53 protein-coding genes and 1 tRNA gene (1 of these 54 running past the window's edge) are annotated in these 56,189 nt (G+C 66.5%); 29 read left to right on the forward strand and 25 right to left on the reverse strand.

The features are described from left to right. Nucleotides 1-95: 95 nt before the first annotated feature. Nucleotides 96-1,115, reverse strand: a complete 1,020-nt coding sequence (gene hrcA / locus IV113_RS04290; protein WP_291081205.1) for a heat-inducible transcriptional repressor HrcA — start codon at nt 1,113-1,115, stop codon at nt 96-98. A 94-nt stretch (nt 1,116-1,209) separates the two neighbouring features. Between hrcA and IV113_RS04295 the strand changes: the two genes are divergently transcribed. From IV113_RS04295 to rapZ, 3 genes are read left to right on the forward strand one after another with little or no spacing between them, the layout of a single operon-like run. Continuing rightward, a complete protein-coding gene (locus IV113_RS04295) occupies nt 1,210-2,127 on the forward strand; it encodes an NAD kinase (RefSeq protein ID WP_291081207.1) in 918 nt (305 codons plus the stop codon). A 44-nt stretch (nt 2,128-2,171) separates the two neighbouring features. After that, nucleotides 2,172-3,815, forward strand: coding sequence for a DNA repair protein RecN (gene recN, locus IV113_RS04300; RefSeq protein WP_291081209.1), 1,644 nt, complete (start codon nt 2,172-2,174; stop codon nt 3,813-3,815). Between the two features lie 14 nt (nt 3,816-3,829). Next, a complete protein-coding gene (rapZ, locus tag IV113_RS04305) occupies nt 3,830-4,753 on the forward strand; it encodes an RNase adapter RapZ (protein WP_291081211.1) in 924 nt (307 codons plus the stop codon). 7 nt (nt 4,754-4,760) lie between these two features. Here rapZ and mutY read toward each other — a convergent pair whose 3' ends face one another. The 3 genes from mutY to mutM form a co-directional block, all read right to left on the reverse strand. Then, nucleotides 4,761-5,873 carry an A/G-specific adenine glycosylase gene (mutY, locus tag IV113_RS04310; RefSeq protein WP_291081213.1) on the reverse strand — a complete coding sequence of 371 codons (1,113 nt, stop codon included), beginning with the start codon at nt 5,871-5,873 and terminating at the stop codon, nt 4,761-4,763. After that, entirely contained in the window at nt 5,870-7,813 is a 1,944-nt protein-coding gene (locus IV113_RS04315; RefSeq protein ID WP_291081215.1) for a dynamin family protein, read from the reverse strand. The genes mutY and IV113_RS04315 overlap by 4 nt, the downstream gene beginning before the upstream one ends. 93 nt (nt 7,814-7,906) lie before the next feature. After that, nucleotides 7,907-8,722 (reverse strand): bifunctional DNA-formamidopyrimidine glycosylase/DNA-(apurinic or apyrimidinic site) lyase, encoded by an 816-nt coding sequence (gene mutM / locus IV113_RS04320; protein ID WP_291081217.1) that lies wholly within the window; start codon nt 8,720-8,722, stop codon nt 7,907-7,909. Nucleotides 8,723-8,813: 91 nt separating this feature from the next. Between mutM and IV113_RS04325 the strand changes: the two genes are divergently transcribed. From IV113_RS04325 to pth, 7 genes are all read left to right on the forward strand, one after another. Beyond that, on the forward strand, nt 8,814-10,628 hold the full coding sequence (locus tag IV113_RS04325) for a tetratricopeptide repeat protein (protein WP_291081219.1): 1,815 nt from the start codon (nt 8,814-8,816) through the stop codon (nt 10,626-10,628). Beyond that, a complete protein-coding gene (locus IV113_RS04330) occupies nt 10,625-11,098 on the forward strand; it encodes a lipoprotein insertase outer membrane protein LolB (protein ID WP_291081221.1) in 474 nt (157 codons plus the stop codon). Before IV113_RS04325 ends, IV113_RS04330 begins: the two co-directional genes overlap by 4 nt. A gap of 14 nt (nt 11,099-11,112) precedes the next feature. Further along, entirely contained in the window at nt 11,113-12,003 is an 891-nt protein-coding gene (gene ispE, locus IV113_RS04335; protein ID WP_291081524.1) for a 4-(cytidine 5'-diphospho)-2-C-methyl-D-erythritol kinase, read from the forward strand. A 94-nt stretch (nt 12,004-12,097) separates the two neighbouring features. Next, nucleotides 12,098-12,174 (forward strand) — tRNA-Gln (locus tag IV113_RS04340). Nucleotides 12,175-12,274: 100 nt separating this feature from the next. Then, a complete protein-coding gene (locus tag IV113_RS04345; RefSeq protein ID WP_069047428.1) occupies nt 12,275-13,249 on the forward strand; it encodes a ribose-phosphate pyrophosphokinase in 975 nt (324 codons plus the stop codon). Nucleotides 13,250-13,349: 100 nt separating this feature from the next. Further along, the gene (locus tag IV113_RS04350; protein WP_291081224.1) at nt 13,350-13,982 is read left to right on the forward strand and encodes a 50S ribosomal protein L25/general stress protein Ctc; all 633 of its coding nucleotides are present in this window, start codon (nt 13,350-13,352) and stop codon (nt 13,980-13,982) included. Between the two features lie 90 nt (nt 13,983-14,072). Further along, on the forward strand, nt 14,073-14,741 hold the full coding sequence (gene pth, locus IV113_RS04355; RefSeq protein WP_291081226.1) for an aminoacyl-tRNA hydrolase: 669 nt from the start codon (nt 14,073-14,075) through the stop codon (nt 14,739-14,741). Here pth and IV113_RS04360 read toward each other — a convergent pair. The 5 genes from IV113_RS04360 to IV113_RS04380 form a co-directional block, all read right to left on the reverse strand. Further along, entirely contained in the window at nt 14,681-14,989 is a 309-nt protein-coding gene (locus tag IV113_RS04360; RefSeq protein WP_291081228.1) for a YfhL family 4Fe-4S dicluster ferredoxin, read from the reverse strand. The two genes, pth and IV113_RS04360, sit on opposite strands and share 61 nt — an antisense overlap. 16 nt (nt 14,990-15,005) lie before the next feature. Then, entirely contained in the window at nt 15,006-15,524 is a 519-nt protein-coding gene (gene coaD, locus IV113_RS04365; protein WP_291081230.1) for a pantetheine-phosphate adenylyltransferase, read from the reverse strand. A gap of 36 nt (nt 15,525-15,560) precedes the next feature. Further along, nucleotides 15,561-16,175 carry a 16S rRNA (guanine(966)-N(2))-methyltransferase RsmD gene (gene rsmD, locus IV113_RS04370; protein WP_291081232.1) on the reverse strand — a complete coding sequence of 205 codons (615 nt, stop codon included), beginning with the start codon at nt 16,173-16,175 and terminating at the stop codon, nt 15,561-15,563. A gap of 118 nt (nt 16,176-16,293) precedes the next feature. Beyond that, nucleotides 16,294-17,643 carry a pitrilysin family protein gene (locus IV113_RS04375; RefSeq protein ID WP_291081234.1) on the reverse strand — a complete coding sequence of 450 codons (1,350 nt, stop codon included), beginning with the start codon at nt 17,641-17,643 and terminating at the stop codon, nt 16,294-16,296. A 20-nt stretch (nt 17,644-17,663) separates the two neighbouring features. Then, a complete protein-coding gene (locus tag IV113_RS04380) occupies nt 17,664-19,118 on the reverse strand; it encodes a pitrilysin family protein (protein ID WP_291081235.1) in 1,455 nt (484 codons plus the stop codon). Between the two features lie 29 nt (nt 19,119-19,147). On the opposite strand from IV113_RS04380, the gene ftsY reads away from it, so the two are divergent. Next, on the forward strand, nt 19,148-20,173 hold the full coding sequence (gene ftsY, locus IV113_RS04385; RefSeq protein ID WP_291081237.1) for a signal recognition particle-docking protein FtsY: 1,026 nt from the start codon (nt 19,148-19,150) through the stop codon (nt 20,171-20,173). Nucleotides 20,174-20,177: 4 nt separating this feature from the next. On the opposite strand, the gene IV113_RS04390 is transcribed toward ftsY, so the two are convergent. Together IV113_RS04390 and IV113_RS04395 are read right to left on the reverse strand one after the other, a co-directional pair. Further along, nucleotides 20,178-20,387 carry a zf-HC2 domain-containing protein gene (locus IV113_RS04390; protein ID WP_291081240.1) on the reverse strand — a complete coding sequence of 70 codons (210 nt, stop codon included), beginning with the start codon at nt 20,385-20,387 and terminating at the stop codon, nt 20,178-20,180. Further along, nucleotides 20,384-20,965, reverse strand: coding sequence for a sigma-70 family RNA polymerase sigma factor (locus tag IV113_RS04395; protein WP_291081242.1), 582 nt, complete (start codon nt 20,963-20,965; stop codon nt 20,384-20,386). Before IV113_RS04395 ends, IV113_RS04390 begins: the two co-directional genes overlap by 4 nt. A gap of 128 nt (nt 20,966-21,093) precedes the next feature. Between IV113_RS04395 and IV113_RS04400 the strand changes: the two genes are divergently transcribed. The 5 genes from IV113_RS04400 to IV113_RS04420 are packed head-to-tail and all read left to right on the forward strand — an operon-like array spanning nt 21,094 to nt 26,462. Next, nucleotides 21,094-22,308 carry an ABC transporter substrate-binding protein gene (locus IV113_RS04400; protein ID WP_291081244.1) on the forward strand — a complete coding sequence of 405 codons (1,215 nt, stop codon included), beginning with the start codon at nt 21,094-21,096 and terminating at the stop codon, nt 22,306-22,308. After that, nucleotides 22,284-23,957, forward strand: coding sequence for an ABC transporter permease (locus IV113_RS04405; RefSeq protein ID WP_291081246.1), 1,674 nt, complete (start codon nt 22,284-22,286; stop codon nt 23,955-23,957). The genes IV113_RS04400 and IV113_RS04405 overlap by 25 nt, the downstream gene beginning before the upstream one ends. Continuing rightward, complete coding sequence (locus IV113_RS04410; RefSeq protein ID WP_291081248.1) at nt 23,954-24,604, forward strand: ATP-binding cassette domain-containing protein; 651 nt, start codon at nt 23,954-23,956, stop codon at nt 24,602-24,604. The genes IV113_RS04405 and IV113_RS04410 overlap by 4 nt, the downstream gene beginning before the upstream one ends. Next, the gene (locus tag IV113_RS04415; protein WP_291081250.1) at nt 24,594-25,199 is read left to right on the forward strand and encodes a CDP-alcohol phosphatidyltransferase family protein; all 606 of its coding nucleotides are present in this window, start codon (nt 24,594-24,596) and stop codon (nt 25,197-25,199) included. Before IV113_RS04410 ends, IV113_RS04415 begins: the two co-directional genes overlap by 11 nt. Nucleotides 25,200-25,247: 48 nt before the next feature. Then, a complete protein-coding gene (locus IV113_RS04420; protein WP_291081252.1) occupies nt 25,248-26,462 on the forward strand; it encodes an AAA family ATPase in 1,215 nt (404 codons plus the stop codon). Between the two features lie 69 nt (nt 26,463-26,531). On the opposite strand, the gene IV113_RS04425 is transcribed toward IV113_RS04420, so the two are convergent. Continuing rightward, a complete protein-coding gene (locus IV113_RS04425) occupies nt 26,532-29,246 on the reverse strand; it encodes an HAD-IC family P-type ATPase (protein WP_291081254.1) in 2,715 nt (904 codons plus the stop codon). Nucleotides 29,247-29,397: 151 nt separating this feature from the next. On the opposite strand from IV113_RS04425, the gene IV113_RS04430 reads away from it, so the two are divergent. The 3 genes from IV113_RS04430 to IV113_RS04440 all read left to right on the forward strand — a co-directional run bounded on the left by IV113_RS04430 (nt 29,398) and on the right by IV113_RS04440 (nt 33,484). Next, on the forward strand, nt 29,398-31,560 hold the full coding sequence (locus IV113_RS04430; protein ID WP_291081256.1) for a bifunctional TVP38/TMEM64 family protein/FAD-dependent oxidoreductase: 2,163 nt from the start codon (nt 29,398-29,400) through the stop codon (nt 31,558-31,560). Between the two features lie 97 nt (nt 31,561-31,657). After that, nucleotides 31,658-32,188, forward strand: coding sequence for a DUF2231 domain-containing protein (locus tag IV113_RS04435; RefSeq protein WP_291081258.1), 531 nt, complete (start codon nt 31,658-31,660; stop codon nt 32,186-32,188). A 111-nt stretch (nt 32,189-32,299) separates the two neighbouring features. Continuing rightward, a complete protein-coding gene (locus IV113_RS04440; RefSeq protein WP_291081260.1) occupies nt 32,300-33,484 on the forward strand; it encodes an FAD-dependent oxidoreductase in 1,185 nt (394 codons plus the stop codon). Here the strand turns inward: IV113_RS04440 and IV113_RS04445 are convergent. Further along, a complete protein-coding gene (locus IV113_RS04445; RefSeq protein WP_291081262.1) occupies nt 33,457-33,867 on the reverse strand; it encodes a low affinity iron permease family protein in 411 nt (136 codons plus the stop codon). The genes IV113_RS04440 and IV113_RS04445 overlap by 28 nt on opposite strands. Nucleotides 33,868-33,951: 84 nt before the next feature. Between IV113_RS04445 and IV113_RS04450 the strand changes: the two genes are divergently transcribed. Continuing rightward, nucleotides 33,952-34,785, forward strand: a complete 834-nt coding sequence (locus IV113_RS04450; protein ID WP_291081263.1) for a DUF4399 domain-containing protein — start codon at nt 33,952-33,954, stop codon at nt 34,783-34,785. A 21-nt stretch (nt 34,786-34,806) separates the two neighbouring features. Here IV113_RS04450 and IV113_RS04455 read toward each other — a convergent pair whose 3' ends face one another. Genes IV113_RS04455 through senB form a run of 4 tightly spaced genes read right to left on the reverse strand, consistent with a single transcriptional unit; the run spans nt 34,807 to nt 37,976 of the window. Beyond that, nucleotides 34,807-35,502, reverse strand: a complete 696-nt coding sequence (locus IV113_RS04455) for a haloacid dehalogenase type II (protein WP_291081265.1) — start codon at nt 35,500-35,502, stop codon at nt 34,807-34,809. Continuing rightward, complete coding sequence (locus IV113_RS04460; protein ID WP_291081268.1) at nt 35,499-35,882, reverse strand: RidA family protein; 384 nt, start codon at nt 35,880-35,882, stop codon at nt 35,499-35,501. The genes IV113_RS04455 and IV113_RS04460 overlap by 4 nt, the downstream gene beginning before the upstream one ends. Nucleotides 35,883-35,885: 3 nt before the next feature. Continuing rightward, entirely contained in the window at nt 35,886-36,959 is a 1,074-nt protein-coding gene (gene selD, locus IV113_RS04465) for a selenide, water dikinase SelD (protein ID WP_291081270.1), read from the reverse strand. Between the two features lie 48 nt (nt 36,960-37,007). After that, on the reverse strand, nt 37,008-37,976 hold the full coding sequence (senB, locus tag IV113_RS04470) for a selenoneine biosynthesis selenosugar synthase SenB (protein ID WP_291081272.1): 969 nt from the start codon (nt 37,974-37,976) through the stop codon (nt 37,008-37,010). Here senB and senA point away from each other — a divergent pair. After that, nucleotides 37,975-39,168 carry a selenoneine synthase SenA gene (gene senA, locus IV113_RS04475; protein ID WP_291081274.1) on the forward strand — a complete coding sequence of 398 codons (1,194 nt, stop codon included), beginning with the start codon at nt 37,975-37,977 and terminating at the stop codon, nt 39,166-39,168. The genes senB and senA overlap by 2 nt on opposite strands. Nucleotides 39,169-39,171: 3 nt before the next feature. Here the strand turns inward: senA and IV113_RS04480 are convergent, their stop codons facing one another. Beyond that, nucleotides 39,172-39,966 carry a helix-turn-helix transcriptional regulator gene (locus IV113_RS04480; protein ID WP_291081276.1) on the reverse strand — a complete coding sequence of 265 codons (795 nt, stop codon included), beginning with the start codon at nt 39,964-39,966 and terminating at the stop codon, nt 39,172-39,174. A gap of 96 nt (nt 39,967-40,062) precedes the next feature. Between IV113_RS04480 and IV113_RS04485 the strand changes: the two genes are divergently transcribed. Then, the gene (locus tag IV113_RS04485; protein ID WP_291081278.1) at nt 40,063-41,010 is read left to right on the forward strand and encodes a DMT family transporter; all 948 of its coding nucleotides are present in this window, start codon (nt 40,063-40,065) and stop codon (nt 41,008-41,010) included. A gap of 130 nt (nt 41,011-41,140) precedes the next feature. Then, nucleotides 41,141-44,170 carry a PAS domain S-box protein gene (locus IV113_RS04490; RefSeq protein ID WP_291081280.1) on the forward strand — a complete coding sequence of 1,010 codons (3,030 nt, stop codon included), beginning with the start codon at nt 41,141-41,143 and terminating at the stop codon, nt 44,168-44,170. A gap of 7 nt (nt 44,171-44,177) precedes the next feature. Here the strand turns inward: IV113_RS04490 and egtD are convergent, their stop codons facing one another. Then, nucleotides 44,178-45,179, reverse strand: a complete 1,002-nt coding sequence (gene egtD / locus IV113_RS04495; protein WP_291081282.1) for an L-histidine N(alpha)-methyltransferase — start codon at nt 45,177-45,179, stop codon at nt 44,178-44,180. A gap of 157 nt (nt 45,180-45,336) precedes the next feature. Between egtD and IV113_RS04500 the strand changes: the two genes are divergently transcribed. Genes IV113_RS04500 through phnE form a run of 4 tightly spaced genes read left to right on the forward strand, consistent with a single transcriptional unit; the run spans nt 45,337 to nt 48,715 of the window. Then, on the forward strand, nt 45,337-46,200 hold the full coding sequence (locus tag IV113_RS04500; RefSeq protein WP_291081284.1) for a putative selenate ABC transporter substrate-binding protein: 864 nt from the start codon (nt 45,337-45,339) through the stop codon (nt 46,198-46,200). 16 nt (nt 46,201-46,216) lie between these two features. Continuing rightward, nucleotides 46,217-47,050: an ATP-binding cassette domain-containing protein gene (locus IV113_RS04505; protein ID WP_291081286.1), complete on the forward strand. Its 834-nt coding sequence runs from the start codon at nt 46,217-46,219 to the stop codon at nt 47,048-47,050. 1 nt (nt 47,051) lies between these two features. After that, on the forward strand, nt 47,052-47,894 hold the full coding sequence (locus IV113_RS04510; protein WP_291081288.1) for an ABC transporter permease: 843 nt from the start codon (nt 47,052-47,054) through the stop codon (nt 47,892-47,894). Beyond that, a complete protein-coding gene (phnE, locus tag IV113_RS04515) occupies nt 47,891-48,715 on the forward strand; it encodes a phosphonate ABC transporter, permease protein PhnE (RefSeq protein ID WP_291081290.1) in 825 nt (274 codons plus the stop codon). Before IV113_RS04510 ends, phnE begins: the two co-directional genes overlap by 4 nt. Nucleotides 48,716-48,746: 31 nt before the next feature. On the opposite strand, the gene egtB is transcribed toward phnE, so the two are convergent. The 6 genes from egtB to IV113_RS04545 all read right to left on the reverse strand — a co-directional run bounded on the left by egtB (nt 48,747) and on the right by IV113_RS04545 (nt 55,201). Continuing rightward, entirely contained in the window at nt 48,747-50,117 is a 1,371-nt protein-coding gene (gene egtB / locus IV113_RS04520; RefSeq protein ID WP_291081292.1) for an ergothioneine biosynthesis protein EgtB, read from the reverse strand. 9 nt (nt 50,118-50,126) lie between these two features. Then, nucleotides 50,127-51,245 (reverse strand): PQQ-dependent sugar dehydrogenase, encoded by a 1,119-nt coding sequence (locus IV113_RS04525; protein WP_291081294.1) that lies wholly within the window; start codon nt 51,243-51,245, stop codon nt 50,127-50,129. Nucleotides 51,246-51,332: 87 nt separating this feature from the next. Then, nucleotides 51,333-51,917 carry an NnrU family protein gene (locus IV113_RS04530; protein WP_291081297.1) on the reverse strand — a complete coding sequence of 195 codons (585 nt, stop codon included), beginning with the start codon at nt 51,915-51,917 and terminating at the stop codon, nt 51,333-51,335. A 97-nt stretch (nt 51,918-52,014) separates the two neighbouring features. Then, on the reverse strand, nt 52,015-52,968 hold the full coding sequence (locus tag IV113_RS04535; protein ID WP_291081299.1) for a DMT family transporter: 954 nt from the start codon (nt 52,966-52,968) through the stop codon (nt 52,015-52,017). Continuing rightward, nucleotides 52,962-54,434, reverse strand: a complete 1,473-nt coding sequence (locus IV113_RS04540) for an aldehyde dehydrogenase (NADP(+)) (protein ID WP_291081301.1) — start codon at nt 54,432-54,434, stop codon at nt 52,962-52,964. The genes IV113_RS04535 and IV113_RS04540 overlap by 7 nt, the downstream gene beginning before the upstream one ends. Then, entirely contained in the window at nt 54,431-55,201 is a 771-nt protein-coding gene (locus IV113_RS04545; RefSeq protein WP_291081303.1) for a FadR/GntR family transcriptional regulator, read from the reverse strand. Before IV113_RS04545 ends, IV113_RS04540 begins: the two co-directional genes overlap by 4 nt. A gap of 166 nt (nt 55,202-55,367) precedes the next feature. Between IV113_RS04545 and IV113_RS04550 the strand changes: the two genes are divergently transcribed. Together IV113_RS04550 and IV113_RS04555 are read left to right on the forward strand one after the other, a co-directional pair. After that, entirely contained in the window at nt 55,368-56,177 is an 810-nt protein-coding gene (locus tag IV113_RS04550) for an NAD(P)-dependent oxidoreductase (RefSeq protein ID WP_291081305.1), read from the forward strand. A 5-nt stretch (nt 56,178-56,182) separates the two neighbouring features. Next, a protein-coding gene (locus IV113_RS04555) for an SMP-30/gluconolactonase/LRE family protein (protein ID WP_291081307.1) crosses the window boundary here: on the forward strand, nt 56,183-56,189 show its 5' end (the start). It continues 896 nt past the right edge of the window; 7 of the gene's 903 nt are visible here — the first part of the coding sequence; its start codon is at nt 56,183-56,185; the stop codon falls past the right edge of the window.

Below are 56,189 nucleotides of genomic sequence, written 5' to 3' on the forward strand. Positions count from 1 at the left end.
CCAACGACCAAAGGATTATGAGTCCTCTGCTCTAACCAACTGAGCTAACGGCCCGACAACAGCCGGGATTGTAGGGGCCGGACTCCGGCGAACCTCTACTTGTTGTGGCTCAGCGCGTTGCCCACCAGCTTGGCGGTCACATCAACGATCTGGATCATGCGTTCGTAAGGCATGCGCTGGGGGCCGATCACGCCCAGCGTGCCGACGATCTGGCCGTCGACCTCGTAGGGGGCTGTGACCACCGACAGATCTTCGTACGGCACGACCTGGCTTTCACCACCGATGTAGATGCGCACGCCATCGGCCTGGGCCGACACATCGAGCAGACGAATCAGCTGGGTCTTTTGCTCGAACAGATCGAACATGCGGCGCAGGTTGCCCATGTCACTGGAAAACTCACTCACCGAGAGCAGGTTGCGCTCGCCCGACACCACCACCTCGTCTTGCGCCGAGTCACCCTCGGCACCGATGTCCACCGCCGCCTTCATGAGATCGGCAATCTCACCGCGCAAAGCGTCGACCTCATTCTTCAACCGTTCGCGCACGGCCTCCATGGTCAGGCCGGAATAGTGGCTGTTGAGAAAATTGGCGGCTTCAAGCAACTGCGACTGGGTGAACGTGGCCTGGGTGTGGATGATGCGGTTCTGTACCTCGCCCTCGGGCGAGACGATGATCACCAGCACCCGGCGGTCCGACAGACTCAGGAATTCAATGTGGCGAAACACCGAGGCGCGGCGCGGGGCTGTGATGACGCCCACGAACTGCGACAGGCTGGACAGCATGTTGGCCGCGTGGCTGATGACACGGTGCGGCTGGCCGGCCTCGATGCCTGGCGCCGTCATCTCGCTCACGGGCGAAAGTCCTTCGCGGCGCACGGTGAGCATGGTGTCAACAAACATGCGATAGCCACGCGCGGTTGGAATGCGGCCGGCCGAGGTGTGCGGGCTGGCGATCAGGCCGAGCTCTTCCAGATCGCTCATCACGTTGCGGATGGTGGCTGGCGAGAGCTCCATGCCAGCGGCGCGCGCCAGGGTGCGCGAGCCCACGGGCTGGCCGTCGGCGATGTATCGCTCGACAAGAGTTTTGAGCAGCAACTTCGCGCGGTCGTCCAACATCGCTTCATTTTAAGGAGAGACCACCGCCTGGTACCGTTCGCAAGCGAGGGTTTTCGGGCAATCCACCACAGACGGGCTATGTTGTAATTTGCGCATGAGCATGCCCCCCGACACACGGTCCACCCCCACCCGATCGGACCGACCCTTGCGCTTCTCGCATGTGGGTATCGTCGGCAAATACCATGCACCTGGGTCGCGCGACGCGGTCGACGAGATCGCGCGCTTCCTGCACGACGAAGGCTGCGACGTGTCGCTGGAGCAGGAAACTTCCCTCAACACCAGCCTGACCCAATACCCCGCGCTCTCGGTACCGGAGATGGGCCAGCACTGCGATCTGGCCCTGGTGGTGGGAGGCGACGGCACCATGCTGGGCATTGGTCGCCAACTGGCGCGCTTCGGTGTGCCGCTGGTGGGCATCAACCAGGGACGCCTCGGGTTCATCACCGACATTCCTTTTGAAGATTTCCGCGCCAAGCTGCGCCCCATCCTGCGCGGCTCGTTTGAGGACGATCCACGTTCGCTCATGGCCGCCAGCGTGTGGCGCGATGGCCTCTGCGTGTTCGAGGCCACCGCACTCAACGACGTGGTGGTCAACCGAGGTGGCGCCGCCAGCATGATCGAACTGCGGGTGGAGGTGGACGGGCATTTCGTGGCCAACCAACGCGCGGACGGCTTGATCATTGCCTCGCCCACCGGTTCGACCGCTTACGCCCTGTCGGCGGGGGGCCCACTGCTGCACCCGGCCATTGGCGGCTGGCTCATGGTTCCGATCGCGCCGCACACCTTGTCAAACCGGCCCGTGGTGTTGCCCGGTCACAGCGAGATTGCCGTGGAGATCGTCTCGGGCAAGGAGGCCAGCGCCAATTTCGACATGCAGTCCTTCACCAGCTTGCTGCACGGGGACCGCATCGTGGTGCGCCGCTCCGAACACGCCTTGCGCCTGCTGCACCCGGTGGGATGGAGCTACTTCGACACCTTGCGCAAAAAGCTGCACTGGAACGAAGGGGTCTGAGGACCCGTCAAAATCCCGCCTGTCCACAACGCCCGACACCCATCATGAGCCTCCGCCGCATCGCCCTGCGCGACTTCGTCATCGTGCAGTCCCTCGACCTGGAACTGGGCCAGGGCTTTGGCGTGCTCACCGGCGAGACCGGTGCGGGCAAGTCCATCCTGATCGACGCGCTGCAACTGGCGCTGGGCGCGCGGGCCGAAAGTGGTGTGGTGCGCGAAGGCGCTGCGCGCTGCGAGATCGCTGCCGAGTTCGACGCGCCCGCTTCACTCACCCCCTGGTTGGAAGAACAAGGTTTTCCGGTTGAAGACGGCCTGCTGTTGCGCCGCACAGTGGACACCGAGGGCCGCAGCCGCGCCTGGATCAATGGCAGCGCAGCCACGATGGCGCAGCTCAAGGCCCTGGCCGACGGCCTGGTCGATATCCACGGCCAACATGCCTGGCAGAGCCTCACGCGTGCGGAAGCCGTGCGCGACCTGCTCGACGCCTACGCCGGCATCGACACCACCGGCGCCACCCAGGCCTGGGCTCAATGGCGTCACAAACGCAAGGCCCTGGACAACGCGACCGAGAAGCAGAACACGCTCCAGCAGGAAAGCGAGCGCCTTTCCTGGCAGATCGCCGAACTCGACAAACTCACGCCGCTGCCTGGTGAATGGGAAGACCTGAATGCGCAGCACAGCCGCCTGGCCAATGCGCAGGGCCTGCTGGACGCCGCGCAAGCAGCTGTCACCGCACTGGACGGCGAGGAGTCGAACGCGGCGGCACTGATCCACCGCGCGCTCGCGGCTCTTCAGGCTCAGGCGCACATCGAGCCCCGGTTTGCGGACGCGATCGCGGCACTGGAGGCCGGGTTGGCGCAAGTGCAGGACACCGTGCACAACCTGCATCAGTACGCGCGCCACACCGACCTGGACCCGGCCAGCCTGGACGCGCTGGATCAACGTCTCGCGCAATGGGTGTCGTTGGCCCGGCGCTACCGCCGCAGTCCCGACGAACTGGCCGAGGTGCTCGCGCAATGGAAAAGCGAACTGGCCGCAATCGATCAGGCGCTGGACCTCGACGCACTGCAGCAAGCCGAGCGCTCGGCCTGGAAAGCCTTCAACGCCGAGTTGCAAACCATCACCAAGGAACGCCAGAAGGCAGCGCCCAAGCTGTCCAGGGCGGTCACTCAGAGCATGCAGACCCTGGGCATGCAGGGCGGTGTGTTTGAAGTGGCGTTGCAACGCCTGGACGACCCCCAGGCCCACGGCTGGGAGCAGGTTGAATTTCGCGTCGCGGGCCATGCTGGCACCACACCCAAGCCCGTGGGCAAGGTGGCCTCGGGTGGTGAACTCTCGCGCATCGCGCTGGCGATATCGGTGGTCACCAGCCGGCTGGGGCAGGCACCCACGCTCATCTTCGACGAGGTGGACTCGGGGATCGGCGGCGCCGTGGCGCACACCGTGGGCCAGTTGCTGCGCCAGCTCGGGCGCGACCGCCAGGTGCTGGCCGTGACCCACCTGCCCCAGGTCGCAGCCTGCGCCGATCACCACTTGCTGGTGAGCAAGCAGATGGTTGGACGGCAAACCCTGAGCACGGTGGTGCCCATCGAGCACGAGTCGCGGGTGATCGAACTCGCACGCATGCTCGGTGGCAGCGAGAAGTCGGAGATCTCTCTGGCTCACGCTCGCGAACTCCTGTCGGCTTGATCGCTCCAACCGCCATGTCTTCACCCAACGAAACGCCGATCCACCTGGTGTTGATCACCGGCATGTCCGGCTCTGGCAAATCGGTGGCGCTCACCGCGTTGGAAGACGTGGGTTTCTACTGCGTGGACAACCTGCCGCCCGAGTTGCTCGAATCCTTCATCGAACTGGAACAGAGCCACAAGGCCAGCAAGGTGGCCATCGCCATGGATGTGCGCAGCGCGGGCTCGCTGCCGGGCCTGCCCAAGCGGCTGGCGCAGTTGCAGCGCCACGCCCAGCGTCCGGTGAACCTCACCACCGTGTTTCTCGACGCGACCACCGACACGCTCGTGCGCCGGTTTTCAGAGACGAGACGGCTGCATCCGCTGTCGCTCAAGCAGTTCAACGACCAGCACCGAGCCCTGACCGATGCCATCGAGCAGGAGCGCGAGTTGCTCGCTGAATTGCGGGACCAGGCACTGGTGCTCGACACCAGCCTGATCCGTCCCACACACCTGCGCAGCCAGATCAAGGACCTGCTGGGTGCCACGCAGGCACCGCTCACGCTGGTGTTTGAGTCGTTCGCGTTCAAGCGCGGCATCCCCATGGACGCCGACTTTGTCTTTGATGTGCGCATGCTCGCCAATCCACATTACGAGCCCGAACTCAAGCCCCTGACCGGGCGCGACGAGCCGGTGGCAGCCTACCTGGCCGCGCAGATCGAAGTGCGGCAGATGGAGCAACAGATCACCGATTTCCTCAAGCACTGGCTGCCCCAGATGCTGCGCGACCACCGCAGCTATGTGACCGTGGCCATCGGCTGCACGGGCGGGCAGCACCGCTCGGTGTATCTCGTGGAGCAACTCGCTCGTGCGTTCGCCGTCGAATGGTCCACACGGATACGCCACCGCGAAGCGGACGCCTGGCCCGCCGCGCCGGCAGCGCACGCCGAGCCGGGCTGATTCCGCTTCAGCGGCTCTTCGCTGGCGCAAACAGGTCGGGCTCCAGCAAGCGCTGCAGCAACAACTTGACGGGCGCGGGCAGCCCGTGTTGGGCCAGTATCTCAGCGTCTACCCACTGACCTTCCGGCATGTCTGCCGGCTGCGGCTCGTCATCCAGTTCCAGCAACAAGGGATGCAAGCGGAGTTCTCGGTGCGTCAGGCTATGGCTCACCGCGTCCAGTGGCACGAGGCCACCCAACCAGCCGGGCGGCAGCGCCATGCGGGCCATGTCTTCACTCTCATAGACCGGTGGGCAGAACAAACCCGCCCAGATGCCACTGCCCGGTCGGCGCTGCAGCCAGAAGCGATTGCGCTCGCCGCCCAGGCGCAACAGCAGCAACCACCAGCTCTCATGCCTGCGCTTGAGGGTGCGGGTCTTGACGGGAAAACGCTGCGGCTCACCGGATTGGTGCCCCTGGCAGATGCCCTGCATCGGGCATTGCCCGCAGACCGGGCGACTGCGCGTGCACACGGTTGCCCCCAGATCCATGAGCCCCTGCGTGTAGGCCGTCATGTCGTCTGCAGAAGGGTCGATCGGCAACAGGGCCTGCGCGATGTCCCACAACGCTCGCTGAGGTGCTGTCTGCGCCAGATCACCCTCAAACGCGAGCACCCGCGTCAGCACCCTGCGCACATTGCCATCGACGATGGACACGCGTTCACCAAAACAGAACGATGCAATGGCGGCCGCGGTGGAAGCACCGATGCCCGGCAGCGTTTCAAGCCCTGCGGCCGTAGAAGGAAACTCACCGCCGCGGCTGCTCACCACCGTCTGGGCACAGCGGTGCAGATTGCGCGCACGGCTGTAGTAGCCCAGGCCGCTCCACAAGGCCATGACCTCGTCGGCTTCAGCGGCGGCCAAAGCGCGCACGTCGGGAAAGCGATCCAGGAAACGCGCGTAGTAGCCCAGCACGGTGCTCACCTGGGTCTGCTGCAGCATCACCTCGGACAACCACACACGATAAGGATCGCGAATGCCCTGCCAAGGCAGGCCGCTGCGCCCGGCGCGGCGTTGCCAATCGATCAGCAGAGGCGCAAAAGTGGGAGGCAGATCGGCATGCGGGCCGACGACACGGCTCATGCCGCCAGGGCTTCGGCGGACTCTTCTTCGGGCGCGGCCAGCAAGTGGTCGGTCAGCTCGGACAACTTGGCATCGAGCAGGTTGAGCTTGTTTTGATGGGTCTGCAATTCGCGGATGCGCTCGTCGAGCCCACCGGCGGCTTGCTGGATGCGCGAGACCGCTTCAATCCGCCGGGTGAAATTGCGGCGGCGCTCGCGCAACTGGGCGTCCAGTTGAGCCGCGGCCGACTTGTTCCACAGCTCCACCTCGTTGACCGCGGTGTCGTACACCACGCGCAAACGGCTCATCAGCGCACGCGCCAGGCGCTCCGCAAATTCGGGCTGCGCCAGCTTGAGTGCATTGCCCAGACTCAGGTACTGGAGATGGCTTTTCTCGATCAGATCGAGATCTTTGATGTACTGGGCCAACTGTGGCGGCGTGGGCGCCTGCAACGAGAAGCCGTACTCGGCGTTCAGGCTCTTGAAGCTGCCTTCCAGCATGGACTGAATATCGCCCGCCATGCCATCGGCCTTGGACATGTCGGCGCGCAGCCGGTCAAACGTGTGGTCGTAGGCGCGGCGCACGCCGAGCTTGATGCCTGGCTGTCGAAGCGCCTTGGACAACACCGACACCTCGGACTTGAGGTGCGTGGCGCTCAACATGGCAAAGAGGTCCTTGAGCAGGCGCAGGTGGACCGAACGCACCGCCTGGATCTTGGCGCCGCTGGCATCGAAGTCGGCCTGCTCCTGCTCGATACGCAAGCGCATCTGCTTGATCACGCCGGCGTTCTTGCCTCGCAATCCTTCCAGTTCCTGAATCTGTTCCACCAGGTCGCGTGAGCGGGTGTGCACCATGCGCGTGGTCTCCACCCGCAACGACTGGATGCCGGTGGCCACGGCCGCGCTCAGGATCTTGCGCCGCTGACCCAGCAGGTCCACACCCAACGCCGTTTCGAGTTCCATGAGATTGCTCGCTTCGAGCAGCTTCTGGTCGCGATTGACTTTGGCCAGCAGGCCCTTCTGGGCGGACACCGCCAGCACCTGGCGCGGCGAGAGTCCGAGAATCTCGGCCGAGTCGGTGCGCTGCGATGCGATCTGCAACTGAACTTGCTCGGGCGAGCTCAGCGCGTCCCACATCGTGTCGATCTTGTTCAGCACAACCAGGCGCGACTCCTTGCCCTCGCCCAGCACCGACAGATGCTGGCGCCAGATGGTGAGGTCGGATTTGGTCACGCCGGTGTCGGCCGCGAGAATGAACACCACCGCCTGCGCTTGGGGCAGCAGGCTGACGGTCAGCTCGGGTTCGGCACCGATCGCATTGAGCCCGGGCGTGTCCAGAATCACCAGGCCCTGCTTGAGCAACGGATGCGCCATGTTGATCAAGGCATGGCGCCACTTGGGCACTTCCACCGTGCCATCGGCTGCGGCCAGCGGGTTGTCATCGGGCGTTTCATCGCTCCAGAAACCCAGGCCACGCGCTTCGTCCTGCGTGACACGGCGAACCTCGGCCACCTTCTGGATCGCACGGGCGAGCTGCTTGGGATCGTTCACGTCCAGGTCAATCCGCTCCCACTTGTCGGGCGCATTGCGCCAATCCAGCAACGACAGCGGTTGCAAGCGGGTCTCGATGGGCAACAGCCGAAGGCAAGGGGGCACTTCAGCGTCGTAGCCCAACTCGGTGGGACACATGGTGGTGCGACCGGCGCTCGCGGGCATGATGCGACGCCCATAGCCGGCAAAAAACACCGCGTTGATCAGCTCCGATTTCCCGCGCGAGAACTCGGCCACGAAGGCCACCATGATCTTGTCGTTCTTGACCTGCGCATGCAGACCATCCAGACGTTCGCGGATGCCAGGCTCCATCAGGTCGTGATCGGTCAGCCACTCGGCGAGCAAGCGCAAACGCAAGGCAAACTGCTTGCGCCACACGCCATGTTGATCAAATTCCTGATTGAAACTCATAGGTCTGATGTTGTAACCACTGGTCAATATAGCATCGGCCTCCCTCGCAAAACCGGGCGGCCTGCGCGCCCGACAGCCGGGCCGGTCAACGGATCAAGCTTTCTGGCAAGTGGTGCAAAAAAACGTCGATCGCTGCCCCTGGCGAATGGCCTTGACGGGTGTACCACATACCCTGCAGGGTTGCCCTTGCCGACCGTAGACCATGGCATCCAGCTGGAAGTAGCCCGACTGGCCTTCGGCGCTGGAGAAGTCGCGCAAAGTGCTGCCACCCAGTGCCACTGCGCGCATGAGCACCTGAACGATCGCGGCGTGCAGACGCAGGGCGCGTGGTTTGCTCAGTCGATCGGCGCGCAAGGTGGGGCGAATACCCGCCATGAACAAGGCCTCTGACGCATAGATGTTGCCCACGCCCACCACGATGTCACCAGCCAGCAGCACCTGTTTGATCGCTGATCGACGCAACTGCAGGGCCCGGTGGAAAACCAGGGGGTCAAAGCCAGCTTCAAGCGGCTCCACACCCAGGCCGCCCAGCAGCTTGGCCGCCGGCGCGACGTCCAGCGCCTGGGCGTAGACCACCGCGCCAAAACGACGCGGGTCGTGCAGACGCAATGTCCCGCGGCTGGTCAGCAACTCAAAGTGATCGTGATTGCCCCGGGGCGGCAGCACCTGCGCAAACTGCACGCTGCCCGACATGCCCAGGTGAAGCAGCAGGTGCCCTTCATCCAGGTTGAGCAACAGGTATTTGCCCCGGCGGGTGACCGAGCGTACAGAACGACCCTCCAGAGCGCTCACTTCGCAGCCCAAAGGCCAGCGCAACGGCTTGCCCATCTCCAGGCGCAGGATCGAAGCTCCCGCGATGCGGTCGGCAAAGCTGCGCCGGGTGACTTCAACTTCGGGGAGTTCGGGCATGGATCGGTATTTTCTTCAGGGCATCCGGAACGCTTGTGCGGTCTTCCGATCAGACCCCTGCGCCCCGAAAACCTTCCATTATCATGACCCGATGAATACCTTGCACCGCATCGCAGGCCCGTCCACCCAGCATGCCGGGCTTGTGCGCAAGTCCGCACTGGCTGTCGCATTGGCCAGCTGCTTCTGGGGTGCCGTGGCGCAACCTACCCCGACCGCACCTGCGCAAGCGCCAGCCACGGCACCGGACCCCGGAGAGGTCCTCAATTCGGCACTGAACGCTCCACTGTTCTACCAACTGCTGCTCGGTGAACTCAATGTGCGTGCTGGCGAGCCCGGAACGGGCTACTCCTTCATCCTGGATGCGGCCCGCAAGCAGCGTGACCCCCTGCTCTATCGCCGTGCAGTCGAAGTGGCGCTGCAAGCGCGCTCGGGTGAGGCGGCGCTGACCGCGGCGCGCGCCTGGTCGCAGGAAATCCCCGGCAGCTCTGAGGCCAACCGGTTCGTGCTGCAAATCCTGCTGGCCCTTAACCGCGTCAGTGAAACCGGGCCCGTGCTGCAAACCATCCTCAACGATGTCAGCACAGCGGAACGCAACGACACCATCAACGCCATTCCCCAGACGTTTTCCCGCGTGACGGACAAGGTGCAGGCCGCTGCGGTCGTGCGAGAAGCCTTGGGCCCCTACCTCAAGCAACCCCCGCATGCAGCCACGGCATTCACCTCGGTGGGTCGCATGTATCTGGCGCAAGACCAGTTGCCTGAAGCGCTGGTCTCGGCCCGTCTGGGCCACACCGCAGAGCCGGCGTCTCCCTTTCCCGCGCTGCTCGCGCTCGAACTCATGGAACGCGGCGAGCAGTCGGCCGAGCCCATCGTGCAGCAGCAGCTCAGCGCCAGCAGCATCACCACATCGGCCGACACCGCTGTCGCCCTCGCGTATGCACGCATCCTGCTGGACACGCAGCGCAACCAGGAAGCACGTGTCCAACTCGAAAAGCTGACGACCCGCCAGCCCGACCAGGCCGAACCCTGGCTGTTGCTCGGCTCACTGCAACTACAGGAAAACGCCCTGCCTGCAGCCATTGCATCGCTGGAAAAGTACATGGTGCTGGCCCGGCAGGCGGGCGACGAGCGTTCTGCCCGTGGCCTCACGCAAGCCTATTTGATGATGGCGCAGATCGCCGAAAAACGGCAGGATTTCCCGGCCGCCACCGCCTGGCTGGACCGCATTGAAAACGCCGACGACATCATGGCGGCTCAGATGCGCCGTGCGTCGCTGCTGGCCCGGCAAGGCCAGATGCCGCAAGCCCGAGCCCTGCTGCGCAGCCAACCCGAGCGCACTCCTGACGACGCACGCCTGAAGCTGGTGGCCGAAGCCCAGTTGCTGCGCGACTTCAAGGCCTGGAAAGAGGCCTATGAGGTCTATGGCGAAGCGGTCGCCCGCTTCCCCGATGTGGCCGATCTGCGCTATGACCAGGCCATGATGGCGGAGAAAGCCGGCAAGCCCGCCGACATGGAAGTGCTGTTGCGCGCCTTGATCGCCGCCAAGCCCGATTTTCACCACGCCTACAACGCTTTGGGCTATTCACTGGCCGAGCGCAATGTGCGCCTGCCAGAAGCCAAAAAGCTGATCGAGAAAGCCGTGGAACTGGCACCGGGCGATGCCTATATTCAGGACAGCCTGGGTTGGGTCGAATTCCGCTTGGGCAACACGGCGCGTGCACTCGACATCCTCCAGGCCGCCTACGGCAAACGACCCGACCCGGAAATCGCGGCGCACCTGGGTGAAGTGCTGTGGTCACAAGGCCAGCGCGACCAGGCGCTCAAGATCTGGCGCGAAGGCTTGATGCTGTCAGCAGACAACGAGACCTTGCAAGGAACGCTCAAGCGCCTGCGCGTCAAGCCATGAGGTGGGCTGCGCTGCTGGTCGTCGTGGCCCTGCTGTCGGCTTGCGCAACCCCCCAGCGCGCCGCCCTGCCGGGCGAAGAAACCTGGAGTGGCCGCTTGGCCATGACCGTGCAGAGCGATCCGCCACAGTCGTTTTCGGTCAGCTTCGATTTGCGCGGTTCACCGGCTGCCGGCGAACTACAACTCACGACGCCCCTGGGAACTTCGTTGGCCACGGTGGTGTGGTCGCCCGGGAGCGCCGAACTGCGCCAGGGAGGTCAGGTCACGCGACGTGGCAGCCTGGACGAACTCACCACCGAACTCAGTGGCACGCCCGTGCCGGTGGCCGCCCTGTTCGGTTGGCTGCGCGGCCGGACAGACGATGTGCCGGGCTGGCAGGCCGACCTGGCCCGGCAACCTGAAGGCCGCATCACGGCGCGCCGGCTGTCACCGCCTCCCGCAGCCGAGCTTCGGGTCGTCGTGCAGCCATGAGCCGGGGAACGACCTTGCGGCGCTTGCTGGACGTGCCGGCGCCCGCCAAGCTCAACCTGTTTCTCCATATCACCGGCCGGCGCGACGATGGCTACCACCTGCTGCAATCGATCTTCATGCTCATCGACTGGAGCGACCGCCTGCACTTTGAATTGCGACCCGACGGTGCCATCAGTCGGGAAGACCTCACACCGATGACACTGCCGACCGACGACCTCTCGATGCGTGCGGCGCGGGCTCTGCAAGCCGCCACCGCTTGCGCTCACGGGGTGCATATCGGGCTGGAGAAACACCTGCCCGCCGAAGCCGGCATGGGCGGTGGATCGTCGGATGCAGCCACCACGTTGCTTGCACTCAACCGCCTCTGGGGCTTGGGATTGAGTCGGCAACAACTCGCGACCATCGGTTTGAAACTGGGCGCCGACGTGCCTTTCTTCATTGGTGGACACCACGCCTGGGTCGAAGGCGTGGGCGAGCAACTCACCCCGGTGCAACTGCCCAAGGCACGGTTTGTGGTGGTGAAGCCTCCTGGTGGGGCATCAACACAGCACATCTTCAGCTCACCGGATCTCAAACGGGACACAAAAACTGCTACAATCCAAGGCTTTGCTGCAAACGACTCGCGAGAAGATGCCCGAGCAATTGGGGTGATCGATATCCAGAAAATCCTGGCTTTCGGACACAACGATCTTCAACCCGTGGCGCAGGCGCTGTGTCCCGATGTGGGACGCTGCATACAGTGGTTGCAAGACCAGGGTTTGCAGGGGCGCATGACCGGATCGGGTACGGCGGTGTTTGCGCAGATGCCGCAGCCCATGCAACTGACCACCGCCCCTGGCGACTGGACGGTTCGTGAATGCAGCAACATGGATGTCCATCCATTGCTCGACTGGTGCTCCGATTAGAATCGGCAAGCGTTCAGCCCAGGCAGTGGTTGCGCAACCTGCGACAGTTTTTTCGGTGGTCTGTCCGGCTTCACGCTGAACAGGCCTCCTGCGTAGGGGAGTCGCCAAGTTGGTAAAGGCACTGGATTTTGATTCCAGCATGCGAGGGTTCGAGTCCTTCCTCCCCTGCCACCCGGTTTTCATCACATCACGTACCCAACCGGCCGTTCCACGAACGGCCATTTTTTGACGGCGATCCTTTTGGGCCGTCGCTCAAACAGCTGGGAACCCCATGCAAGTTCAGCCGCCGGATTTCATGATCTTCACCGGCAACGCCAATCCGGTGTTGGCCGCGGAGATCGCACAGCATCTGGGCACCCAGCTCGGTGCGGCCAATGTGGGCCGCTTCTCCGACGGTGAAGTCACCGTGGAAATCACGCAAAACGTGCGCGCGCGCCACGTGTTCGTGATCCAGTCCACCTGCTCGCCGACCAACGAGAACCTGATGGAACTCATCATCATGGTCGACGCCCTCAAGCGTGCATCGGCCGTGAGCATCTCCGCCGTCATTCCCTACTTCGGTTACGCCCGCCAGGACCGCCGCCCGCGTTCCGGCCGCGTGCCGATCTCGGCAAAGGTGGTGGCCAACATGCTGACCGCCGTGGGCGTGAACCGCGTGCTGACCATGGATCTTCACGCCGACCAGATCCAGGGCTTCTTCGACATCCCGGTGGACAACATCTACGCCTCGCCTGTGTTGCTGGGCGACCTGCGCCAGAAAAACTACCCTGACCTGCTGGTGGTTTCGCCCGACGTGGGCGGTGTGGTTCGCGCCCGCGCTCTGGCCAAGCAGCTCAACTGCGACATGGCCATCATCGACAAGCGCCGTCCCAAGGCCAATGTGTCGGAGGTCATGCACGTGATCGGCGACATCGACGGCCGCAACTGCGTGATCATGGACGACATGATCGACACCGCCGGCACGCTGGTCAAAGCCGCCGAGGTGCTCAAGGAGCGCGGCGCCAAACACGTCTACGCGTATTGCACGCACCCGATCTTTTCTGGCCCGGCCATCGAACGCATCGCCAAGGGCAACGCCCTCGACGAGGTGGTGGTCACCAACACGATTCCCCTGTCGCAAGCCGCCCAGGCCTGCGCCAAGATCCGCCAGCTCTCCGTGGCACCGCTGATGGCCGAAACCATCGCGCGCATTGCCTCGGGTGAGTCGGTGATGAGTTTGTTTGCCGATCAGGACAACCTCTTCTAAGAGGACCTGAAGGCAACAAAAGCGGGCGACCTCCATGGTGGGGGTCGCTCTTTCGAAACAGAGGCGTTCTGGTCGCGGAACCCCTCCACAGGAGTAATTTATGCAATTCGTCGCTTTTGAGCGCGCCAAGCAGGGTACGGGTGCGAGCCGCCGTCTCCGCAACACCGGCCGCACGCCCGGTATCGTCTTTGGTGGGGAAACACCCGCCGCCACGATCGAGCTCGATCACAACGCCCTGTGGCACGCCCTGAAGAAGGAAGCCTTCCACTCGTCGATCCTCGAGATGGACGTGGCTGGCTCGGTGCAGAAAGTGTTGCTGCGCGATGTGCAGTACCACCCGTACAAGCCCCTCGTGCTGCACGTGGATTTCCAGCGTGTGAACGACAAGACCCGTCTGCACAAGAAAGTGCCCCTGCACTTCATCAATGAAGAGAACTCGCCTGCGGTCAAGACCGACAAGTGCGTGATCAACCACGTGATGACCGAGATCGAGATCGAGTGCCTGGCCACCCAGCTGCCCGAGAACATCACGGTTGACCTGGGCGAAGTCGTCAAGGGCGGCACGGTCCACACCGGTGACATCAAGCTGCCTAAAGGCATCAAGCTCGTCATGCACGGCCGCAAGAACCTGACCATCGCCACCGTGGTGGAGCCGGTCGAAGACGTGGTGGTGGCTGTTGTGGCCGCACCCGTCGACGACAAAAAGGGCGCTGCCAAAGGCAAGAAGAAGTAATCCGTCCGCGGACGATCACTGCCTTGAAACGGCCCGCCTTGGCGGGCCGTTTTGCTTTCAGCCTTTCATACCTGCCGATAATCCGATCCCATGATCAAACTCATCGCCGGCCTGGGCAATCCGGGCCCGGACTACGAACACACGCGCCACAACGCCGGTTTCTGGTGGGTGGACGAGGCCGCGCGCCTGCTCAAGACCTCGCTGCAGATGGAGCGGGGTCATTTCGGCCTGGTGGCCCGGGCCAACGTTGCGGGCCAGAGCGTCTGGCTGGTGGAGCCGCAGACCTTCATGAACCTCTCGGGCAAGTCGGTGGCGTCGGTGGCGCGTTTCTTCAAGATCGCGCCCGAGGAAGTGCTGGTGGTTCACGACGAGCTGGATCTGCCGCCTGGTGAGGTGAAGCTCAAGAAGGGTGGTGGGCACGCCGGCCACAACGGGCTTCGTGACATCCACGCTCAGCTGGGCAGCCCCGACTACTGGCGCCTGCGGGTGGGCATTGGCCACCCGGGCAACAAGAACGAGGTGGCGAACTGGGTGTTGAAGAAGCCTTCGCCGGACGACCGCATCGCCATCGCCCAGGCGCTGGATCGTTGCCTCAAGGCCTTGCCGCATCTGATCGCCGGGGAAATGGACAAGGCCACCGCGCTCATCCACACCAGCAAGCCGCCACGGCCGAAGCCTCCCCGCCCGGCCAAAGCCGATCAGGAGCCCGCTGAGGGGATGCCGGGAGAAGGCTCGTCACCGGCAGCAGACAAGGGCTGACCAGCCTTTTGCAAGCGCTGGTACTTCTGCCAGAGCGTTTCGCGCGACTCGATGTGGTCGGGGTGGATCGGAATGCAGCTCACCGGGCAGACCTGCACGCACTGCGGCTCGTCAAAATGGCCCACACATTCGGTGCAGCGCGACGGGTCGATCTCGTAGATCTCCTCGCCCATGTAGATGGCCTGATTGGGGCATTCGGGCTCGCACACATCGCAGTTGATGCATTCGTCGGTGATGAGCAGGGCCATGGCGATCTGTCCTTGCTCAGGCCTGCAGCGGCGCCGGCTTGAGGCTCGCTGCAACTTGGGCGTTCACCATCTGCGACACGTCACCACCCAACTGAGAAATCTCGCGCACCAGCGTGCTGGAAATGCACTGCAGCTCGGCCTGCGGCAGCAGGAACACCGTCTCCACAGCCGGGTTGAGCTTGCGGTTCATCGCAGCCATCTGGGCTTCGTAGTCAAAGTCCGTGAGATTGCGGATGCCGCGCACCACGGCGCAAGCGCCTTGCTGGCGGCAAAAATCCATGATGAGGCCGTCAAACGGCAGCACACGCACCTGGCCAGGCATGCGTGACGCGGCTTCGGCGGCCATGTCCAGCCGCTGCTGCAAGACGAAGCGCGTCTTTTTGTGGTGCGCGATGGCCACCGCGATGATCACCTCGTCGAACAGGAGCGCGGCGCGGCGCGCGACATCTTCGTGACCCAAGGTGAGCGGGTCGAAGGTGCCGCTGTACACAGCCACACGGGGCTGTTTCGAAGGCGGAGACAGGTCGGAACTCATGGTCGGAATTATGCGCGCGGGGCTGTCAGTGCCCGCTCACTGCGCAGGCAATGGCCGCAACAGGTGAAAGGCCACCGCGCCCGCCTTGCCCTGGCGGTGCACCTGCAAGCCGAGTTGCGCGAGTTCGTCATTGAGCCAGGGCCGCGACGCCTCCAGGTAGACGAGTCCTTCGGCACCGATGGCCTGGCGCGCGGCGGTCAGGGCCGAGAGCACCAGCGCTTCGTTCTGCCCATCGGCGAACGGTGGGTCGAGAAACACCACGTCCAGGCCTTGCCCTGCGCGCTGGCGCAGCGCGGCCACGCCATCACCGCGTTCCACACGCACGCCCGTGGCCTTGAGCTTGGTGGTGACGCGGCTGAGGTTGGCGAGCAAGGCACTGTCCTGCTCCACCAGCACCACCTCGGTCGCGCCGCGCGAGGCGGCTTCCAGCCCCAGCGCACCGGTGCCGGCAAAGGCATCCGCACAGCGCAGGCCGGTGAGGTCCTGCCCGAGCCAGTTGAACAGGGTTTCGCGCACGCGCGATGGCGTGGGGCGCAGGCCGGGGCGGTCGGCCACGGGCAGCAGCGTGCGTTTCCAGAGGCCGCCAATGATGCGGATTTCATGTGGAGCGCTGGCCACGGCGCGCGCCGCGGTAACGGGAGGTTTTTTCATAGCAGTGAGCTTACGCGACGCATGAAACAACGCCAGCCCAGGAACACCGCGGAACTGGCTCTGCCAGGCCGCAGGTGTTGCCCCTGGGGGAGGCGCCGAAGGCGCTTCGGGGGGAATCCTAAGGTTTTGCCCCCACCACCACCGTGACCATTCGGTTCGGCTGCAACACCCGGGCAAACGACCGCCGGATGTCGGCCACGCTCACGCGCTCGATCTGCTGCGTCCAGGTGTCGAGGTAGTCCAGCGGCAGGCCGTTCCAGCCGATGTTGGCCACGTTGTCGAGCAGCTTGCGGTTGCTGTCGATGCGCAGCGAAAAGCCGTTCACCAAAAACGCCTTGGCGGCGCTGAGTTCGGCCTCGGTGGGGCCCTGCTCCACGAACTCGCGCACCACGTTGCGCGAGACCTCCACCGCCTGGGCCGCCTGGTCGGGGCGCGTGGTGAGGCCTATCTGGAAGGCCCCCGCGTGGCGACCGGGCGCGAAGTAGCTGAACACGCTGTAGCTCAGCCCGCGCTTCTCGCGCACTTCGGTGGTCAGCCGCGAAACGAAGCCACCACCGCCCAGGATGTAGTTGCCCACGAAGAGCGGGAAGAAGTCGGGGTCGTTTCGGGCGATGCCGGGTTGGCCGATCGCCACCTGGGCCTGCGCGGCGGCAAAGGGCAGGTGCTCGTTGATCGCGCGTTCCAGCGACTGAACCTCGGGCACCGCAGGCAGCGGCTCGCAACCGTGGGCTTTAAGCGGCGCCATGAACTGGCCCACGATGGCGTCGGCCTGGGCGCGGTCGATCGCGCCCACCAGCGTCACCTGTGCGCGGCAGGCCGCCACATGGCGGCGGTAGAAGGCCTGCATGTCGGCCACATTGATCGCGTTGAAGGTGGCGGCATCGGGCTGAAAGCCATACGGATGGGTGCCATAAACCGCTCGTGCAAAGGCGCGGCCGGCCCGTGTGCCTGGACGGTTTTCGGCTTCCTTGAGCGACGCCAGCAGACGCTCGCGATCGCGTTGCCACACGGCTTGCGGCCAGGCGGGCGCACCGATCTGGCGGGCGGCCAGGGCCACGGCGCGCTGCAGCAGGTCGGGCTCGGTCAGGGTTCGCAACGAGAGGGTGAAACGGTCTGCACTGGCCTGGGCACCGAACTGCGCGCCGAGGTCCACCCACGCTTCGCTGAGCTGGTTCTCGTCCAGCGCGGGCAGGCCCGGCTGCGCGGCCACACCATCCGACAGCAAGCCCGCCGTTGCGCTGGCCAGCCCGGCCTGGGCCGCCGGGTCGCGCCGGCTGCCACCGTCGAAGTCGAGCTGCACGTCCAGCATCGGAATGGACGGGCTGGCCACGAGGTAGACCCGCGCGCCGCTGGCATGGGTCCAGTGCTCGATGGGTATGGCCGCCTGCGCGGTGCCGAACCAACCGGCGACCCACACCGACAGCAGCACGACGGCGATGCGGGTGGACCTTGGGGCGACAGGTGTCACGGCGCGTTGTGGAAAAACATTCATTGCGGGTTCACCAGAGGTGCATCAACCATGGGACGCGCTGCGGACGCTTCGTTGCGGTTCGGGACGGGCACGAGCACGGCGGTGGTGAGCTGCTCGTCGGAGAAATAGCGCTGCGCGACCGACTGCACCTGGGCGGCCGTCACCGCGCGCAGTCGACTCATCAAGCGGGCTCCGGTGTTCAGGTCCATGCCGTTGACCCAGTAGCTGCCAAGCTCCTGCGCCTGGTTGAAGACCGAGTCGAGTTTGTAGACCTCACCCGCGGTCCATTGCGTCTTGACGCGGCGCAGCTCGGCTTCGCTGATGCCTTCGCGCGCCACGCGCTGCACCTCGGACTTCAGCGCGGCGGCGGCCATGTCGGCAGTCACGCCGCGGGCCGGCACCGCGCTGAGCGAAAAGATCTGAGGGCCGCGGCCCATGAGGCCGTAAGACGCTCCCGCGCTGTCGGCAATGCGCTTGCCCCCCGTGCCCTGGCCCTGCACCAGCGCGCGGTCGAGCCGGGCACCGCTGTAGCCATTCAGCACGGCCGACAACACCGTCAAGGCCAGGGCATCCTGGTTGGTCGCGTCTTCCGCGAGGGCACCGTTCCACTGCGGCACCTTGTAGGCCAACGCCACCACGGCCTGATCGGCCACGGCGCGGTAGTCCATGCGGCGGGGACCGGACTGCGGCGGCTCTTCGCGCGGTTTGCGCGCCGGCACCGCGCGGGCAGGGATGGGGCCGAAGTGTTTTTCGGCCAGGGCGCGGGTCTGCTCCACGTCCACGTCCCCTGCGATCACCACGGCTGCGTTGGTGGGCGTGTACCAGCGCTGGTGAAATGCGCGTGCGTCGTCGGGCGTGAGCGACTCGATGTCGCTCATCCAGCCGATGATGGGTCGGCGGTAGGGACTGGCCTGGTAGACCATGGCGTTCATCGCTTCAAACATGCGTGCACGCGGCGACTCTTCGGTGCGCTGGCGGCGTTCTTCCTTCACCACCTCGATCTCTCGCTTGAACTCGTCATCGCTCCACCGGTTGTTGGCGAAACGGTCGGCCTCGAGCTTCATCACGGCCTCCAGCGCCTGGGCCGGCACCTGCTGGTGGTAGGCCGTGGCATCGCGGCTGGTGAAGGCGTTGTCACGTCCGCCCAGGGCAGCGATGCGGCGCGAGAACTCGCCGGGCTGGAGGTCCGGCGTACCCTTGAACATCATGTGTTCAAGCACGTGGGCCACGCCCGAGGTGCCGTCCACCTCGTCGATGGAGCCCACCCGCACCCACAGCATGTGGGCCACGGTGGGCGCGCGCCGGTCGGGCCGCACGATCAACGTCATGCCGTTGGACAGCGTGAAGCTGTGTGCGACCGGCGTGCTGGAGGGGGTGGTTGAAGACTGTGCAAACGACCCGAAGGCCGCGAAAGCCAGTGCAATGGACAGTGCGGCGCGGCGCCCGTCAGGCAGGTTCGGAGTGCGTTTCATAGAATGCAATGGATTCTAGAGATGGACAAATGTTCTCGTTCTTTCGCAAAAAAGCCCCCACTGAGCCCTCACCGGCCACCCCCACCCCTTCCGCAGTCACCCCTGCGGTAGTCCCTCCCGTCGAACTGGCCGTGCCGCCACCCGCCGCGGTGCCCGTGCGCCAGGGCTGGATGGACAAACTCAAGAACGGCCTGCGCAAGACCGGATCGAGCATCGCCACGGTCTTCACCGGCACGCAGATCGACGACGCCCTGTACGAGGAGCTCGAAGCCGCGCTGCTGATGGCCGACACCGGCGTGAAGGCCACCACCCACCTGCTGGCCGATCTCAAGCGCCGGGTGAAAGACAGCAAGACCACCGACCCCGCCGCCGTCAAGGGGCTGCTGGCCGATGCCATCACCGAGCTGTTGACGCCGCTGCAGAAGCCGCTGGTCATTGGTGAGCACAAGCCCACCGTGATCATGGTCGCGGGCGTCAACGGCGCGGGCAAGACCACCTCCATTGGCAAGCTCACGCGCCATCTGGCGCAAGGCGGCGCCAGTGTGCTGCTGGCCGCGGCCGACACCTTCCGCGCCGCCGCGCGCGAACAGCTCGCGGTGTGGGCCGACCGGAACACCGTGGAAATCATCACCCAGCAGGGTGGCGACCCGGCCGCGGTCAGTTTTGACGCCGTGACCGCCGGGCGCGCGCGCGGACGAGACGTGGTGCTGGTGGACACCGCCGGGCGCCTGCCGACCCAGTTGCACCTCATGGAGGAACTGCGCAAGATCAAGCGGGTCGTGCAGAAGGCCGACCCGACCTCACCTCATGAAGTCTTGCTGGTCATCGACGGCAACACCGGCCAGAACGCCTTGATGCAGGTGAAGGCCTTCGACGAAACCCTGGGCCTCACCGGTCTCATCATCACCAAGCTCGACGGCACGGCCAAGGGTGGCGTGATCTGCGCGATCGCGCGCGAGAAGCCGGTGCCGATCTACTTCATCGGCGTGGGTGAGAAGCTGGAAGACCTGGAAACCTTCAACGCGCGCGAGTTTGCGCAGGCGCTGCTGACCTGAGCGCTCAGCTCTCGTTGTCGGCGTAATTGCGCCACTGGCCCATGGCATTGCGCATGGTGAGCAACTGGCGCTCGAAGCGGGGGCAGGCCTCGCACATCGCCATGTGCAGACGCAGGGCCATACGCTCGACCAGCGGCAGGGCGCGGTCTTCCCGAGCAATCAACAGTGCGGAGACTTGCCTGCAGGTGCGACGCAACGGGTAAATGGGCTTCATGGCGTGGTCGGGCGGGCAAACCAGTTGAGTTCCAGACATTCTCGCAACCGCAGCCGTGCCCGGTGCAACTGCACATAGAGGTTGGTCGGGGTCATTGAGAGTTCCTTACAGATCTCCTCGCTGGAAAGCTCCAGCCATTCGCGCATCAGGAACAGCCTCCCCCGCACCGCGGGCAGCTTGTCGGTGCAGGCCTCCAGCACCTCGAAGAACTGCCGGCTGTTGAGGTCCTGCTCGGGGTTGCCCCATTCGGCGGGCTTCTCGGCGAAGTGTCCGTCGGCCTTGAAGGCCATCTGCTCCAGCGGGTCGGCACCTTCGTCGTCGTTGCCGCTGGAGAGGCACACCTCGCGGTTGTTCTGCCGCAGGGCGTCGATGATCTTGTGCTTGAGGATGCCCACCAACCAGGTCTTGAGCTGGGAGCGCTGCTCAAAACCCTGCGGTCGCGAGATCGCGGCCAGCATGGTCTCGGACACCGCGTCTTCGGCCCAGGCGTCGTTGCGCAGCTGCAAGCGCGCGAATTTGAGGAGATACACCCGCAGATCGGCCACCTGTTGTTCGAATGAAGGCGTGGTGGGCGACATGGGGGCCGAGTGTAATGAAACGGGCTCGTGCCCGACGAAAGACCAGCCACAAGCTTCAAGCGCAAGCCTGCCAACCGCAGGGCCATGAACTAAGCTTCTGGCTCCACACCGAACCCGTGAGACACGCCGTGCACCCACCGCTCCCGCTCCTCACCCGCCGCCATGTGTTGCTGGCCGCCGGCATCACCGCGCTGCCCCACGCCTTGTCGCAGACCACGCCCGACTGGACGGGGATTGAAAAAGCGGCCCGGGGCCAGACCGTGTTCTGGAACGCCTGGGCCGGCAGCGAGCAGACCAACGCCTACATCCAGTGGGTGGCGCAGCAGGTACAGGCCTGGTTTGGGGTGAAGCTGCAGCACGTGAAGATCACCGACACGGCCGACGTGGTCAAACGTGTGCGCGCGGAAAAGGCCGCGGGCCGCACGGCTGCCGAGGGCACGGTGGACCTGGTGTGGATCAACGGCGAGAACTTCGCCGCCATGAAACGCGAGGGCCTGCTGTTCGGCCCCTGGGCCGAAACCTTGCCCCATTTCCGGCTTGTCGACGTGGCCAGCAAACCCACCACGCTGAACGATTTTTCCGTGCCCACCGACGGCATGGAGTCGCCCTGGGGCATGGCGCAGTTCACCTTGTTTGCGGACAGCAAACGCCTGCCACAGCCACCGCAAAACATGCAGGCCTTGCTGGCGCTGGCCCGCGCCCAACCCGGGCGCATCACCCACCCACGCCTGCCGGACTTTCACGGCACCACCTTCATCAAGCAGGCGCTGGTCGAGTTCGCACCCGATGCGAAGGCACTGGCCCAACCCGTGACCGACGCGGCCTTCGCTGCGCAGACCGCCGCGCTGTGGCCCTTCCTCGATGCGCTGCGCCCGCACCTGTGGCGCGCGGGCAAACAGTTCCCGCAGAACGGCGCTGCGGTGCGTCAGATGATGGCCGACGGCGAACTGCTGCTGGCCACCACCTTCAACCCCAACGAAGCCGCCAACGAGATCGCGGCCAAGCGGCTGCCCGCTTCCGTGGTGAGCTGGCAGTATGAAAAGGGCACGATTGGCAACACGCATTTCGTCGCCATTCCGTACAACGCACGCAGCAAGCCTGGCGCCCAGGTGCTGGCCAATTTCCTGCTCTCGCCCGCCGCGCAGGCGCGCAAGGCCGATATCGCGCACTGGGGCGACCCCACGGTGCTCGACGTGGCGCGTCTGCCCAGTGCCGAGCGTGCCCTGTTCCAGACCGGCCAACTGCCCGGCCTCGTGACCCGGGGTGCGCCCACGCTGCCCGAACCCCACGCCTCGTGGGTCGATCCGCTGGAGAAGGAATGGGCACGCCGATACGGCGTGTGATCCCTGTGACACACCACGGCCCCCTTCGCCGACTGGGCGCAGCCGCCCTGCTCGCGCTGGCGGCTGTGCCGCTGTTGTGGACTGCGTTTGAAGCGCTGAAGACCGGTGGCAGCCCTGCCGCCTGGCACGCGCTCGCGCAAGACCCAGCGCTGCCCGACGCCGCGCTGCTCACGTTGTGGACCGGCCTGGCCTCCACGCTGCTGGCCTGGTGGGGCGCGGCCGCGTTGCTGGCGCGCGGCTTCGTGCGGCATCGCCTCGCGCGCCTGCTGCGTGGCCTGCCGATGATGCTGGCCACGCCCCACGCTGCGCTGGCCATCGGCTTTCTGTTTCTGCTCGCGCCCAGCGGTTGGTTGCTGCGCGCGCTCTCGCCCTGGCTCACCGGGTTCGACAGCCCACCACCCTGGCCCACCACGCAAGACCCCTGGGGCCTGGGTCTGATCGCAGCCCTCGTGATCAAGGAAATTCCGTTCCTGCTCTGGACCGCCGCCACCCAGCTGCAGCGCGACGACGTGCGCCAACGCTGGCGCGCCGAACACGCGCTGGCGCAAACCCTGGGCTATGCGCCGCGCCGCGCCTTCTGGCTGGTGCTGTGGCCGCAGTTGTCCACGCGCCTGCGCTGGCCCTTGCTCGCGGTTCTGGCCTATGGACTCACCGTGGTCGACATGGCGCTCGTCATGGGCCCGGCGTCGCCGCCCACGCTCGCCGTGCTCGCCTGGCAATGGCTGCAGGACGCAGACCCCGCCACCTATGCGCAGGGCGCAGCCGCCGGTGTGTTGCTGGCGCTGATGGTGCTGGCGTGCAGTGCACTCTGGCAGGCTGCGCAGCAGCTGCAGCGCAAAGTACTCGCGCACGGCCACGGTTTGCGCGGTTCCTCCGCTCGAACACCTGGAACCGAACTTGGTCTGTGGCTGCTGGTGGGTGTGTACGCCGTCGTGCTGCTGGCGCTGGCCGTGGGCAGCGTCAGTGGCGTGTGGGCGTTTCCCGCCGTGTGGCCGCAGAGCTTCACCACCGCTGCCTGGCAGCAGGTGGCGCAGAGCAGCGGCACCGTGTTCACCACCCTGTGGCTCGCAACCGGCAGCAGTGCCATCGCGCTGGTGTGGAGCGTGGCCTGGCTGGAGCTGGCGCCGCGCCGCTGGGACGAGGCCTTGCGCCCGCTGCTCTACCTGCCGCTGGTGCTGCCCGCCGTGTTGTGGGTGGTGGGGTTGTATGGCGTGGGTCTGCAGTTGCGGCTGGAAGGCCAGGCCAGCGGCCTGCTGATCGCCCACACGCTCATGGTGCTGCCCTACGTGCTGCTGGCACTCAGCCCGGCCTACCTCGGTTTTGACCCGCGCTACGCACAGCTCAACGCCAGCCTGGGTCGCTCTGGCAGGGCCTTCCTGCTGCGTGTGAAGTGGCCGCTGCTCAAGCGCTCGCTGGCCTCGGCCACCGCCGTGGGTTTTGCGGTCAGCGTGGCGCAGTACCTGCCCACGCTGTATGTGGGTGCGGGCCGTTTTTCCAGCGTCACCACCGAAGCCGTCACACTCGCCTCGGGCGGGCAGCGCTCGCTCACCAGCGCCTATGCCGGCCTGCAGCTCGCGCTGCCCGTGCTGGCCTTTGCACTCGCCGCCTGGCTGGGCCGCCCCCGCCGATTCCGACACACCGCCGCATGACGCTCGCCGTTCACATCCACCGCCTCGCCACGCGCGACCACACGCTGGTGCAAGACCTGCGCATCGACGTGCCGCCCGGCCGCATCCTCACGCTGATGGGCCCCAGCGGCAGCGGCAAGAGCTCGGTGCTCGCGGCCATCGCCGGCACGCTGCACAGCGTGGCCGAGGGCAGCGAGGCCTTGCGCTTTGAAGGCACGGTGACGCTGGACGGGCGCGACCTCACAAAGTTGCCCACCGCGCAGCGCGGCATCGGCCTGCTGTTCCAGGACGACCTGCTGTTCGCCCACATGACGGTGGCCGAGAACCTGCTGTTCGCCGTGCCCGCAGGGCCGAAGCGCGAGCGGGTAGCCGAGGTGGCGCGAGCGCTGGATGAAGCGGGTCTGGTCGGTTTCGGCGAACGCGACCCGGCCACGCTCTCGGGCGGGCAGCGCGCGCGCGTGGCGCTCATGCGCGCGCTGCTCGCGCGCCCCCGGGCGCTGCTGCTCGACGAGCCGTTTTCCAAGCTCGACGCCACGCTGCGCGACCAGTTCCGCGCCTTCGTGTTCGACCACCTGCGCGAAAGCGGCGTGCCCGCCGTGCTGGTGACGCACGATACGGCCGACGTGGCCGACCCTTCACTCGTGGTGGAGCTGGGCCATGCTCGATAGCGCGATTCAACACATCCTCAAGCCGCCGCTCACCCGCGTGGCCCACACCCTCGTGCGTGCGGGCGTGGGCGCCGATGCACTCAGCTTCATCGGCTTCGCCATCGGCATGGCCGCTGCCCTGTCCATCGTTTTCCAGCACTTCATGGCGGGCCTGGTGTTGCTGTTGCTCTCGCGGCTCATGGACGGGCTGGACGGTGCGGTCGCGCGGCTCACCCAGCCCACCGACCGCGGCGGCTTCCTCGACATCACGCTGGATTTCCTGTTCTACGCGGCGATCCCGCTGGCGTTTGCCGTGGCCGACCCGGCGCACAACGCGCTGCCCGCCGCCGTGCTGCTGGGCAGCTTCATGGGCACGGCCAGCAGCTTCCTGGCCTTTGCCATCGTGGCCGCCAAGCGCGATCTCACATCCACCGAATTTCCCGACAAGAGTTTCTATTTCCTGGGTGGCCTGACCGAGGCCACCGAGACCATCGCCGCCTTCGTGGCCATGTGTCTGTGGCCGCAGTGGTTCGCGCCCATCGCCTACGGCTTCGCGGCGCTGTGCGCCATCACCACGGCGTTGCGCATCGGTTGGGGCTGGCAGCGCTTCAATTGATTTACTCAGTGTATTGAGTAAAATATCTCAATGCATTGAGTAATTTTCATGAGCACTGAAATTCAAAGAGACGGACTCAACAACTTCGTTCAGCGGTTGGGCGAGCCAAGGCGCTTCCTGCAGGTGGTGGCCGGCCCGCGCCAGGTGGGGAAGACCACCCTGGTGCGGCAGGCGCTGGCAAGGCTCGAATCGGATCGATCCCGCCCATCGATCGCGCAGCACAGCGTGAGCGCGGACAACCCCGGTCTGCAGGGTTCTGGCTGGTTGTCCACTCACTGGGAAACGGCGCGATTCCTCGCCGCACAGGCGGGAGCGTGCGTGCTCGTGCTGGACGAAGTTCAAAAGCTCCCGCGCTGGACCGACGAGGTCAAACGGCTTTGGGACGAAGACACGGCTGCGGGTCGTGATGTGCGGGTCGTGGTTCTGGGGTCCGCACCGCTGTTGATCGCCAGGGGACTGACCGAGAGCATGGCAGGCCGCTTCGAGATGACGCGTCTGGGCCACTGGCGGTACCGGGAGATGCGGGAAGCATTCGGTTTCACGCTGGACCAGTTCATCTTCCACGGTGGATATCCCGGCTCGGCACCACTGGTGGAGAACGAAACCCGCTGGGCTACCTACGTGCGTGATGCCTTGATCGAAACCACCATCTCCAAAGATGTGCTGCTGATGGCGCCGGTGCAGAAGCCCGCGCTGCTGCGGCGGCTCTTCGATCTGGCGTGCCGCTACAGCGGGCAGATGTTGAGCTACCAGAAGATGATGGGGCAACTCACCGACGCGGGCAACACCACCACGCTGGCCCACTATCTGGAGCTGCTGGAAGGCGCGGGTATGGTGTGCGGCCTGCAGAAGTACGCGGGACAAGTGCTCCGGCAGCGCGCCTCCAGTCCCAAGCTGCAGGTGTTCAACACGGCGCTGATGGGTTCCATCGCGGCATCTGAGGGCTTCGGATTCGAGCGCTTGCGGTCCACGCCCGAGCTCTGGGGCCGCATGGTGGAGAGCGCGGTGGGCGCGGAGCTGCTGGCCCGGCACGTGAGTCACAGCACCACCCAACCCTTGATCCACTACTGGCACGACAGTGGCCGCGAGGTCGATTTCGTGCTGCGCCAGGGCCGCGAGTTGTTCGCGCTGGAAGTCAAGAGCGGCATGCTCCGGGGCAACGTGTCCGGACTGAACGCATTCACCACCGCATTTCCCGGCACGCGGCCTCTGGTGCTCGGCACCGGTGGTTTGCCACTGGAGAGCTGGTTCGCTGCCGATTGATTCGCTGCCGCGGGTCCACGTCAGCAACCGCGGGGTGCCAAGGGAACGATTCTGGTTTACCGCAGCTACTCAGATGCGGTGCACGCCGCGGTACCGCAGCCACGCCTTTTCGGCCTCCACCGCCACGAACAGGCCAGCCGCCAGCGCAACGATGACGCCCCAGCTCGCGGCATCCAGCGCAGCGGTTCCGAACAGCTGCTGCATGGGCTGCGCGTAGGTCAGCAGCAGCTGGAGCACGAGCGTGATCACGCAAGTCCACACCGCGACCGGGTTGCCCAGCAAGGTCTCCCGCGTCAGGCCGCTGGCGGTGAAATGCCGCACATTGAAGAGGTAGAAAATTTCACCCACCACCATCATGTTGATGACGGTGGTGCGCGCCATCTCCAGACTGCCACCGCGCGCCAGCTGCCAGTTGAAGACGAAGAAACAGGCGCCCATGAGCAGCAGGCTCACGAACACCACGCGTGTCAGCATCCAGCGCGTGATGAGGGGTTCACTGGCCGGTCGCGGCGGACGCTGCATCACGCCGCGCTCGGCCGGCTCGAAGGCCAGCGAGATGTCCAGCGTGATGCTGGTGACCATGTTGATCCACAAGATCTGCGCTGCCGTGACCGGCATGGCCAGCCCGGCGAACACCGCGAGCAGGATCAACCCGGCCTCGCCACCGTTGGTGGGCAGCACGAACAGCAGCGACTTCTTGATGTTGTCGAACACGGTGCGGCCCTCGCGCACCGCGCCGGCGATGGTGGCGAAGTTGTCGTCGGTGAGCACCAGGTCGGCTGCCTCTCGCGCCGCGTCGGTGCCGCGCTGCCCCATGGCCACGCCGATGTCGGCGGTCTTGAGCGCGGGTGCGTCGTTCACGCCGTCACCCGTCATCGCCACCAGCTTGCCTTCGGATTGCAGCGTGGCCACCAGGCGCAGCTTGTGTTCGGGGCTGGCGCGCGCCACCACATCGGTCTGCTCCAGCCGCTCTTTCAGCGCTGCATCGTCGAGCCGGTCGATCTCGGTACCGGTCAGTGGCCGGCCATCGCGCAAGCCGATCTTGTGGCCGATGGCTGCCGCGGTGACCGCGTGGTCGCCGGTGATCATCACCACGCGGATGCCGGCGCGCTGGCACTCGGCCACCGCCACCACGGCCTCCGGGCGCGGCGGGTCCATCAGCCCCACCAGACCCAGCAGCGTAAAGCGGGGCGTGATGTCGCCCATGCTCAATGACACTGTCCCCGTCGGCCGCTCGCATTCGGCCAAGGCCAGCACACGCTGGCCTTCGGCAGCAGCCTCGTCCATGCGCACCTGCCAGGCTGCGCTGTTCAGCGGAGCGCCCCGGTCGTTGTTCACGCACAGCGACAGCACGCGCTCGGGGGCGCCCTTGAGCAACGCGAACACCCGCCCGGCGTGGTCGTGGTGCAGCGTGGCCATGAAACGGTGCTCGGACTCGAACGGAATGTCGTCCAGGCGCGGCGTGAGCGCGGCCTCGTGCGCCGGGTCCAGGCCGGCCTTGCGCGCCATCGACAACAGCGCGCCTTCGGTGGGGTCGCCCGCCAGCACCCAGCCATCGGCCGGCGTGTGGTGCAGTTGCGCGTCGTTGCAGAGCAGCGCGCAGCGGGCCAGGCGTTGAAGGTCGGCTTCCTGCATCGGATCGAGTGCCGATCCACCTTGGTGAAAGCCACCCTCGGGCGCGTAGCCCGCGCCGGTCACGTCCAGCGTGCGCCCGGCCAGCATCACGCGCACGGCGGTCATTTCGTTGCGCGTGAGGGTGCCGGTCTTGTCGGTGCAGATCACGCTGACCGATCCCAGCGTTTCCACCGCGGGCAGGCGCCGCACCACCGCGCGCTGACGCGCCATGGCCGCAGTGCCGATGGCCAGGGTGATGGTGACGATGGCGGGCAGGCCTTCGGGAATGGCCGCCACGGCCAGCCCCACCACCGCCAGAAAGAGCGCCATCGGGGGCAGGCCCCCGATGTAGGTGCCGTAGAGAAACGTGATCACGCTCACCACCCCGATCACCAGCGTGATCCGGCGCGCGAACTGGTCCAGGCGGCGCGTCAGTGGCGTGGCCAGGTTGCTCACGTCCGAGACCAGCGCACCGATCTTGCCGATCTCGGTCTGGTGGGCCGTGGCGACCACCACGCCGCTGGCCTGTCCCACCGCCACCGTGGTGCTGGCAAACGCCATGCACAAGCGGTCGCCCAGCGGCGCATCCTGCGCCACGGGTGCGGTGTCTTTCTCGGCGGGCACCGACTCGCCGGTCAGCGCGGCCTCGTCGATGCGCAGGTTCTTGGTGCGCAGCAGCCGCAGGTCGGCCGGCACGCGCGCGCCCGATTCCAGCAGCACCACATCGCCGGGCACCAGGTCAGCGGCATCGATCTCGTGACGGTCGCCTCCGCGCAACACGGTGGCCCGGCTGGCCAACATGGCGCGCACGGCATCCAGTGCACGCTCGGCCTTGCCTTCCTGCACGAAGCTGATCAGGGCGTTGATCACCACCACACCCAGGATCACCGCCGCATCAAGGTAGTCGCGCAGCCAGAACGTGACGAGTGCGGCCACGAGCAGCACGTAGATCAGCAGGTTGTTGAACTGGCGCACCACGCGCACCCACAGGGCGGTGTGCGCCACCCGTTCGATGCGGTTGGGGCCGTGCTGCGCCAGGCGCTCGGCGGCCTGGGCGGGGGTGAGGCCGGTGTCGGTGCTGCGCAGACTCTCGAACGCATCTCGGCTATCGAGTGCGTGCCAGGGTTTCGCTGCGACGGTGCCGGATTCAGCGGTTTGGGCTGTGACCATGGGATCACCTTAACCGGGTGGTACTTCCCGGGCCATGACTCACGTCAAAGGGAACATGTCCAGCCTGGCCAACTCGGCGAGCGCCTGGGGTTGGTGTAAGAATGCATCGGCCCCGGCGACCGACAGGTTGCAAACCCACACTGGAATTGTCGTGACCCTTCGAAAAATCTTGCTGCTGGCCGTGGTGCTGCTGGGCATTGCGGCTTTTTTCCTTTTCGATCTGGGCCGCTTCCTCAGCCTGGACTACCTCAAACAAAGCCAGGCGAACTTCGAGGCGCTCTACGCTGCCGAGCCGCTGAAGGTCTCGCTGGCGTACTTCACCCTCTATGTGGTGGTGACCGCGCTGTCGTTCCCCGGCGCGGCCATCCTCACGCTGGCCGGTGGGGCCATCTTTGGCCTGTGGTGGGGCACGCCGCTGGTGTCGTTTGCCTCCAGCCTGGGCGCCACGCTGGCGTTTCTGGTCTCGCGCTTCGTGCTGCGCGACAGCATCGAAGCGAAGTTCGGCAACCGCCTCGCCGAGATCAACCGCGGCATCGAGAAGGATGGCGCGTTCTACCTGTTCACGCTGCGGCTGATTCCGGTGGTGCCGTTCTTCGTGATCAACCTGGTGATGGGCCTCACCAAGATGAAGGCGCTGACCTTTTACGCGGTGAGCCAGGTCGGCATGCTGGCCGGCACGCTGGTGTACGTGAACGCGGGCACGCAACTGGCGCAGATCGATTCGCTCCAGGGCATCCTGAGCCCGGCGCTGCTGGGTTCGTTCGTGCTGCTGGGCGTGTTTCCGCTGATCGCGAAGTGGATCGTGGGCCTGCTGCAGAAGCGCAAGGTGTATGCGCGCTGGGCCAGCGTGAAGCCCGCGCGATTCGACCGCAACCTGATCGTGATCGGCGCCGGTGCGGGCGGCCTGGTGTCGGCCTACATCGCGGCGGTGGTCAAGGCCAAGGTCACGCTGGTCGAGTCCCACAAGATGGGCGGCGACTGCCTGAACTACGGCTGCGTGCCGAGCAAGGCCCTGATCAAGAGCGCCAAGCTCGCCCACCAGATGCGCCATGGCGAAACCTACGGTCTCCACAGCACGCCACCCACCTTCAGCTTCAAGGCGGTGATGCAGCGCGTGCAGGACATCGTGCGCGCCATCGAGCCGCACGACAGCGTGGAGCGCTACACGGGCCTCGGTGTGGAGGTGCTGCAAGGCCACGCGAAGCTGGTGAACCCATGGACCGTGGAGATTGCCTTGAACGACGGCAGCAAACAGACCCTCACCACCCGCAGCATCGTGATTGCCGCCGGTGCGCGGCCCTTCGTGCCGCCCCTGCCTGGTTTGGAAGACAGTGGCTACGTGACCAGCGACACCCTGTGGGAGAAGTTCGGCGAACTCGACGAAGTGCCCAAACGCCTGGTGGTGCTGGGCGGTGGACCCATTGGCTGCGAACTCGCACAGAGTTTTGCGCGGCTGGGCTCTCAGGTGACACAGGTGGAAATGGCACCGCGCGTGATGGCGCGGGAAGACACTGAGGTGAGCGAGCTGGCCCGCCAGGCGCTCATGAAAGACGGCGTGGACGTGCGCACCGGCCACAAGGCGCTGCGGGTGGAGGCCACGGGCGGCGTGAAGGCACTGGTGGTGGAGCACGCCGGCGCTGAGCAGCGGTTCGAATTCGACGAACTGCTGTGCGCCGTGGGCCGCAGCGCGCGCCTCACCGGCTATGGTCTGGAAGAGTTGGGCATCCCGACGAACAAGACGGTGGAGACCAATGAGTACCTGCAGACGCTCTACCCGAACATCTTTGCTGCCGGCGACGTGGCCGGGCCTTACCAGTTCACCCACGTGGCGGCGCACCAGGCCTGGTACGCGGCGGTCAACGCGCTGTTCGGTGACTTCAAGAAGTTCAAGGCCGACTACCGCGTGATCCCCTGGGCCACCTTCATCGACCCCGAGGTGGCGCGCGTGGGCTTGAACGAACAGGAAGCGAAGGAGCAAGGCATCGCGGTGGAGGTGACGAAGTACGGCATCGACGACCTGGACCGTGCCATTGCCGACAGCGAGGCACACGGCTTCGTGAAGGTGCTCACCGTGCCAGGCAAGGACACCATCCTGGGCGTGATGATCGTTGGCACACACGCGGGCGACCTGCTGGCCGAGTACGTGCTGGCCATGAAACACGGCCTGGGTCTGAACAAGATCCTGGGCACCATCCACACCTACCCCACGCTGTCCGAAGCCAACAAATACGCGGCCGGCGAATGGAAACGCGCGCACGCGCCGCACAGGCTGCTGGAATGGGTGGGCCGGTTCCACGACTGGCGGCGCGGATGACAAGACCTGCCAGCGACGTTTCTCGACGACGACAGGTTGCACACCGACAAGATCGACGGGAACGTGGCTTGCCAGACCAAGACAGGAGGACTACGACATGAACCGCACTGTCAACCTCGTGGGGCACTCCCTGTTCCAGATGGTGGTGATGTTTACCGCCGGGCTGCTGCTGAGCTCCGTGCTGGTGGACATGGCCGCCATCCTTTGGAACGCGCGGATTTTTCAGCTGGCCTACTGGCTGCTGGGCCTGGGCCTGCTCGGTGGCCTCGTGGCTGCGCCGTTGGGTTGGCTCGACTGGCGTCACAACCCCCGTGGGACGCGCGCGCACCGGGTGGGCGCCCTGCACGGCGTGGGCATGGCGGTGGCGGTTGGCCTGTTCGCGCTGAGCTGGTTCCTCCGCGGGGCGGGAGAGCCGCCCCCGGTATCTGCCTTGAGCCTGAGCCTGCTGGGTGGCGTCACCATGCTCGGCACCGCTTGGCTGGGCCGTCCGAACGCCGACACCGACGCCGACGCCGCCAGTTTCCTGGCATCTGTGGCCGGAGAAGAAGACCCGGGCGCTGCCGTCGATGCCCCGGCACCACCGCCTGAAACTTCTGTTGACCCTCCCGCCAGAGAGCGACGCTCCTGATCCTGGAAAAGATCGCCGACAAAACGGCATGTTCAATCGCGCCCGATCCCGCAGGAGTTGGCCGCTTGAAGTTTTTCTGGTCTGACGGGTTCCGTCCATCAGAATCCTCCCATGCACCACGGCATCAAGAAACTCCTCCTGCTCGGCGCTGGCCATGCCCACGTGCATGTGCTGGCCAGCCTGACGCAACACCGCCCCGCCGATCTGGACGTGACGGTGCTCACGCCCTATGCCCACCAGACCTACAGCGGCATGACGCCCGGCTTCGTGGCCGGCCACTACGCCGAGGCCGACTGCCGCATTGAACTGGAGCCGCTGGTGCGCGCGGCCGGCGCGCGCTGGGTGCGGGGACGCTGCACCGGTATCGATCCGGCGACCAATACCGTGAGCGTGGCGGCTGGAGGCGGCGCGCAAGGCGTGCCCGCTTCACTGGCCTTTGACGAGCTGTCCATCGACACCGGCGCGGTGATCGACCGCGCCCGCCTGGAAACCGACATGCCGGGCGCGGCCACTCATGCACTCGCCGTGCGCCCCATTGAGGCCTTCGCCCAGCTCTGGCCCCAGGTGCTGGCACTCGCGCAGCAAAAGCCGGTGTCGCTCGCGGTGGTGGGTGCGGGTGCGGCGGGCATCGAACTCATCTTCGCCGCCGAGCAGGGCATTCGCGAGCAGGGCATGCCGGGCGCACGCTTCACGCTCATCACCGGTGGCCCGGAGGTGGCCGACAACTACCGGCCGGCGGTGCAACGCAAGGTGCTGCGCCAGTTGAAGCGGCGCGGCATCACCGTGCTGCGCGAAGCCTGTGTGGGCATTGGTCCAGGCGAGGTGATGCTGGGCAACGGCGCGCGGCTGGCCTGCGACGTGCCGCTGCTGGCCATCGGCACCCACGCACCACCCTGGCTGCAGGGCAGCGGTCTGGCCTTGTCGGCATCCGGGCAGGTGCTGGTCAACGCATTTCAGCAAAGCACCAGCCATCCCCATGTGTTTGCCGCAGGCGATGTGGCCAGCCGAGCCGATGGACCGCACGCCAGAAGTGGTGTGTACGCGGTGCGCGCCGGCCCGCCGCTGGCGCACAACCTGCTGGCGTTTCACCAGCGCAAGCCCCTCAAGCCACACCAGCCGCCGACAAACACGCTCAACCTGTTGTCGTGCGGCACCGGCCACGCCATTGCGAGTTATGGAGCCCTGAGCCTGGAGGGCGCCTGGGTCTGGCGCTGGAAAGACCGCATCGACCGCGGTTTCATCGAGCGCTACCGCGTGGGCCGGGCCGCTCAGGCCTCCGGCGAACCGGTGTCCTGATGGCCCTGCTCCAGCGCCTTGCGAGCCGCTGCAGCCAGGGCCTCATAACGCTGGCGAAATGCGTCCAGCTCGTCCTGCTCGAGTTCCTCAAGGTCCAGCAACGCGAGGTGCGCGCCCTTGGTGGCCCGGATCAACTCATCGATCTTGATCTGCAAAGCCTCGGAATCGCGGTTCTGCGTGTTCTGGATCAGGAACACCATGAGAAAGGTGACGATGGTGGTGCCGGTGTTGATCACTAGCTGCCAGGTGTCGCTGAAACCAAACAGCGGCCCGGTGACCAACCAGACCACGATCACCGCAGCGGCGAGCATGAAGGTCTTGGGACGCCCGCTCGTCCGGGCAATGCTCTTCGCAAAGTTGGAATACCAGGCCCGATTGTTCATGTTGAAATTCCTCCTGTAACGTGGGGGCGGTCCGCCGCCAACCGCAGCATTCTTCACCGCTTCGTCACCCGACCATACAACGCCATGTCCACTTCCCTGCACCGACTCGTGATCTCACTGCTGTCGATCACGACCTTCCTGATTGCCCTCCCTGCCCATGCGCAGCCCGCCGCTGCACCACCCGCCATCGCAGCGGGCGCTCCGAAGGCCCATCCGTGGCAGGCGGCTCCTCCGCGGTTGACGGCCGAGGCCTACTTCACCAACCTCAAGGACGGGGACCAGATCGAAACGCCGTTCGTGGTGAAGTTCGGCCTCACCGGCGGCTGGGGGCTGGCGCCCATCGCCCAGCCGGGCCGGGCCCGCAGCGGTCACCACCACCTGCTGATCAACCGCGACCTGCCCTTGAATTTCAAGGAAGCCCTCCCGTTCAACGAGCAGTACATCCACTTCGGCAAGGGGCAGATGGAATCCGTGCTCACACTGGAGCCGGGCACCTACACATTGCGCATGCTGCTGGCCGACCAGAAACACCTGCCGCACTTCGTCTTCAGCAAGCCGACGCGCATCACGGTCACACGCAAGACCGGCGTTGACCCCAAGACCTTGTCGGTCAAGGGCCTGTCCATCGGGCTGGACCGCACCACGCTGAGAAACCCGATGCGTGTGCAATTTCATGCGTCGGCACTCGAAGTGGCTCACCGCTCGCAAGGCATCCCCGGAACCGGGCATTTCCGCCTGACCGCCACACCCGAAGGCAACCGCGGCACGCCCGCCGTTCTCGAGTTTCCAGAAGGCCAGACCGAGGTGTGGCTGGCGCCCCCCGCCGGCAACTACGCGCTTCAGCTGGATCTGATGGACAACTTGAACCCCGGCAAGACGCTGATCGAGCCGGCGCGCGCGACGGTGCGCGTCGAATGATCCAGCGGCGCTGACCGGCCTTCAGCAGCCCAGTTGTTCGGCCAGGTGCACCAGGCTGCGGGCGTGAAACGTGTTGGCCGCATCGGGCGACACGTCCTTGGGGTGCTTCGCGCCAAACTCCAGCGCCCGCTCGATGTAGGCCGTGCGCAGGCCGCAAGCCCGTGCCGCCGCGAGGTCTTCCTGATGGGCGGCCACCAGCATCACATCGTGCGGCTCCACGTCAAACACACGAGCCACGCCGAGGTAGGTGGCGGGGTCGGGCTTGTAGGCACGGAACACCTCGGCCGAGAGCACGCAGTCCCACGGCAGACCTGCGCGCTTGGCCATGTTGGTGAGCAGGCCGATGTTGCCGTTGGACAGACTGCAGATGGTGTGCCGCGCCTTCAGGCGCGTGAGCCCGGCCACCGTGTCGGGCCACGGGTCGAGCCGGTGCCAGACCTTGTTGAGGTGCCGCTTCTGCGCTTCGGTGAGTGAGGTCAGGCCGAACGTGGGCAACAGGTCGTCGAGGATCAGGCGGTGCAGATCGTCGATCAGCGTCCAGCCCAGTTCACCCGAGCGCACACGTTGCATGGCCGGCTGGTAGCCCGCGCGCCAGGCGAGCGCAAAGGCATCGGCATCCACCTGCGGATACAGCGCAGCCACCTCGCGCACGATGCTGCCGTGCCAGTCGACCACGGTGCCGAAGATGTCGAAGGCGAGGATGGGGGCGTGGGTCATGGGCGTTTGAAGGCCGTGACCTCGATCTCGATTTTCATGCGCGGATCGAGCAGGCCCGCGGTGATCATCATGGCCGCCGGGCGCGCTGTGCCCAGGTGTTTTCTCAGCACCGGCCAGCAGGCTTCGAAGTCGGCACCCATGGGCAGCACGTAGTTCACGCGCACCACGTCGTCCAGGCTGGAACCCGCTTGCTTGAGCGCGGCCGCGATGTTCTGCATGCACTGCTCGGCCTGCTCCACCACGTTGTCTGAAATCCTCATGGTGGCGTAGTCAAAACCCGTGGTGCCGGAGACGAAAACCCAGTCACCCGCGACCACGGCACGCGAATACCCGATCTGCTCTTCAAACGGCGAGCCGGAGCTGATGCGTTGGCGCTCCATGGCTCAGCGCACTTCCAGGCGCACGCCTTCGGCGGCGGGCGCCACGATCTCGCCGATGTCGGCGGCGCCGGCAAAACCGTGCTTCTCGAAGATCGCCAGCACCGCGTCCACCGCTTCGGGATCGCAGGCCACCAGCAGGCCACCGCTGGTCTGGGGGTCGGACAACAGGGCCTGGTCCACTGGCTGCAGGCCGTCGCCCAAACGCACCTCGTGGCCGTAGGCGGCCCAGTTGCGGCCCGAGGCACCGGTGACCATGCCGGCGGCGGCGAGATCGCGCACGCCAGCGATCATCGGCACACGGGCCATGTCGATGCGCACGGTGGTGTTGGAGCCACGCGCCATTTCCATCACGTGGCCGGCCAAGCCAAAGCCGGTGATGTCGGTGAGCGCATGCACGCCGTCCAGTGCGGCCAGATCGGGGCCGGGGGTGTTGAGCTTGGTGGTGTTGGCAATCATCTGCGCGTAACCCTCAGCGCTCAGCGCGTCCTTCTTCAAAGCGGCCGAGAGCACGCCCACACCAATCGGCTTGCCCAGTATCAGGCGGTCGCCCACTTTCGCGTCGGCGTTGCGCTTCACGCGCTTGGGGTGCACCAGGCCCAGGGCCACCAGGCCGTAGATGGGCTCGACCGAGTCGATGGTGTGGCCACCCGCGATCGGAATGCCGGCGGCGCGGCACACGTCCTGCCCGCCCTGGAGAATCTTGCCGATGGTCTCGGTGGAGAGCACGTTGATGGGCATGCCCACCAGGGCCAGCGCCATGATGGGCGTGCCGCCCATGGCGTACACGTCGCTGATGGCGTTGGTGGCGGCGATGCGGCCGAAATCGTACGGGTCGTCCACGATGGGCATGAAGAAATCGGTGGTGGCGATCAGTGCCTGCTCGTCGTTGAGCTGGTAGACCGCCGCGTCGTCCGCCGTCTCGATGCCGACCAGCAACTCCTTGGGCATCGGCATGGCCGCCGTGCCTTTCAGGATTTCACTGAGCACGCCGGGCGCGATCTTGCAGCCGCAGCCGCCGCCGTGCGAGAGGCTGGTGAGGCGGGGTTGGGTGGCGGCGGTGGGGATGGGTGCGTTCATGGGTGTCTCCAGAGAGAAGGGAAATCGGTGCTGATCGGTGCGCAGGGCTCAGTGCAGCTCGTGCAACAGGGCCAGCAGGGTGGTCCGTTCGATGCGCGGATCGAACAGCGGCGCGCGGGCTTCACATTGTGCGTGCAGGGCGGTCAGCCTGCCAGCCGGCTCGCCCATGCCCGCACGGCAGGCGCGCAAGGCCTGCACCAGTGCCGGCACATCGCCCGGCGCAAAGTAACCACCGTAGTCGGCCCCCAGCATGCCCACGTTGCCGTCGATGCGCGAGGCCAGCACGGGCGTGCCACCGAGCACGGCTTCCATCAGCACATGGGCCCCGCCCTCCATGCGGCTGGTGTGCACCAGCAGGTGGGCGCGCTGCATGCGCGAGCGCGTGGCGCCATGGGGCAGGCCACCGAGCCAGCGGTAGTGCGGGCAGGCCTGCGCGGTCGCTCGGGCAGCCTCGCCCAGTGCGGGGTCGATCGCGGCACCGATGTGGTCGATGCGGATGCCCTCGTCAGCGCGCAGCAGGCGCGCCGCTTCAAACAGGGTCTGCGGCCATTTTTCGTCGCGCAGGTGGCCCACCATCACCACCCGCAGGTGCGCCGTGGTCTTGGCCAGTGTCTGGCGGCGCGTGCCCGACTGGAACACCACGCGGGATTTGTCGCGCAGCGCCTCGGGTAGCGCCAGCGGACCCTGCTCCTGCAGCACGATGAGCCGGTGCGCAAGCGCCAGCGAACGCTGGGCGCTCGCATCCGACGCGATGTCGCGGTAGAGGTCGGTGCCGGTCAGCGCCAGCACCAGCGGGCGATCGGGATGCGCCCGCACCCACGCGGCCACCGATGCGGCCGAGCGCCGCGCGTGCAGGGCCAGCAACACATCGCCCTCATCGCCTTCGGACCACGCCTGCGCCACCCTCACCCGATAATGGCCCGAGAGCATGCGCGCCCAGCGGCGCGCGGTTTGCCAATTGCCGTTGTTGGCTTCGGCCACGGCCGGCGTGACGATGCACAGGGAAGGTTTTTTCATGGATGTGAACCGGTCGTCGATTGTGTGCGATGCACCTGCGGGCGCGCTGTCCACCGCGGACATGACCCGCCACGGTGGCGGGCCAACGCTGGCCGGTGCGCTGGTGGAGGCGCGCGAGCGCACGCTGCGGCAGTTCGCGGCGCTGGAGGCGGCGCTCGGCCCCGCCCTGCGCGTGCCCTGCACGCCCGAGTTGAACCTGCCGCTGTGGGAGCTGGGACACGTCGGCTGGTTTGCCGACTGGTGGATCGCTCGCAACCCGCAGCTCGGAAGCGGCGTGCAGGCGGACCCGCTGGTGGCCCGCCGCGCCGCGCGCCAGGGCCTGCGTGGCATCGACGCCGATGCGCTCTACGACTCCAGCGCCGTGCCGCACGACCGGCGCTGGCAGTTGGACCTGCCAGATGCCCACGCCACACGAGCCGACCTCTCGGCCAGTCTGGATCAAACGCTGGCGCTGCTGCGCGACGCCCCCGACGACGACACCGGCCTCTACTTCTTCCGCCTCGCCCTGTTCCACGAAGACATGCACGCCGAGGCGGGCGTCTACATGGCGCAGGCGCTGGGCATCGACGTGGGCCACCGGCCCATGGCCGTTCACGTGGAGCCTGGCGAAGCCAGCGTGCCCGCCACCGCCTGGCGCCTGGGCTGGGTCGGCCCGGGCTTTGCCTTCGACAACGAACTCGGCGCGCACGTGGTGGCGGTCAACGCCTTCGAGATCGACACACGCGCCGTCACCTGGGCGCGCTACCTGCCGATGGTGGACGCTGGCCTGGCCGCGGTGCCGCGCTACCTGCGGCGAACACCCGGCGGTTGGCAGGTGCAGCGTTTCGGCACCTGGCAAGCGCTGGACCTGCAGGCCGCGGCCTGCCACCTCGGCGCGCAGGAAGCACGCGCCTGGTGCCGCTGGGCCGGGCGGCGCCTGCCGACCGAAGCCGAGTGGGAAGTGGCCGCGCACACGGTGCCGGGCTTCGCCTGGGGCGAGGTCTGGGAATGGACCGCGAGCACCTTCGCACCCTTCCCTGGCTTCGCGCCCCACCCCTACCTGGACTACTCCCAACCCTGGTTCGACGGCCGCCCGGTGCTCAAGGGCGCGAGCACCGCGACCCACCCGCGCATGCGCCACCCCAGGTACCGCAACTACTTCACCGCGGAACGCAATGACATCTTTGCGGGCTTTCGCAGCGCGCGCGCCTGAGCCTCATCGACCTTTGCGGTAGACGTCGGGTGTCACGCCGGTCAAGCGGCGGAACATCGCGATGAAGGCCGAGGTGGACGCGTAGCCCAGGTCCTGGGCGATGTGCTCCACCTTCTCCCCGGCTTCCAGCAGGGCCATGGCCTTCACCGCGCGCAGCCGCTGCCGCCATTCGGCCAGCGTCATGCCCAGCTGGCTCTGGCAGCGGCGCATGAGCGTGCGTTCGGTGGTGTGCACGAAGGCCGCCCAATCGGCCACCGACCGTGGATCACCGGGCGCCGCTTCCAGCGCCCGCAGCACGGGCGCGAGCAGCGGGTCATCCGAGGCGGGCAGATAGCTGCCCGTGACCGGAGCCACCTCCAGTTGGTCCATCACCACCTGCAGCAGCCGGTCGTGCGACGCGCCCTGCGCCAGCGCGGGCGGTGTCTGCCGCAGATGCTCCAGCAAGCCGTGCAGCAAGGGACTGACGCTGAGGGCGCACACCTGGGCTGGCATGCGGTCCGCGCGCTCGGGCACCACGTAGACCGAACAGAAGGACGCTTCCTGACGGTTCATACCGGTGTGGTCCACGTCCGGCGGCAACCACAGGCCGTATTGCGGCGGAATCAAATAGTGCTCGGTGGCGAGTTGCACCTCCATCACACCGCTGAAGGCGTAGACGAACTCGCCCCAGTGGTGGCGGTGGTGCGGGTACGCCGCGTCGGCGGGCATCTGCGCCGCGCGGAAGACGATTTCTCCGGGCAGTGCGTCGGTGAATGGCGCGGTCTGCAAATGTCTGGCGGGGGCGCGGGCGCGGGGCATTTTGACGGTCCGGGGGGATGGTTTGTCTGATTTTCGTTATCTGCTGCGCAGCAGTCAAACGGACAATCACCCTCCGATCAACCCCCGATTGCACCTGTGGACACCCGACAAGCCCTCGACGCCCGAGCCATCGGCCTCATGGTCGTGCTCTGCCTCACCTGGAGCCTGCAGCAGATCGCGCTGAAGGCAACCGCACAGGACTTCTCGCCGATCCTGCAGATCGCGGTGCGTTCGGGCATCGCCGCGGCACTGGTCGGTCTGCTCATGTGGCGCCAGGGCGAAGGCTCGCTGCTGGCCGGTGGCGCGTGGAAACCCGGCGCGGTGGCCGGTGCCTTGTTCGGCCTGGAATTCCTGCTGGTGGGCGAAGGGCTGGGCCACACCTCGGCCGCTCACATGGTGGTGTTTCTCTACACCGCGCCGATCTTCGCGGCCCTGGGTCTGCAGTGGAAACTGCCGTCCGAGCGGTTGGCGCCGGCGCAGTGGCTGGGCATCCTGATGGCCTTTGCGGGCATCGCCATTGCCTTCCTGCTGCGCGACCCACAGGGCAACCAGGACTGGTCGCGCATGCTCTGGGGCGACCTGCTGGGACTGCTGGGCGGGGTGGCCTGGGGCGCCACCACGGTCGTCATCCGCACCACGCGCCTGAGCGGTTTGCCGGCCACGCAGATCCTGCTCTACCAGCTGCTCGGCGCCTTCGCGCTGCTGCTGCCGGCGGCCTTCCTCATGGGGCACACCACCTTCAACCCCACGCCCATGGTGTGGGCCACTCTGGCGTTCCAGTCGGTGCTGGTGGCGTTTGTCAGTTTCCTGGTCTGGTTCTGGTTGATGCGCCACTACCTGGCGTCGCGGCTGGGTGTGCTGTCGTTCCTCACGCCCTTGTTCGGCGTGGTGCTGGGTGCCTGGCTGTTGAACGAACCCATCGAGTCCAGCTTCCTCACCGGCGCCCTGCTGGTGCTCGCCGGGGTGGTGCTGGTGAGTGGTCACGCATGGTTCGGCCAGCTGTGGTGGCGCTGGGGCGCAGGACCACTCAGCGCGCGACAGTGATGGACGTCACGAACCGACCTCGCGCCTGAGAGGACACAGCGCCAGCGGGCGCGCTGCGGCGCATGATGGGCGAGAGACAGGGTTTGTCTGCTCCTTGACATTCCCGCCATTGGCGTCCGAAATGGCATCCATGCAAACAGCGCAGCTCAGTGGCGACGCGGAAGAACAACTGCACAGAAACCAGTTGCTGCTGAAGATGGCTGGGCGGGCCGCACGCCTGGGTGGCTGGACGTTCGCCGTTGAGTCACAAACGCTGGTGTGGTCCGACGAAATCTGCGAGATCCATGACAGACCCGCCGGCTACCTACCGGCACTGGACGAAGGCATTGGCTACTACCTGCCCGAGTACCGCGGCATGATCACGCGCACCGTCGAACGCTGCCTGAGCGAGGGCACGCCGTTCGACTTCGAGGCCGAACTGACCACAGCCACTCAACGCAGGATCTGGGTGCGTGCCGTCGGCGAAGCCGTGCGGGACACCAGCGGCCAGATCATCGGCTTTCAGGGCGCGTTGCAAGACATCACGGGCTTGCGGCTCCACGAACTCGAGCGACATGCGCTGGCCACCAAGCTCAGCGCCACGCTGCAGAACATGTCCGACGCCTTCTTCACCCTGAACAGGAACTGGCACATCACCTTCGTCAACGAAGAGATGACGCGAACGGTGAACCGAAGGCGCGAGGACCTGTTGCACAAGTGCTTGTGGGATGTCTTCCCGGGCACGGAGAACAGCCTTTTCCACAGGAGCTTCCAGCGCGCCGTCGAGACGGGAAAGGTGGCCACGGAAGTGGGGTTCTATGAACCGCTGGGCAAGTGGTTCGAGTTGCGCTCGCACCCGACCGACGACGGTGTGGCGGTGTATTTTCAGGACGTCACGCAAAAGCGCAGAGACGACGAGCAGTTGCGCTTGCTGCAGGCCTGCGTGGAGCGCATGAACGACATCATCGTGGTCACCGAGGCAGAGGCCGTGGGAGGACTGTGGCCCAGGGTGCTCTATGTCAACAAGGCCTTCGAGCGGCACACCGGCTACCGGCCGCACGAGATCATTGGCAAGACACCGCGCATCCTGCAGGGCCCCCGCACGCAGCGCGACGTGCTCGACCGCATCCGCGCCAGCCTGAAGCGTTGGGAGCCGGTGCGCGAGGAGATCCTCAACTACACAAAAAACGGCGAGGAAATCTGGCTGGAGCTCGATATCGTGCCGGTTGCCGATGCCGCCGGCCAGTACACGCACTGGATTTCGATCGAACGCAACATCACCGAGCGCAAGCGTGCCGCCGAGGCTCTGCGCCAGAAGGACAACCTGCTGAAGGTGGGCGGCCGCGTGGGCAAGGTCGGTGGCTGGACGGCCGTGCCATCAGTCAACGCCGTGGAGTGGTCCGACGAGATCTACCTCATGCTGGACTGGCCCCGCACCTCACCCCCCACGCTGGGCGAGTTCCTGTCCATCTTTTCCTCCGAGTCGCGCGCATCGTTCAGAGCCGCGCTGGACACGTGCGTTGCGCGCGGCACGAGCTTTGACCGCGAGTTCCAGATCACCACCTGCGCGGGTGAGCCGAAGTGGGTGCGCGTGGCCGCAGAGCCCGCCCTGGCCGAGGGCGGGCAAGTGAACAGCGTGCACGGCGCGCTGCAGGACACCACGTCCATGAAGCAGGTGGAGGAACGCCTGGTGGAGCAGGCCGCGCTGCTCGACAAGGCCCAGGATGCCATCTGGGTGCTCAACCTGGACGGCACCGTGGCCTTCTGGAACCGGAGCGCCGAGCGCATTTACGGCTGGACGGCCGAAGAGGTCCGGCACCGTGCCGCGCGCGAGCTGCTGTTCAACAACCCCAACGTCTACGACCGTTGCCGGCAGACGGTGATGGAAGAAGGGGAATGGGTGGGTGAGATCGAGCACAAGACCCAGGACGGCAACCACATCCTGCTGGTGTCGCGATGGACCCTGGTGAGGGACGAAGCGGGCCAGCCCCGCTCCATCCTGGCCATCAACACCGATGTGACGCACCAGAAGCTCCTGGAGCAGCAGTTCCTGCGCGCGCAGCGCATGGAGAGCATCGGCACGCTGGCCGGGGGGATTGCGCACGACCTGAACAATGTGTTGGCGCCGATCATGATGTCGATCGAGCTGCTCAAGGACTCCCTGCCCAACCCGGACGACCAGGCGGTGCTCAAGACCATCGAGGTGAGTGCGAGGCGCGGCGCCGACATGATCAAGCAGGTGTTGTCGTTCGCCCGGGGCGTCGAGGGCAAACGGCACGAGGTGAGAATCCGCGACGTGCTGGGCGACCTCGATCAGATCCTGAGAGAGACCATCTCCAAGAACATTTCCATCGTCTCCACCGTCGCCCCCGACCTGTGGCAGGTGCAGGCCGACCCGACGCAACTGCAGCAGGTGCTGATGAACCTGTTCGTCAATGCCCGCGACTCGATGCCCAACGGTGGGCGCATCGCGATCTCGGCCGAGAACATGACGGTGGACGCGCACTACGCCGCGATGAACATCGAGTCGCGTGTGGGCGCCTACGTGAAGATCGAGGTCGAGGACAACGGCGCCGGCATCCCGCCGGCCATCCAGGACCGTGTCTTCGACCCGTTCTTCACCACCAAGCCGGTGGGCGAGGGAACGGGTCTGGGGCTGGCCACCACGCTGGCCATCGTCAAGAGTCACGGGGGGTTCGTGCGCCTGTACAGCGAGGTGGACAAAGGCACGCGCTTTCGCATCTACCTGCCCGCCGATCCAGATGCCGTCAGCACCCAGAGCGGCGACGCAAAGCCCTCCGTGCCACGGGGCAACGGCGAACTGATCATGGTGGTGGACGACGAGGCCGCCATCCGGCAGGTCACCCGTCAGACCCTGGAGGCCTATGGCTACCGGGTGATCGTTGCCTCCAACGGCGCGGAGGCGGTGGCCCTGTATGCGCAGGACATCCAGGGCATTGATCTGGTGCTGACCGACATGATGATGCCCGTGATGGACGGCCCGGCGACCATCCAGGCGCTGCGGCAGATCAACCCGTTGGTCAAGCTCATCGGCGCCAGCGGCATCTCCCAGAACGGCAAGGTCGCCCGTGCTTCCGGTTCGGGCCTCAAACACTTCCTGCCCAAGCCCTACACCGCCGAAGTCATGCTCCGGCTGATCGACACGGTGCTCAAAGGCTAGGGGCTGTTCAGGCCGGCGCCCAGAACACACTGAACCAGCCTTGTGCGTCGCTCCAATGGCGCGTCTGGCCGAAGCCGGCGTCCTGCAACAAGGCCTCGAAGGCCTCGGGCTGCCACTTGTAAGAACTCTCGGTGTGCAGACGCTCGCCCTGCGCAAACACCCGCTCGCCGTCGGGCCAGCGCACGGTCTGCCGCACAGTGGCTTCCAGGTGCATTTCAATGCGCGACAGCGGCGTGTTGAACAGCCCCACGTGGCGCCAGGCGGCTGGCGCGAAATCGGCGTCGAGCACACGGTTCACGTTGAGCAGCAGGTTGCGGTTGAAGGCCGCGGTCACCCCCAGCGCATCGTCGTAGGCGGGCTCCAGCACGGCCTTGGGCTTGACGCGGTCCACACCGATCAGCAGGCCGCCGCCTTCGCCACCCGAGCGGCACACCGCATGCGCCTGTTTGAGCAAGGCAAGCGCCTCTTCAGGGTTGAAATTGCCGATGCTCGAACCCGGGTAGAACACCACGCGTGGCGCCTGCGCCGCCGGGCCGTCGGCCAGCCAGTCGGCCACCTCGGCGCCCAAGGCGAAGCGGCTTGAGAAATCCATGCCCAGGCCGAGCATGGCCAGCGAAGGATGTTGCTTCTGCAATTGCTGCAAGGTGTCGCGCAGGTAGTCCACCGAAATGTCGATGGCCACATAGGCCGCCGGACGCAGCACCGGAAACAGGCGTGCGGCCTTGGCGCAGCTGCCGGCGCCCAGGTCGAGCAGGATCGAGCCACCGGGCACCACGCGCGCCATGTCGGCGCCGTGCTGCTGAAAGATCGCTGCTTCGGTGCGCGTGGGGTAGTACTCGGGCAGCTCGGTGATGGCGTCGAACAGGCGCGAGCCCAGCGCGTCGTACAGGAACTTCGGCGCAATGCTCGCGGGCGTCGCCATCAGGCCGGCCACGAGCTCGGCACGCATCGCTGCGCGGTCCTCGTGGTGGAGCTGGATGAAGGGAGGGGCCGGGGTCTGTATGGGCATGAGTGATTCCGGGAGCAGTCTTTATAGCGGAGGTGTGTTTCAAAGTCGGTGCGGTGACCCGCTTTCTTACAGGGTCTTGCAAAGCTGACAGCCACTGCGGGGTTGAAGCGGGTCAGGTCTAATACGCCCTCCCCAATCCCTCTTCACCGGATTCACCATGTTCAAAAACGCCTCCCGCACCCTGCGCGCACTCTTCACCTGCGCCGTGCTGTCCGTCACCGCCGCCGCGCACGCGCAAACCGTGTTCCGCGTCACCACCATCCCCGAAGAAGCTGCCACCGAGCAGATCCGCAAGTTCACGCCGCTGGCCGCCTACCTGGAGAAGGAACTGGGTGTGAAGGTTGAGTTCACCCCGGTGAGCGACTACCCCGCCGCCGTGGAGGCGCTGGTCAACAAGAAGGTCGATCTGGTCTGGTTCGGTGGTTTCACCTTCGTGCAGGCCAACCTCCGCTCGGGCGGCAAGGTCGTGCCGCTGGCCCAGCGCGAAGAAGACACCAAGTTCCAGTCGGTCTTCATCGCCAAGACCGATTCGGGCATCAAGAGTCTGGCCGACATGAAGGGCAAGCAGGTCTCGTTCGGCTCGCAGAGCAGCACCTCGGGCCACCTGATGCCGCGCAGCTTCCTGCTGGCGGCCAACATCGAACCCGAGAAGGATTTCCGCCGCATCGCCTACAGCGGCGCGCACGACGCCACCATCGCCTCGGTGGTCAGTGGCAAGGTCGACGCGGCCGCGCTGGACATCACGGTCTGGAAAAAGTTCGTCGCCGAGAACAAGGTCGATACCAAGGCGGTTGACGTGTTCTTCACCACGCCGGGTTACTTCAACTACAACTGGTCGGTGCACGCGGACACCCCGGTCGCGATGCAGCAGAAGATCAAGGCCGCGCTCATCGGCCTGTCGCCGGCCAACCCCGAGCACGCCGAGATCCTCAAGCTCAACCGCGCCACGCGCTACCTCGAAACCAAGCCCGAGAATTACAAAGGCCTGGAAGCCGCCGCCCGCAGCGCCGGTCTGCTCTGAACGCAAGGCCACTCGATTGAACATCGAACTGCAAGGCGTCTCGGCACGCCACCCCGCGGCGCGGGCAGGCCATGCACCCGCGCTGCGCTCGCTCGATGTGCAGATCGCCTCGGGCGAGCAGGTGGCCGTGATCGGGCCTTCGGGCGCGGGCAAGACCACGCTGCTGCAGGTCATGGCCTGTGCGCTGCCGCCGGCCGAAGGCCGGTTGCGGCTCGATGACCGCGACCCGTGGACACTTCCGCGCGCCGCGCTGCAGCGCCAGCGCGGCCAGCTTTTTCTGGCTCCGCAGGTGCCCCCGCTGCCACCGCGCCAGCGCGTGGTCACCTCGGTGCTGGCGGCCCGCCTGCCCGCCATGGGTTTGCTGGCCAGCCTGCGCTCGCTCTTCTACCCCGACGATATTCCAGCCGCCTTCGACGCGCTGGACCACTTTGACCTGGCCGACAAGCTCTTCGAACGGGTGGACCGCCTCTCGGGCGGCGAACGCCAGCGCGTGGGCCTGGCGCGCGCGTTGCTCGCGCCGGCCCGGCTCTGGCTGATCGACGAGCCGCTCTCGGCGCTGGACCCCACACGCTCGAAACAGGCCGTGGCCGCGCTGCAGGACGGCGCCCGCGAACGCGGTGTGACGCTGGTGGCCACGCTGCACCAGGTGGACGTGGCGCTGGCCCACTTCCCGCGCATCGTCGGTTTGAGAGACGGCCAGCTGGCCTTTGACCTGCCGGCCGCCGAGGTCACACAGGATCGCCTGGCACGCCTGTACGACCAGTTCGAACACGAGCTGCGCGGCGAGGTGCCGGTGGTGGTGGATGCGCAGCCACCCGCGTCGCAGCCTGCGGTGATGCACTGCCGCTGACATGAACACGGCGGTCCGTCCCTTGCGCAGCGCCCCCGCGCGCGACCCCGCATGGACGGGCCGCGTGTTCTGGCTCGGCCTGTGCGCCGTGCTGTTGTGGCCCCTCATGGTGGCCACCGAGTTCAAGCCCTGGATCTTCCTGGAGCCCGACAACCTCAAGATCAGCCGCCAGTTCATCGCCACGTTCTGGCCACTGGTGGTCAACGCGGAGTTTTTGAGCATGATCGCCCGCGAGACCTGGCGCACCGTGGCCATGGCCACCGCCGGCGTCACGCTCGCACTGGTGGTGGCGATCCCGCTCGCGCTGATGTCGGTTCGCCTGCTCTCGATCTCGGCACTGTCGGGCCGCATGGCGCGCGGACCATTCTGGTTCCGGCAGTCGGTGCGCTGGCTGCTGATCGTGTTGCGCAGCGTGCCCGAGCTGGTGTGGGCGCTGGTGTTCGTGCGCGTGGTCGGCCTGGGTCCCACGGCCGGCGTGCTGGCCATCGCCCTCACCTACGGCGGCATGCTGGGCAAGGTGTACGGCGAGATTCTGGAGAGCGGCGAATCACACGCCACCGAGAACCTGCTGCGCAACGGCAGCTCTCGCCTGCAGGCTTTTTTCTATGGACTGCTGCCGACCAACGCGGCCGAGCTCACCAGCTACACCGTGTACCGCTGGGAATGCGCGATCCGCTCGTCGGTGGTGCTCGGCTTCGTGGGTGCGGGTGGCCTGGGTCAACAGCTCGACAACTCGATGAAGATGTTCAACGGCGGTGAGGTCGCCACCATGCTGCTGGTGTTTGTGTTGCTGGTGGCGCTGGCGGATCGGGTGAGTTCGTGGTTGCGAAAGTCGCTCGGATGAAACCCACCGCCGCCAACCCACCTTACAAGCTGCCGCCGCGTTTGTTCGACGCGCGCTGCAAGGCCTGCTGGTTCATGGCCGGCCTGATCGTGCTGGTGGTCGCCAGCTTCGCTTCGCTGGATCTGCAGTGGGCGCAGTTCCTCTCGTTGGACGCCGCGCGCAGCATGGGCCGTTTCGTGGCCGAGTTTTTCCCGCCCGACCTCTCGCCGGTGTTCGTGAAGAAGGTCGCCATCGGCGCCTGGGAAACGCTGGCCATGTCGGCGCTGGGCACGGCGTTGGCGGCGGCAGCAGGCCTCGCGCTGGCCCTGCCCGCGAGCCGCCTGCACCAGGCCGACGCGGCCTGGGCCCGAGCTCCCACGCGCTGGTTGCTCAACGCACTGCGCAGCATTCCCGAGCTGGTGTGGGCAGCACTCCTGCTCATCTCGGCCGGCCTGGGCCCGTTTGCCGGCACGCTGGCGCTGGCCTTTCACACGACCGGTGTGCTGGGCCGCCTGTTTGCCGAAGCCATCGAAAACGCACCACCCGGCCCCGGCGAGGCGCTGCGCGTGCAAGGCGTGGGCAATGGCCGCGTGTTCCTCTACGCCACGCTCCCCCAGGTGTTGCCGCAGCTCATGAGCTACACGCTGTACCGCTGGGAAAACAACATCCGCGCTGCCGCGGTGCTGGGCGTGGTGGGCGCGGGCGGCCTGGGTCAGCTGCTGGCCTTCCACATGGGCCTGTTCCAGATGAACAAGACCGCCACCATCCTGAGCGCCATGTTGCTCATGGTGGCGGTGGTGGATGCGTCGAGTCACGGAGCCCGGCGTTTGCTCACGCGGTGAGTGATCCGGCGCCGGGCCGCCCCAAGCCGGATCAGCCCCCTCGGGGGGCAGCGACCCGCGCAGCGGCTGAGCGTGGGGGCGATGACTTGGCGAGCCTGAGCCCGCTGAACTGCCAGCGCGCATCGGTCGGAAAGAAATTGCGGTAGCTCGCGCGGATGTGCGAGGCCGGTGTGGCGCACGAACCGCCGCGCAGCACGGTCTGGTTGACCATGAACTTGCCGTTGTACTCACCCACCGCGCCTTCCATGGGCTGGTAGCCCGGGTAGGCGCTGTAGCTGCTCGTGGTCCATTCCCACACGTCACCGTACATCTGCAGCAGGCCACTGCCCGCCGCGCGCGCGGGCATGGGGTGCAGGGCACCGGCGTCTTGCAGGTTGCCCTGCTCCGGCAAAGCGGTCGCAGCCGCCTCCCACTCGGCTTCGGTGGGCAGGCGGGCACCTGCGTGCTCAGCATGCGTGGCCGCGCTCCAGCGCGCAAACGCATCGGCCTCGAAGTAGCTCACGTGCACCACCGGCGTGTGCGGGTCCAGTGGCATCTCGCCGTGCAGGGTGAACACGGTGGGCAAGGCGTTGGCGTCTTGCGGCAGGGTCCAGTAGAGCGGCGCCCGAACACCTTGGGTGCGCACCCAGTCCCAGCCGGCTGACAGCCACCACCGAGGCTCGGCATAACCACCATCGCGCACGAAATCCAGCCACTCGCCATGGGTCACCAGCCGGTTCATCAACGCGTGCGGCTCCAGCCACTGGCGGTGGCGCGGCGTTTCGTTGTCGAATGCAAAACCCTCGCCGCGGTGGCCAATGTCGGTCAGGCCAGCTTCGCACGCGACCCAGCGCGCGGGCACGGGCGAAACCGACACCAGTGGCCACACGCGCTGGTAGGCCGGGCGCAGCGGGTTGATGGAGAGCAGGTGCTTGATGTCGGTGAGCAGCAGCTCCTGGTGCTGCTGCTCGTGGTGCAGGCCCATCTCGATCAGGCGCAAGGCGTCCAGGCTGTCGGTGCGCGGGATCAGCCGGGTGATGCGTTCGTCCACCTGCTCGCGCCAGCGCCACACCTCGGCCAGATCGGGCCGCGTGACCAAGCCGCGCTGGGGCCGCGGAAACTGCTCCCCCACGCCGTTGTAGTAGCTGTTGTAGAGCACGCGGAACGCGGGGTTGAAGGGCTTGAAGTCGGGCTCGAAGGGTTCGAGCACGAAGGTCTCGAAGAACCACGTCACGTGGGCGAGGTGCCACTTCGCGGGGCTGGCGTCGGGCATCGACTGGACCTGGCAATCCTCGGACGAGAGCGGCGCCGTGAGCGCACGCGTCTGATCGCGCACCGCCTGGTAGTGCCGCGCCAGCGCCGCGCGATCCGCATCGGGGCGCGGGCCCGCCGCTGCGATGGGCTGAGGTGAATGTTGTGGCATGGTGGCCTTTCAGCGCCCGGGCAGCAGGCGCAACAGCTGGCCGTTTCGGTCGTCGGTCAGCAGGTAGATGAAGCCGTCGGGTCCCTGGCGCACATCGCGCACGCGCTGGTTGAGGTCGGGCAGCAGTTTCTCTTCACGCACCACGCGGTCGCCTTCAATGACCAGACGCGAAAGGTAACGGAACTTGAGCGATCCCGCCAGCAGGCTGCCCTGCCAGGCCTTGCCATAGCGCTCGCTCGTCACGAAGGCCAGGCCGGAGGGCGCGATCGACGGTGTCCACTGGTGCAAGGGTTGCTCCAGTCCGGGCTTGCTGGTGATGCCTGCGCCGATGGCACCACCGCCGTAGTTCTCGCCAAAGGTGATGACGGGCCAGCCGTGGTTCTTGCCGGCCTGCGGGCGGTTGATCTCGTCACCGCCCTGCGGGCCGTGCTCCGAGGTCCAGAGCCGCCCGTCGGGCGCGAGCGCGGCGCCTTGCAGGTTGCGGTGGCCGATGCTCCAGATCTCGGGCAGCGCGCCCGCACGACCGACGAAGGGGTTGTCCGGGTGGGCACCGCCGGTGGCGCGCACGCGCACCACCTTGCCGTGGTGGTTGTCCAGCGTCTGTGCGTCGTTCATGCGCGAGAAGCGGTCGCCCAGGGTCAGAAACAGGCTGCCGTCCGCGGACTGCACGATGCGGCAACCGAAGTGCGAACGGCTGCTCACCTTCGGCCCCTGGCTGAAGATCACCTTCACGTCATCCAGGCGCGCCGCGTCGCTGGACAGTTTGGCCGAGGCCATGGCGGTCGAGTTGCCACCGCCGCTGGCCGCGGGCTCCGAATAGCAGAAATACACCGTGCGGTTGCTGGCGAATTCGCGGTCGGTGATCACGTCGAGCAGGCCCCCCTGTCCACCGGCATCGATCGGCGGCAGACCCGCCACCGGGGCGCCCAGGCGGCCATCGGCGCCCACCACGCGCATGCGCCCGGGCCGTTCGGTCACGAGCATGCGGCCTTCGCCGATGAAGGCCACACCCCAGGGGTTCTGCAGGCCGCTGGCCACCACCTCGGTGGTGACGGTTTGGGCAGCAGCAGGCGGCAAGCCGCCCACAGTGATCAACGCAACCAGGGGCAATGCAAACAAACGGGGCATCGGGTTCTCCAGGGTGGGGTGTGACAGGCTCGGCCCCATTGGTGCGCCCGGACTGCCCAGGGTTCCCGGGGCAAGTGGGGTGCCCGCTCAGCCGAAGGGCCGCACGCCGATGAGCCAGGCGTGTGCCCAGACGACAAACAGCCCATAGATCACCAGGCCGCCGACCAGCGCGATGGCGTCGTTGGCCTTGCTGCCCGGCAGCACCGGGCCGGGGCGCAGCAGACCTGCAGCGGCACGTTTTTTCACCGAGATGCGGTCGATCACGGCCCAGGCGAGGAAACCGCCGAAGAGCAGCACATCGGCCAGCGTGCCGTTGGCCAGCAGGTGGGCCAGCGCCCACAGCTTCACCGCCAGCAGCATGGGGTGTTTGGCCGCACGCTGGATGCGCCCGGGCAAATAGGCCGCCAGCAGCAGCACGAACACCGGCAGCATCAACACGGCAGCGAGGTGCCGAAAACCGTTGGGCAAGGTGTAGAGCAACACCGGGGCCTCGCGCGCCGCGCCATAGCCCACGACGATGAGCAAGAAGCCGGCCAGCGAGACCAGCGAATACAGGCCCTTCCAGGGCCCTTCGCCCAGCTGCTTCACCAGCCGGTGGCGCCCGTCGGGGGACACGATGGACACCGAGTGCACACCGAGAAACAACACCAGACCCAGGATCAGCAACAACATGAAGGCGCTCCCAGCGCCGTCGGTGGTGGAACCATCCGGCCATCCGCGCGCATGGCGGCACTGTAGCCCCGATGTCGCTCGCCCGCGCGGGCCGGGGTCAAGCGGGCGCGGTTGGGGTCCGCGCCGTGGTGGTCACGAGCCAGATGCCGCCGCACACCAGCAGCAAGGCCACGGCATTGCGCCAGGCCAGGATCTCTTCGCCCAGGAACAGCGCGGAGAGCAAGGCCCCGAACACCGGTATGAGGAAGTTGAACACCGACACCATGCCCACGCGGTTGTGCTTGAGCAGCGCGGCCCAGAGCGCGAATGCCACGGCCGAGAGGATGGCCATGTACAGCAGCAACGACGCCGCCGCCCCCCCCATGCCCTGCAACGTGCCGCCCGTGGCGTGCCCCACCACCGACAAGGCCAGGCCACCGATGGCCAGCTGGTAGCCGGTCATGACCATGGCGTCGATCTGCTGCGACAGGCGCTTGCCGAAGATGCTGGCGGCCGAGAGCACGAAGGCCGCGATCACGATGAAGCCGTCGCCCAGCAGGGTGAACTCCGCGTCCAGTTCGTGAGCGCCGCGCAGGTTCACCGCCATCACGCCCACAAAGCCCACCAGGCAGCCCAGCGCCTTGCGCTGGTTCAGCCGGTCGTTGTGAAAGATGAAGTGCGCCAGCAGCACACTGAAGAAGGTGCCGGTGGCGTTGAAGATGGACGCCCTCACGCCGGTGGTGTGGGCCAGGCCGACGTAGAAGAACACGTACTGCAGCGAGGTCTGCGCCAGGCCCAGCAGGCCGATGCGGCCCATGTCCCCGCGCGAGAGTGCGAACACCGGCCGACCCATGGCCTGCGCCATGCCCAGCAGCAGCACGGCCGCGAGCACGAAGCGGTAGCCGGCAAACACCAGCTGCGAAGCGGTGTCGTCGCGGCCGATGGCCAGCAGCGCGTAGCCGCTCTTGATGGCCGGGTAGGCACTGCCCCAGAGCAGGCAGCACAACGTGGCCAGCAGGACCACGTTGCGCGGGCGGGTGAAGAAGGCGGCGCTGTTGCCGCCGCTCAGCACGGGCGGCCCTGGCGCGCGAGCACCCAGGCCGGTGCGTCCTGCAGGCTCACCGGGCGCAGAAAACGCGTCAGTGCGGCGTCGCCCACCGACGTGGTCATGGGCGTGGTGGACGCGGGCCAGGGGCCACCGTGCTGCTGCGCGGCCGTCACGGCCACGCCCGTGGGCACGCCGGCAAACAGCACGCGACCCGCGATCGCCATGGCACCACGCACCAGCGCGCGGGTGTCATCGGACTCGGCGTCTGCCCCCCAGATCGTCACGGTGAGGCTGCCGCCCACGGCGGCCAGCACCGCCAGCACTTCGGCGTGCGAGGCCGCGCGCACGATCAGGCTCGACGGGCCGAACACCTCGTCGTGCAGCGCGCTCTGTTGCAGGAATTGCTGGGCACTCACCTGCAGCAGCTGTGGACCGGGCGCCTGTGCGCTGCCGGCTTGCTGCACCAGCGGCTGTGCGCCGTGTTCCACGAAACGCGCCACCCCCGCGTCAAACGCGCGGCGCATGCCGGTGGTGAGCATGGCGTGCGGCTGTTGCGCAGAAAGCGCGGTGCCGAGCTGCGCCACGAAAGCGTCGGCCTCGGCGCCGTCGATCAGCACGATCAGGCCAGGGTTGGTGCAGAACTGACCACAGCCCTGCACGATGGAGCCGGCCAACGTGGTGGCGAGTTCAGCGCCCTTGGCGTGCAGCGCGGCGGGCAAGGCCACCACCGGGTTGACGGAGCCCAGCTCGCCGTAAAACGGAATCGGGCGCGGGCGTGCGTTGGCCTCGGCCTGCAGCGCCGCGCCACCGCGCGTGGAGCCAGTGAAGGCGCCAGCAGCCATGAGTGGATGGCGCACCAGCGCCACGCCCACCTCCACCGCCGCGCCCTGCACCAGACCCACCAGGCCGGCCGGCAGACCTTGCGTCTGCAGCACGCCCTGGATGAGACCGAACACGCGCTGCGACAGCAGCGGATGGCCCGGATGCGCCTTCACCACCACCGGGCAACCGGCGGCAAGGGCCGAGGCGGTGTCACCGCCGAGCACCGAGAACGCGAACGGAAAGTTGCTCGCGGCGAACATGGCCACCGGGCCCAGCGGCACCCGCTGCAGCACCATGGCCGGGTGGCCCACGGGCGGCGCGCCGGCCACGGCCGGGTCGTCCAGTCGCTCGAACGGCACACCCCGCGTGGCGATGTCGGCAAAGCGGCGCAACTGGAACGCGGTGCGGTCGAGCTCGCCGTTGAGGCGTGCGGTGCCCAGCGCGGTTTCGGTGTCGGCCAGTGCCACGAGCGCTTCGCGATCGGCTTCCAGTGCGGCGGCCAGCGCATTCAAGAGCTCGGCGCGCTGCGCGCCGGTGCTGCTGCCCCAGGTTTCAAAAGCGGCGGCAGCTGCTTGCGCGGCCGCGTCGATGGCTTCAGGGGTGGAAGCGCGCAGGGGTTCGCCGTGCGCGGCGCCGGAGCGCGCGTCAAAGGATTGCAGGTCGTTCATGTGGATGAGTCGGGTTGTGCGCGGCGCAAGCGTTCGCGGCTGTTGGAGAGATGGGTGCGCATGGCCATGCGCGCGGAGTCGGCATCGCGCTGGCGGATCGCGTTGTAGATGTTCTGGTGCTCGGTGTGCACGCGCCGCAGGTAGGCCAGCCGGCCTTCGGGGGCGCTGTTGGCGGTGTTGATGCGGGTGCGCGGAATGATCATGGTGCCGAGGTAGGTCATGAGGTCGGCGAAGTGGCGGTTGCCGGTGGCGCGCGCCACCTCCATGTGGAACTGGAAGTCCGAGGGCACGGCGTCGGACGATTCATCGATCGAGGCCTCGAAGGCCGCGAGCGCGGCGGCCATGCTCTGCAGGTGGCTGTCGTCGCGGCGCTGCGCGGCCAGGCTGGCGGCTTCGCTCTCCAGGCTGATGCGCAGCTCCAGCAGCGAGATCACGTCGGACACGGTTGCGAAGTCTTCGGGTGCGATGCGGAAATTGCTCTGCTCCTGCGGCGCCATCACGAAGGTACCGATGCCGTGACGCGTTTCCACCAGACCCGAGGCCTGCAGGCGCGAGATCGCCTCGCGCACCACGGTGCGGCTGACCTCGAAACGCCCCATCAGCTCCGACTCGGTGGGCAGCTTGTCGCCGGTCTGCAGACGGCCCTCGCGCATGTCGGCGGCCAGGGTGTCGACGATCTCGGGCACCAGGCCGCGGTGGCGGCGCGGGCGCGTCGCCACGGCTCCGCTCGCGACCGCTTCGGTACCTAGGGTTTTCACTGAGAGCATTGTTTTTTCCTTGACACCCCACCTCGGGGTTCACACAATTCGCCCAGTTGTCTGACAACCGACAACAGACAACCAAGATGTGCGGACTGTAGCAAAGCACTTGCGATAAGTCCAAGCCCTTCGAAAAAATGCCTCCGAAAAACCTCAGTCCAGACCGCCGAGCCCCATGGAAAACACCTTGAAAACCCACCACCGCTTGCTGCTCACCGGCGCCGCCGGCGGCCTGGGCACCGCGCTGCGCGAGCGCCTCAAGGGCAACTGCGAGGTGCTGCGCCTTTCCGACAAGGCGGGCCTGGGCGCCGCGCAAGCCGGCGAAGAAATCGTGCTGGCCGACCTGTCCAACGCCGACGAAGTCGACGCCATGGTGGCCGGATGCGACGCCATCGTGCACATGGGCGGCATCTCGGTGGAGGCGCCGTTCGCCGCCATCCTGCAGGCCAACATCGTGGGCGCGTACCACCTGTATGAGTCGGCGCGCAAACATGGCGTGAAGCGCGTCGTGTTCGCCAGCTCCAACCACGTGACCGGCTTCTACAAGCAGAGCGAAACCATCCACGCCGACCACCCGGCCCGCCCCGACGGCTTCTATGGCCTGAGCAAGGCCTTCGGCGAAGACCTCGCGCGCCTCTACTTCGACCGCCACGGCATCGAGACCGCCTGCGTTCGCATCGGCTCCTCGTTCCCCGAGCCGAAAGACCGCCGCATGCTGGCCACCTGGCTGAGCTTCGACGACCTGCACCGCTTGATCACCGCCTGCCTGAGCACGCCCGTGCTGGGCCACAGCATCGTGTTCGGCATGTCCAACAACGCCGTGACCTGGTGGGACAACAGCCGGGCGCGCCACGTGGGCTTTGTCGCGAAAGACACCTCTGATGTGTTCCGCGAAGCCATTTACGCCCGCACCAGCGCACCGGATCTGAGCGACCCGGCAGCCATCTACCAGGGCGGCGGCTTCGTCAAGGCCGGCCCGTTTTGAACGCCATGAACT

It is taken from the genome of Hydrogenophaga sp. (assembly GCF_018780385.1).
Taxonomy (GTDB): Bacteria; Pseudomonadota; Gammaproteobacteria; order Burkholderiales; family Burkholderiaceae_C; genus Hydrogenophaga.

Excerpts from the sequence above, each read along its gene's own strand:
- hrcA (WP_291081205.1), bottom strand. The coding sequence starts at position 1,115 with ATGTTGGACGACCGCGCGAAGTTGCTGCTCAAAACTCTTGTCGAGCGA.
- IV113_RS04295 (WP_291081207.1), top strand. The coding sequence starts at position 1,210 with ATGAGCATGCCCCCCGACACACGGTCCACCCCCACCCGATCGGACCGA.
- recN (WP_291081209.1), top strand. The coding sequence starts at position 2,172 with ATGAGCCTCCGCCGCATCGCCCTGCGCGACTTCGTCATCGTGCAGTCC.
- rapZ (WP_291081211.1), top strand. The coding sequence starts at position 3,830 with ATGTCTTCACCCAACGAAACGCCGATCCACCTGGTGTTGATCACCGGC.
- mutY (WP_291081213.1), bottom strand. The coding sequence starts at position 5,873 with ATGAGCCGTGTCGTCGGCCCGCATGCCGATCTGCCTCCCACTTTTGCG.
- IV113_RS04315 (WP_291081215.1), bottom strand. The coding sequence starts at position 7,813 with ATGAGTTTCAATCAGGAATTTGATCAACATGGCGTGTGGCGCAAGCAG.
- mutM (WP_291081217.1), bottom strand. The coding sequence starts at position 8,722 with ATGCCCGAACTCCCCGAAGTTGAAGTCACCCGGCGCAGCTTTGCCGAC.
- IV113_RS04325 (WP_291081219.1), top strand. The coding sequence starts at position 8,814 with ATGAATACCTTGCACCGCATCGCAGGCCCGTCCACCCAGCATGCCGGG.
- IV113_RS04330 (WP_291081221.1), top strand. The coding sequence starts at position 10,625 with ATGAGGTGGGCTGCGCTGCTGGTCGTCGTGGCCCTGCTGTCGGCTTGC.
- IV113_RS04345 (WP_069047428.1), top strand. The coding sequence starts at position 12,275 with ATGCAAGTTCAGCCGCCGGATTTCATGATCTTCACCGGCAACGCCAAT.
- IV113_RS04350 (WP_291081224.1), top strand. The coding sequence starts at position 13,350 with ATGCAATTCGTCGCTTTTGAGCGCGCCAAGCAGGGTACGGGTGCGAGC.
- pth (WP_291081226.1), top strand. The coding sequence starts at position 14,073 with ATGATCAAACTCATCGCCGGCCTGGGCAATCCGGGCCCGGACTACGAA.
- IV113_RS04360 (WP_291081228.1), bottom strand. The coding sequence starts at position 14,989 with ATGGCCCTGCTCATCACCGACGAATGCATCAACTGCGATGTGTGCGAG.
- coaD (WP_291081230.1), bottom strand. The coding sequence starts at position 15,524 with ATGAGTTCCGACCTGTCTCCGCCTTCGAAACAGCCCCGTGTGGCTGTG.
- rsmD (WP_291081232.1), bottom strand. The coding sequence starts at position 16,175 with ATGAAAAAACCTCCCGTTACCGCGGCGCGCGCCGTGGCCAGCGCTCCA.
- IV113_RS04380 (WP_291081235.1), bottom strand. The coding sequence starts at position 19,118 with ATGAAACGCACTCCGAACCTGCCTGACGGGCGCCGCGCCGCACTGTCC.
- ftsY (WP_291081237.1), top strand. The coding sequence starts at position 19,148 with ATGTTCTCGTTCTTTCGCAAAAAAGCCCCCACTGAGCCCTCACCGGCC.
- IV113_RS04390 (WP_291081240.1), bottom strand. The coding sequence starts at position 20,387 with ATGAAGCCCATTTACCCGTTGCGTCGCACCTGCAGGCAAGTCTCCGCA.
- IV113_RS04395 (WP_291081242.1), bottom strand. The coding sequence starts at position 20,965 with ATGTCGCCCACCACGCCTTCATTCGAACAACAGGTGGCCGATCTGCGG.
- IV113_RS04405 (WP_291081246.1), top strand. The coding sequence starts at position 22,284 with ATGGGCACGCCGATACGGCGTGTGATCCCTGTGACACACCACGGCCCC.
- IV113_RS04410 (WP_291081248.1), top strand. The coding sequence starts at position 23,954 with ATGACGCTCGCCGTTCACATCCACCGCCTCGCCACGCGCGACCACACG.
- IV113_RS04415 (WP_291081250.1), top strand. The coding sequence starts at position 24,594 with ATGCTCGATAGCGCGATTCAACACATCCTCAAGCCGCCGCTCACCCGC.
- IV113_RS04420 (WP_291081252.1), top strand. The coding sequence starts at position 25,248 with ATGAGCACTGAAATTCAAAGAGACGGACTCAACAACTTCGTTCAGCGG.
- IV113_RS04425 (WP_291081254.1), bottom strand. The coding sequence starts at position 29,246 with ATGGTCACAGCCCAAACCGCTGAATCCGGCACCGTCGCAGCGAAACCC.
- IV113_RS04435 (WP_291081258.1), top strand. The coding sequence starts at position 31,658 with ATGAACCGCACTGTCAACCTCGTGGGGCACTCCCTGTTCCAGATGGTG.
- IV113_RS04440 (WP_291081260.1), top strand. The coding sequence starts at position 32,300 with ATGCACCACGGCATCAAGAAACTCCTCCTGCTCGGCGCTGGCCATGCC.
- IV113_RS04445 (WP_291081262.1), bottom strand. The coding sequence starts at position 33,867 with ATGAACAATCGGGCCTGGTATTCCAACTTTGCGAAGAGCATTGCCCGG.
- IV113_RS04450 (WP_291081263.1), top strand. The coding sequence starts at position 33,952 with ATGTCCACTTCCCTGCACCGACTCGTGATCTCACTGCTGTCGATCACG.
- IV113_RS04455 (WP_291081265.1), bottom strand. The coding sequence starts at position 35,502 with ATGACCCACGCCCCCATCCTCGCCTTCGACATCTTCGGCACCGTGGTC.
- IV113_RS04460 (WP_291081268.1), bottom strand. The coding sequence starts at position 35,882 with ATGGAGCGCCAACGCATCAGCTCCGGCTCGCCGTTTGAAGAGCAGATC.
- selD (WP_291081270.1), bottom strand. The coding sequence starts at position 36,959 with ATGAACGCACCCATCCCCACCGCCGCCACCCAACCCCGCCTCACCAGC.
- senA (WP_291081274.1), top strand. The coding sequence starts at position 37,975 with ATGGATGTGAACCGGTCGTCGATTGTGTGCGATGCACCTGCGGGCGCG.
- senB (WP_291081272.1), bottom strand. The coding sequence starts at position 37,976 with ATGAAAAAACCTTCCCTGTGCATCGTCACGCCGGCCGTGGCCGAAGCC.
- IV113_RS04480 (WP_291081276.1), bottom strand. The coding sequence starts at position 39,966 with ATGCCCCGCGCCCGCGCCCCCGCCAGACATTTGCAGACCGCGCCATTC.
- IV113_RS04490 (WP_291081280.1), top strand. The coding sequence starts at position 41,141 with ATGCAAACAGCGCAGCTCAGTGGCGACGCGGAAGAACAACTGCACAGA.
- egtD (WP_291081282.1), bottom strand. The coding sequence starts at position 45,179 with ATGCCCATACAGACCCCGGCCCCTCCCTTCATCCAGCTCCACCACGAG.
- IV113_RS04500 (WP_291081284.1), top strand. The coding sequence starts at position 45,337 with ATGTTCAAAAACGCCTCCCGCACCCTGCGCGCACTCTTCACCTGCGCC.
- IV113_RS04510 (WP_291081288.1), top strand. The coding sequence starts at position 47,052 with ATGAACACGGCGGTCCGTCCCTTGCGCAGCGCCCCCGCGCGCGACCCC.
- phnE (WP_291081290.1), top strand. The coding sequence starts at position 47,891 with ATGAAACCCACCGCCGCCAACCCACCTTACAAGCTGCCGCCGCGTTTG.
- egtB (WP_291081292.1), bottom strand. The coding sequence starts at position 50,117 with ATGCCACAACATTCACCTCAGCCCATCGCAGCGGCGGGCCCGCGCCCC.
- IV113_RS04525 (WP_291081294.1), bottom strand. The coding sequence starts at position 51,245 with ATGCCCCGTTTGTTTGCATTGCCCCTGGTTGCGTTGATCACTGTGGGC.
- IV113_RS04530 (WP_291081297.1), bottom strand. The coding sequence starts at position 51,917 with ATGTTGTTGCTGATCCTGGGTCTGGTGTTGTTTCTCGGTGTGCACTCG.
- IV113_RS04540 (WP_291081301.1), bottom strand. The coding sequence starts at position 54,434 with ATGAACGACCTGCAATCCTTTGACGCGCGCTCCGGCGCCGCGCACGGC.
- IV113_RS04545 (WP_291081303.1), bottom strand. The coding sequence starts at position 55,201 with ATGCTCTCAGTGAAAACCCTAGGTACCGAAGCGGTCGCGAGCGGAGCC.
- IV113_RS04550 (WP_291081305.1), top strand. The coding sequence starts at position 55,368 with ATGGAAAACACCTTGAAAACCCACCACCGCTTGCTGCTCACCGGCGCC.